Source organism: Streptomyces sp. NPDC025793 (assembly GCF_055558375.1).
On the sequence record NZ_JBVHMR010000001.1, the window covers coordinates 167,520 to 222,488 of the forward strand.

The window sequence follows — 54,969 nt, forward strand, 5'->3', positions numbered from 1 at the left end:
ACCGGCAGCCCGTAGGTGCCGCCCTCCGCGGTGAGCAGCCCGTACGTCCCCGCGCACACGCCGAGCAGGCCGCCGAGGGTGAGCGCGGCCGTCGTACGGCGGACCCGCGCGGGAACCTCGGCGCTGCGGCCGTACCCCCGGGCCTCCATCGCGGCGGCGAGCGCGACCGAGCGTTCCAACGCGCCCTCCAGGACCGGCAGTCCGACCTGGAGCAGGCCGCGCAGGCCGCGGTCCGGGCGGCCGCGCAGCCGGCGGGCGGCGCGCAGCCGCTGGACGTCGGCGACGAGGTGCGGCGCGAAGGTGAGCGCGACGACGACGGCCACGCCGGTCTCGTACAGCGCGCCGGGCAGGGACTTGAGGAGGCGGCCCGGACCGGCGAGGGCGTTCGCCGCGCCGACGCAGATCAGGAGCGTCGCCAGTTTCAGGCCGTCGTACGCCGCGAAGACCAGCGCCTCGGCGGTCACCTTCCCGCCCAGCCGGATGCCCTGCGCCCAGTGGGGGAGCGGGACTTCGGGGAGCGTGAACAGGGTGTGGGTGCCAGGGACGGGGGAGCCCAGCACCACCGCGAACAGGACGCGGACGAGCAGGACGGCGAGGGCGAGCCTGGCGAAGGCGGCGTAGGAGCGGGCGAGGGGGGTGGGGGTGCGGTGCGTCGCGACGACGTACGCCGACGCGGATATGAGGAGGGCGAGCAGGAGAGGGTTGGTGGTGCGGGTGGCCGCGGTGCCGAGGCTCAGGGCCCACAGCCACCAGGCACCGGGGTGAACGGCACCCCCGGCCTGCTCAGTCATTCCGTTCGTTCCGTCGCCGCCGCGTCCGCCACACCGCCGCGCCCGCCAGCAGGACGACCGCTCCCACGCCGATCGGCAGCCCCAGCGCGGGCCCGTCCGAGGGGCTCTTCTCGGCGCCGTGCCCCGTGATGCGGCGTGCCTTCTGCGTGTCCGACACCTGCTCGCCGCACCCCCGGTGCGGATACCCGGCGATCGCGCACAGCAGGGCGTTGGTGTCGTAGCGCAGCGGCGGCGCGACGGCGGCCAGGGCGTCGGCGGTCGTCGCGTCGTCCGGCACCCGGGCACAGGCCGTACGGCCGGCCGGCGGGCTCTCGCCGGACGGCGCGTCCGCCGGGGTGCCGAAGTCGAGAACCAGCGCCACCCGCTTCATGCCGGACCTGGCCGGCGTGGCCGCGCAGATCTTCCGGAAGTCCGCCGTGCCGCGCGGCCGGCTCGCGTCGGCCGAGTCCGCGCTGACCGCGAAGCGGAAACCCGCCACCGCGCCGTCGTCGGGACGGGCGCTCGCCGGGCCCTGCGTGGCGTACGTCCACCGGCCGTCGGTGCGCTCCCAGAAGGACCAGTAGCGGTAACCGGCGGCATGCGCCTGGGTCACCGCGGCCGCGAGCAGGACGAACGCGGCCAGCGCCAGGCTCACCGCACGGCGGACCCCGGTCACGGCTGCTGCTTCTTCCGGCCGCTGAGCAGGAAGCCGATGCCGATGCCCGCGACGAGGCAGACACCGACGAACCACCAGAGGCCGAACGGCGAGCCGCCGTCGGACTTCTCGGGGCTCGGGGACGCGTGCCCGGCGGATTCCATGCTCGGCGCCGGGCCCTGCGCGTTGAGCGAGCGGACCAGGCTGGTGCCGCCGAAGTCGCCCGGCTGCGCGCCCACCGCGTGCGCGGCGAGGATCAGCTGCGCGTACGCCGCCGGGCCGCTCTGCCCGGCCCAGCGCGTGGCGTTGTGCTCCAGCCACGTGTAGGACCGCGACGCCTGCTCGACGCGCCCGTCGGCGGCGAGCGCGACGACCGCGTCCGCCGTGTTGCCGTAGTCCGGCTGGTCCGCGGCGCCGGGCAGCGCGGACGTCAGATGGCCGGTCTTGGCGACGGCCGACGCGAGGTTCGCACCCGCGTTGTCCGCGATCTGCGCCGGGGTGAGGTGCTCGCCGGCGGTGCACGCGCCACTGCCGGGCGCCTTGCCGGCCGTCGCGACGAACCCCTTGCCGAGCGCGCCGAGTACGCCCGCCGCCGTCGCGTCCGCGTTGGCCGCCAGGGCGCCCTTCTTGTCCGGCTGGAAGGCGAGGGCGCCGCCGCCGGGCTGCTCGCAGGGCACGGACAGGGCGGCGAGGAGGTCGTAGGGGGACTTGCCCGCCCTGGTGGTCCGCGCCGGGTCCGCGCCGGTCGCGGCGAGGGCGCCGATGACGACGGAGGTGGAGTTGGTGTCGCTGGCGCCGCCCGGGTTGTAGCCCCAGCCGCCGTCCGTGTTCTGCACGGACTTCAGCCAGGCGACCGCCCTGCCGACCGCGTCGTCGTGCCCGCCGGTCGCCCGCAGGGCCTGGACGGCGGCGGCCGTGCTGTTGGTGTCCACGATGACCTTGCTGTCGCAGGCCTTGTCCGGGGCGGCTCGGAACGCGGCGAACGCGCCGTTCGCGCACTGCTGGCCGGCGAGCCAGCCGACGGCCTGTGCGGCGGGCCGGTAGCCGAGCGTGCGCTGCGCGACCAGCGTCAGCGACTGGCGCCACACACCGTCGTAGGTCGGGTCGCCCGTGCCGTACAGCCCGGCCGGGATCGTGACCTTCGGAGACGGCGACGGAGCCGGGGACGCTCCGGCGGCCGTGGCGGGCGCGGCGGCGGCCAGCACGCCTACGGCGGCGAGAGCCGCTGCGCTGCGGCGGACGTTCATGGTCGGCGACTGCCTCTCCTGCGGGGAGCCGGGCAGCGCGCGGGGACCCCCCGGGCGGCTCGACTCCGTAGACCTCGACGGTGCCGTGCGCGGCGGGTCGCCGACGCACGTGAGCCGGTCAACGTCCCGTCCCGGGCGGTCCGGCTCACCGTCCGGCGACGGACGGTTCACGGTTGCGGGCTCAGCGCCGGAATTGCACCGGCTTCCCCCTGTACGGGTGTGATGACGACCCCGCCACTTTACCGGCAGGCGTGCGCGAGCGGGGGGGTGGCCGTGGGCACAGGGCGGCGGTGACCGGGGTCACGGCGATCCGGGTGCGACGTCGGCGGGGGTGGGCCCCTGAACCGGTGATGCCGTCAGGCGGCACCGAGCGCCCGGTCGCACTCCGCCGCGTCCTCCCCCTCCGCCACCCAGTACACCCGGGTCGGCAGACACGCGCCGTCCGCCGACTCCGCGAAGCGGATCGCGGCGGCCCGCTGCCGGCTCGGCGTGGCGTCCACCCGTGTCCCGCACGCCATCGCCAGCGCCACCCCGGCCAGATCCACCCCGGTGGCCCGCTCCACCAGCCAGGGAATGAGGTCGCCCGGAAGGAACGGCGCGACCCCGGTCACCCGGGGGCCCCGGCCGGTCAGCCGCAGCCGCACGTGCGCCACGGTGTGCGTGAGGCCCAGCGCCCGCACCGCCCGCTCGACCGTCTGCCGCAGGAAGCGGTTGTGCAGCAGGCCGTCGTGGGCGTGGACCGAGTGCCGCAGCGGCAGGTCCCCCGGCGCCCCCGGGGTGGTGCGGGTGAGCGCGGCGATGCGGACCTCGTCGTCCAGGACCACCGTTTCCGCGGACACCAGCGGGCCGTCGAGGTCACCGGGCCCGTCCGGGGCCAGGCGGTGCCGGGCGAGCAGTGCCGTGGACGTCACGGGGTCGGTGCAGGCCCCGGCCGTCTCGTACGACAGGCCGGGCAGCCCCAGATGCCCGGTGATCCGCGCGGCGGTGCGCAGATGCTCCCTGGTCCAGGTCAGCACGCCCGCGACCGGATGCCGGTCCGCGTACCGGGCGAGCGCACCGGCCGTCTCCGCCTCGTGCGTGGGGTCGGCCGGGAGATGGCCGGACAGGAAGGGCCGCGCCCAGCCGGGTACGGCGGTGTCGACCAGGATCACGGGGCGGGCCTCGGCGATCCGCTCCAGCGGGACCCCGTACGCGGCGGGGCCGGCCCCGAGCAGAAGGACGGGCTGCGGCATCGGCGCATCACCTTTGCGGGAGAGGCAGGGCGGACGGCGAGGCGGGACGGTCGAACGGGCAGCGGAACACCCCGGGTGCCGCTCCCCCCGTGTGCGGCACCCGGGGCGGGTCGAAATCTTGCTCTCTGTGTCGTGATCCTCACCCACCGCACGCTCAACTGTCAACTATTCCTGCCTCGTTGGGCAGGGAGCCTTGTCAGATCTGGTCGGCGAACGGACGACCGGGTACCCTCGCCTCTCGTCCCGTCGCCCGGTCGAGGGACGGACGCCACATGCTCAGGGGGGCCTCGGTGAGTGACGCCTACACCTCGCTGGCCGAAGTTCTGGCCAGACTCGGGGAGTTGACCGGCCGGCCCGGCCGGCTTCCGGAGACCCTCGACGTGGCCGGCCTCTCCCATCGCACCGGCATCCCCGTCGGCACCGTCGTGGAGCTGCTCGCCGGCGGCCGGGCGCCCGAGGCCGGGCTGGCCCAACGCGTGCGCCAGCGGCTGGACTTCATCCGCGAGACCCGGCGCCGACCCGACGGCAAACGGTACTCGCTGGACGAGCTGGCCAGGATCGCCGGCACCAGCCGGCAGTGGCTGAGCGAGTGGCGCAAGAGCGGGCTGCCGAGCCTGGAGCACACCGACCGGCTGCGCAGGTTCTTCGGGCTGCCGGCCGGCTTCTTCACGGCCGACGAACCGGAGGCGCTGCACGAGGCGTTACAGCCGGTGCTCCAGGGCCTGGAGGCCGAGGCGGACCCGCTGTTGCGGCTGCGCGAGAGCGGCCTGGTCCGGCTCGCCGCGCGGGCCCCGCAGATGAACGCCCGCCAGCTCGCCACGCTCGCCGACCTCGCCGAGATGATCGTCCTCTCGGAACGGGTCTCCTCGGACCGGGCTTCCTCGGACCGGGCTTCCTCGGACCGGGCGGGGAACGCAAGCCGGTGAAGCCTTCCAGGTCACCGAAGCGCTTCCTCGACCGGCTGGTGCGCGACACGGCCCGTACCCTCACCGCGCCGACCGGTGCCGAGGCCTTCCTGCACGCGCTGTGCGACACGCTCAGCCCGCAGGTGGACCGCCCGGTCCGGCTGAAGTTCGTCACCTTCCCGCCCGGGCTGGACGTCTCCGGGATCACGCTCGCGATGGACGAGCGGTACATCGTCGTCGTCGAGAGCCGCGCCCCCGACCCGCACAAGTTCGTCATCGCCGGGCACGAGATCGGCCACATCCACTACGGCACCCTCGACGTGCACCACCCGGCCGGACCGCCCGCCGCCGCCCGCCGCCTGCTGTCCCGGTACGCCGGTGACACCGGGGACGCCGGGCGCACCGCAGACGACGACATCCCCTGGGGGCAGGTCGTCGCCATGGCCACCCGGTGCCCGGCCGCCGCTGCCGCCGCCGCGGCCGAGTGGGAGGCCGAGGAGTGCGGGCTGCGCCTCGCCGCGAAGTTCCCCAGGGTCGTCGGGCCCGGCGCGGCCGCCGGCCGCAGCACCCAGGACACCCTCACCGGCCGCCTGTCGTCCTCCCTGGGCAACATCGGCGGACCCTGATGCGCTGGGACGTCTCCGGCACCGTCGCCGCCTACGCGGTCCCCGGTGCCCTGCTCGCCGTGGCGTTCGTCATCAAACTCCCGCTGCTGCGCCGCGCCTGGCAGGAGGACCCCATCCTGCGGGCCACCGCGCTGCTGCTCGGCATCGGCGCGGTCGTCTTCGCCTCGCTGCCGCCGGCCAACCTGCACCGCCTCAACGCGTTCACCGGCATCCCCAACTTCGCGGGCGTGTGGGTGTATTCACTCCTCACCGCCTACTGCGGCGCCTGCCTGTGGCTCATCATCACCTGGCGCGAACCCCCCTCCGCCGCGCGCCGCCGGCGCACCCGGCTGGTGTGGATCGCGTACACGGCCATCATCGCGGGACTGTGGACGACGTTCTCGCTCGGCGACCACCACGTGGAGCGGCTGCGCGACCTCGACACCTACTACGCCGACACGCCCTGGATGCGCGAGTTCGGGATGCTGTACCTGGCCGCGCACCTCGTCTCCGCCCTGGTCGCGGCCCGCATGCTGTGGGCCTGGTACAAGGAGGTCGAGGACACCTGGCTGCGCCGGGCCGTCATCTTCCTCCAGGTCGCCTACGCCCTCGGGCTCGTCTTCGACGTCGCCAAGCTCGCCGCCGTCAGCGCCCGTTGGAGCGGCCGTGACTGGGACTGGCTGTCGACGTACGCCGCCCCGCCGTTCGCCATGGCCGAGGCGCTGCTGGTCGCCACCGGATTCATCGCCGGGCAGGCCGGACCGGCGGTCGAGGAGCGCCGCCGGCTGGTGCGCACCCACCGGCTGCTGCGGCCGCTGTGGCAGACCATGCTGACGGTCGCCGCGCCGGCGGCCCCCGCGACCGGCCGGGTCAGCGGCGCCGCCCTGCGCCTCGAACTGCGCCGGGCCGCCATCAACGACGGCCTGCTCAAACTGGCCCCGCACCTCAGCCGCGCCCGCCGCGAACGGATCCGTACGACGGCCCGGTCCGCCGGCCACCCGGACGACGAGGCGCGGGGCATCGCCGGCGCGGTGGACATCCTGATCGCGGCCGACGTGCTGCACGCCCCGGCCGGCGGGGGTGAACCGCCCGCCGCCGCCCACGAGGAACACGTGGACCACGCGGGCCGGCCCGGCGCCGCGGCGGGCCTGTCCGACAGCGAGCTGGAGTCCATCGCGCACGCGCTGCGACTCCACACGCCGGTCGTCGAAAGCTTCCGCCGGCAGACGGCCGCCACGGAGGGTCTCACGCACGGCGGCAGGCCTCAACCAGCCGTGCCGGCCTGGGGAGTCGGCCCCGCGAAGGGCAGCCGCAGCACCCGGCGGACCAGCAGCCACCGGCCGTCGACCCGGCGGAACGAGTCCTCGTAGGTCCCGACCTGGACGGGCGGACCGGCGGGCACCATGCCTCCGCCGTACCCGTCGACGCGGTAGGTCGCGAAGTACGAGACGGCGGTGGCGGTGTCCGGCCCGGTCACGGTGACGAGGACGTTGGACATGAACCGGCGCGAGAGCCGGTCGGCGGGCCGGGAGCCGAAGTACTCCCGCAGCGCCTCCCGCCCCGCCACCCGCCGTCCGTCCCCCGGCGGGGGCCACTCCCAGACGCCGTCCTCGGTGAACAGCCCGGCCACGCCGGCCGGTTCGCCGAGGTCGAGGCGGTGGACGAAGTCGGTGATCAGGCGCTCGCAGGCGCGCTCGGCGAGCAGAAGCTCCAAAGGTTCCATGAGGCTGTCTACAGGAAAGCCGCGCCCGAGGTGAGCCGACCGCCGGTCACACCGCCGTGTACGCCACCGGCTCGCTCCCCGTCACCGCCTCCGCCCGGCCCTGTTTCACGAGCCGGCGCAGATGGGCCTCGGCCTCCGAGACGGCGATGTTCCTGGAGCCGTACGGGATCTGCTCCCACGGGCGGTTCCACTCCATCCGCGTGGCGAGCTGCCAGGCGGTGAGCGGCTCGGCGAGCAGGGCGAGCAGGCCGGCCAGCCGTTCCTCGTGGTGATCGAGCAACTTGCGTACCCGGCCCGGCGCGTCGGTGAAGGTGTGCTCGTGTGCGGGGAGGACCTCGGCGGGGGCGAGCCGGCCGATCCGCTCCAGGGAGTCGAGGTAGTCGCCGAGGGGGTCGGTGACGGTCGTGTCGTCGGGGTCCTCGTACAGGCCGATGTGCGGGGTGATCCCCGGGAGCAGGTGATCTCCGCTGAACAGCCGCCCGTGACCGGCGAGTCGGGCCGGATGCTCCTCTTCCAGATGCAGGCACACATGCCCCGGCGTGTGCCCCGGCGTCCAGATCGCGCGCAGCCGGCGGCCGGGCAGGTCGAGGAGTTCGCCCGGGACGATCTCCCGGTCCGGGAGGGCGGGGGAGAGGCCGGGCAGGGTCCGCGGGCGCGGGGTGCGCAGGGGAGCCACGTGCGCTTCGGGCGCCCCGGCCGCCGTCAGCTTGGCCGCCATGTACGTGTACCACCGCTCGGGCGGCGTCTCCCGCGTCCTGCGCACGATCGCCGCGTCGGCCGGATGCAGCGCCACCCAGGCACCGGAGGCCTCACGCACCCGCGCGGACAGCCCGTGGTGGTCCGGGTGATGGTGGGTGACGACGACGCCGTACACCTCGCCCACCGCCGTGCCGCACGCCGCGAGCCCCGCCACGAGGGTGTCCCAGGAACCGGGATCGTCCCACCCGGTGTCCACCAGCACCGGCCCCCGGTCGCTCTCCACGACGTACACCAGCGTGTGTCCGAGGGGGTTGTCCGGGATCGGCACCGCAACGGACCGTACGCCCCCGCCGTGATCGAACGTCGTCGCCATCTGTCCTCCGCCCCACCGCCATTGCTCACTATAACTAGAACTGATATCAGTTCTGAAACAGCGTCAGAAAGGTGGCGGCGGCCATGACCGAGCTCATGGAACACGGACAGCTGTTCATCGGCGGGGAGTTGACCGACCCCGCGGGCAAGGACGTCATCGAGGTGATCTCGCCGCACACCGAGGAGGTCATCGGCCGGGTGCCGCACGCCTCGCGGGCGGACGTCGACCATGCGGTGGCCGTGGCGCGCCGCGCCTTCGACGAGGGGCCCTGGCCGCGGGCGACACAGGAGGAGCGGATCGAGGTCGTCACCCGCATCAAGGACGGCATCGCCGCCCGGCACGAGGAGATCGCCCGGGTGATCTCCTCGGAGAACGGCTCGCCGTACTCCTGGAGCGTCCTCGCCCAGGCGCTCGGCGCGATGATGGTGTGGGACGCGGCGATCAGGGTCGCGCAGGGATATGTGTACGAGGAGCGGCGCGACGGCGTCCTCGGGCCGATCCTCGTCCGGCGGGAGCCGGTCGGGGTGGTCGCGGCCGTGGTCCCGTGGAACGTCCCCCAGTTCGTCGCCGCCGCCAAGCTCGCGCCCGCGCTGCTGGCCGGGTGCACGGTCGTGCTGAAGCCGTCCCCGGAGTCCCCGCTGGACGCCTACCTGCTGGCCGGGATCGCCCGCGACGCCGGTCTTCCCGAGGGGGTGCTCTCGGTCCTCCCCGCAGACCGGGAGGTCAGCGAGTACCTGGTCGGGCACCCCGGCATCGACAAGGTCTCCTTCACCGGCTCGGTCGCGGCCGGCAAGCGCGTGATGGAGGTCGCCGCCCGCCATCTGGCCCGGGTCACACTGGAGTTGGGCGGCAAGTCGGCGGCGGTCGTGCTGCCCGACGCGGACGTGGCGACGGCGGTCGCCGGCATCGTCCCGGCCGCCTGGATGAACAACGGGCAGGCGTGCGTCGCCCAGACCCGCATCCTCGTCCCGCGCACCCGCTACGACGAGTACGCCGACGCCTTCGCGGCCGCGGCGAGCGCGCTCAGGGTCGGCGACCCGCTGGACCCGGCGACCCAGGTCGGCCCGCTGGTCGCCCGCCGCCAGCAGCAGCGCAACCTCGACTACATCCGGATCGGCCAGGAAGAAGGCGCCAAGATCCTCACCGGCGGCGGCCGCCCGGCGGGCCTGGAGCGCGGCTGGTACGTCGAACCGACCCTCTTCGGCGACGTCCACAACGGCATGCGGATCGCCCGCGAGGAGATCTTCGGCCCGGTGATCTGCCTGCTCCCGTACGGCGACGAGGACGAGGCCGTGAAGATCGCCAACGACTCGGACTACGGTCTGTCGGGCAGTGTGTGGACGGCCGACGTCGAGCACGGCATCGAGGTCGCCCGCCGGGTCCGCACCGGCACCTACTCGGTCAACACCTTCAGCCTGGACATGCTCGGCCCGTTCGGCGGCTACAAGAACTCCGGTTTGGGGCGGGAGTTCGGCCCGGAGGGGTACGGCGAGTACCTCGAACACAAGATGATCCACCTTCCGGCAGGGGCGTGAGCATGGGCGACCGCTGGCACGTCGAGGTCGACCGTTCGGTGTGCATCGGCTCGGCCCAGTGCCTCCACCACGCCCCCGACGCCTTCCGCCTCGACTCCGCCCGTCAGTCCCACCCGATCGCCCCGGACACGGACGCGACGGAGTCCGTCCTGGAGGCGGCCGAGAGCTGTCCGGTGGAGGCGATTGCGATCACGCTGGCGGGAAGTGGGGAGGGGATTTTTCCGGCGGAGGAGTGAGGGCGCGTCCTGGCGTGTCTTGCCCGGTATCGGCCGGGAGTTCTGCCTCCTTGTCAGGAACGAGAGTTCCCACATCGAATGCGTGACCTCTTGGGGCGATGCTCGTTGACTACGGCGAGGGGATCTGCGAACGGGGGGAGGTTGCCGAGTGGGCGGGAAGTTCCGGCCGCGGCCCGGCTGCGTGGTGCAGGCGTACCGGTTCGCACTTGACCCGAACTCCGGGCAGGAGCGGGCGCTCAGGTCGCACTGCGGTGCGGCACGTGCCGTCTACAACTGGGCGGTGTCGTGGGTGACCGCCTCGTGGTGGCAGCGCAGGGCCGAGGCTTCCTACGGCATCGGCGAGGAAGAGCTGACGCCGTGGCGGGCGTGGTCGCTGCCCGCGCTGCGCAAGGAGTTCAACCGGGTCAAGATCACTGACCCGCGCTTCGCCGGATGGTGGGAGGAGAACTCCAAGGAGGCCTACAGCACCGGTCTGGCCAATGCCGCCGCCGCGTTCGACAACTACGCCGAGTCCAGGAACGGCAAGCGCAAGGGCCGCAAGATGAGTGCGCCCCGGCACAAGCCGAAGCGGAAGGCGCGCCTGTCCTGCCGGTTCACCACCGGCACCCTCCGCGTCGAGGCCGACGGCCGTCACGTTACGCTGCCCCGGCTGGGCACGATCCGCGTGCACGAACGCGCCGATAACCTGCGTGACCGCCTCGCGGCAGGGACCGCGCGTATCCTGTCGGCGACTGTGCGGCATGAGCGCGGGCGCTGGTTCGTGTCCTTTCAGGTTGAGGTGACACGGGATCTGGTCCGCGTCGCCCGCCCTGATGTGGCGGTCGGCATCGACCTTGGTGTGAAGCACCTGGCGGTGATGGCCGACAGCACGGGGGAGATCCGCTACGAGCCCAACCCGAAGTGCCTGGATGGTTCCCTGAAGCTGCTGCGTCGGCACTCGCGCCGCGTCTCCCGAAGGCAGGGGCCCGACCGGCGTACGGGGCGGAAGCCCTCGAAGCGGTGGGAGAAGGCCAATGCTGAGCGCAACAGGGTGTACCACCGGGCGGCGAACCAGCGAAGTGACGTCCTGCACAAGCTCACGACCCGCATCCGGGCCGAGTACGGCACCGTCGTGGTGGAAGACCTCAACGTCGCCGGGATGCTCAAGAACCGGCGTCTCGCGCGAAAGATTGCCGACGCCGGGTTCGGCGAGATCCGCCGCCAGCTCACCTACAAGGGTCAGCGCAACGCCACCCGCACCGTCGTGGCCGGCCGCTGGTATCCCTCCTCCAAGACCTGCTCGAACTGCGGTGCGGTGAAAGCCAAGCTGCCGCTGCATGTCCGAGTCTTCGACTGCGACGAGTGCCGACTCGTGATGGACCGGGACGAGAACGCAGCTCACAACCTTGTCGCCCTCGTGGCGGCTGCGACAACAGGTACCGGAGTGGCCGGAGACCTGGACACCCGATCGGTGTCGAAGCCTCGTGGAGCCGACCGTAAGACCCGCGCCACCCGACCCAGTCGCAAGGCGGGGCCGGGGCGGGCAGGTGGCGCGACCCTGCCGCTCCAGCGGCGGGAGGAAGCGAGAGACCGTACTCAAACCGAAGCCCTCACGCTTTGGTGATGTGACGGACCATCCGGGCCGTAATGTCCGGATTACTGAGGGCCGTTGAGGCTCTTGGTAGCGGAACGCCATGAACGTCCAGCCGCCCGTGCTCCTCGCCGCCCTCGTCTTCCTCGCCCTCTACGGCGGAGTCGTCCTGCCCGCCGTGTGGTCGCGCAAGCCCGCCCGCCGTGCCGCGGCGCTCACGGTGCTCGGCCGGCTCCTGGACGCGCTGCGGCACTGGACGCGGCGGTGATCAGGAATGCCCGCCCGGCTCCGTCAGGTCGATCAGGCGGCACACCGTCTCGATGTCGATCTTCACCTGGGCGATGGAGGCACGGCCCGACAGCCAGGTGATGAGGGCCGAGTGCCAGGTGTGTTCGATGACGCGCACCGCCGAGAGCTGCTCGGGGGTGGGGTGCTCCAGGCCCATCGCGTCCAGGATGATCACCGTCGTCTGGCGGGAGACCTGGTCGACCTCGGGGGAGACGCTGCGGTCGGCGAAGGTGAGGGCCCGGACCATCGCGTCGGCGAGGTGCGGCTCGCGCTGCAGGGCGCGGAAGGCGCGCATCAGGGTCTCCGCGACGCGCTCGGCGGCCGTGTCGCCCGCCGGGGGCTTCTTGCGCAGCGTGCCGTGCATGTGCTCCAGCTGGTCCTGCATGGTGGCGACCAGCAGGTGCACCTTGGAGGGGAAGTAGCGGTACAGGGTGCCGAGGGCGACCTGGGAGGACTCGGCGACCTCGCGCATCTGGACGGCGTCGAAACCGCCCCGGCTGGCCAGCTGGGCGCTGGCGTGCAGGATCCTGCGACGGCGGGCCTCCTGCCGCTCGGTGAGCGGCGACGAGGCCGACGACGAGGGCCGGACCGTACTCGCTTCCAGCTTGGATTCCGCAGGCATGGGTCCCGCTCCGTGACAGTCGGTGAGGGCGTCTGTAGGGCACGTGATCAAACAGCATGACAGAGCGGTCCGCCGTGGCGTGAATCACCTGATCCACCGCTCACAGCTCCCTTACCTGCCGGTAGATTCAGAGCTTCTTGAACGATCAAGTCTGAAACTTGTTCTAGATTAGCGTCCCGGCGTAGTCTCGCGGGACAGCGCAGGCAGAAGGGGGCACGGAGTGACCGCTGAGGCCCGTGCCGCGGGTGTCCAGGAGGATCCTGCGGCCGACGGCGGGCGACCGCTCGACATCGCGCTCCTCACCTATAAAGGGAACCCGTTCTGCGGCGGCCAGGGTGTCTACGTACGGCATCTCTCGCGCGAACTGGCCCGCCTGGGACACCGGGTCGAGGTGATCGGCTCGCAGCCGTACCCGGTCCTCGACGAGGGGTGTCCGGGGCTCACGCTCACGGAGCTGCCGAGCCTCGACCTGTACCGCCAGCCCGACCCCTTCCGCACCCCCGGGCGGGGCGAGTACCGGGACTGGATCGACGGACTCGAAGTCGCGACCATGTGGACCGGCGGGTTTCCCGAGCCGCTGACGTTCTCCCTGCGCGCCCGGCGCCATCTGCTGGCCCGGCGCGGTGAGTTCGACGTCGTCCACGACAACCAGACCCTGGGATACGGCCTGTTGGGCGACATCGGCGCGCCCCTCGTCACCACCATCCACCATCCCATCACCGTCGACCGGCGGCTGGAGCTGGACGCGGCCGAGGGCTGGCAGCGCCGCTACTCGGTCCGGCGCTGGTACGCCTTCACCCGGATGCAGAAGCGCGTCGCCCGCCGGCTGCCCTCCGTCCTCACCGTCTCCGGCACCTCCCGCCAGGAGATCGTGGACCACCTCGGCGTGCGCGACGACCGTATCCACGTGGTCCACATCGGCGCCGACACCGACCTGTTCTCGCCGAATCCGGCCGTGCCCGAGGTACCGGGCCGGATCGTCACCACCTCCAGCGCCGACGTGCCGCTGAAGGGCCTGGTCTTCCTCGTGGAGGCGCTCGCCAAGGTGCGCACCGAGCACCCGGCCGCCCACCTCGTCGTCGTCGGCAAGCGCCCCGAGGAGGGGCCGGTGGCGGCGGCCGTCGAGCGGTACGGCCTCGCCGGCGCCGTCGAGTTCGTCAAGGGCATCTCCGACGCCGAACTCGTCGACCTGATCCGCTCCGCCGAGGTCGCCTGCGTGCCCTCGCTCTACGAGGGCTTCTCGCTGCCCGCCGCCGAGGCCATGGCCACCGGCACCCCGCTGCTCGCCACGACCGGCGGCGCGATCCCCGAGGTCGCCGGCCGCGACGGCGATACCTGTCTGGCCGTACCGACCGGCGACGCGGGCGCGCTCGCCGCCGGGCTCGTACGGCTGCTCGGCGACCCGGAGCTGCGCGCCCGGCTCGGCCGGGCCGGCCGGCAGCGAGTGCTCGCGCGCTTCACCTGGGCCCGGGCCGCCGAGGGGACCGTCACCCGCTACCGCGAGGCCATCGCACGCACCGGCGGCCTGCGCCGCAAGCCCCCCATCGAGAGCCGCCCCGCGGCCGCAGCAACAGGCGTCTACACCGAAAGCAGGGCCACGTGCTGACCGTCGACTTCTCCCGGTTCCCGCTCGCCCCGGGCGACCGTGTCCTGGACCTCGGCTGCGGTGCCGGCCGGCACGCCTTCGAGTGCTACCGGCGCGGCGCCCAGGTCGTGGCCCTGGACCAGAACGGCGAGGAGATCCGCGAGGTCGCCAAGTGGTTCGCGGCGATGAAGGAGGCCGGCGAGGCGCCCGAGGGGGCCACCGCCACCGCGATGGAGGGCGACGCCCTCTCACTCCCCTTCCCCGACGAGTCCTTCGACGTCGTCATCATCTCCGAGGTGATGGAGCACATCCCCGACGACAAGGGCGTGCTCGCCGAGATGGTCCGCGTCCTCAGGCCGGGCGGCCGCATCGCCATCACCGTCCCCCGCTACGGACCCGAGAAGGTCTGCTGGGCGCTGTCCGACGCCTACCACGAGGTCGAGGGCGGCCACATCCGCATCTACAAGGCCGACGAACTGACGGCGAAGGTCCGCGAGGCCGGCCTCAGGCCGTACGGCAGCCACCACGCGCACGCGCTGCACTCGCCGTACTGGTGGCTGAAGTGCGCGTTCGGCGTCGACAACGACAAGGCGCTGCCGGTGCGGGCGTACCACAAGCTGCTGGTCTGGGACATCATGAAGAAGCCGCTGGCCACCCGGGTCGCCGAGCAGGCGCTCAACCCGGTCATCGGCAAGAGCTTCGTGGTCTACGCCACCAAGCCGCACCTGCCGCGCGTCGCGGAGGGTGCGCACGAGGCGGCCGCCAAGTGACCACCCCCCGGACAGAACACCTCGTCCTGCCCGGGGTCCTCACCGCCGGGCAGGCCGCCGCGACCGTCCGCGGCATCCTCGCCGTACAGCGGGAGGACGGCGCGATCCCGTGGTTCCGCGGGCATCACCTGGACCCCTGGGACCACACCGAGGCCGCGATGGCCCTGGACGCGGCCGGCGAGCACACGGCCGCCGAGCGGGCGTACACCTGGCTGGCCCGGCACCAGAACGAGGACGGCTCCTGGTACGCCGCCTACGCCGACGGCGCCCACGACGACGTCACCGACCGCGGCCGCGAGTCGAACTTCGTCGCCTACATAGCCGTCGGCGTCTGGCACCACTACCTCTCCACCGGCGACGACACCTTCCTGGACCGCATGTGGCCCAGCGTCTACGCGGCCGTGGAATGGGTCCTGCGGCTCCAGCGGCCCGGCGGCCAGATCGGCTGGCGGCAGGACGACGACGGCACGCCCGCCACGGACGCCCTGCTCACCGGCAGCTCCTCCGTCCACCACGCGCTGCGCTGCGCCCTCGCGATCGCCGAGCAGCGCGAAGAGCCGCAGCCGGACTGGGAGTTGGCGGCCGGCGCGCTGCGCCACGCGATCCGCCGCCACCCGGAGCGCTTCCTCGACAAGGACCGCTACTCGATGGACTGGTACTACCCGGTCCTCGGCGGCGCCCTCACCGGCGAGGAGGCCAGGGCCCGCATCGCCGAGTCCTGGGACCGCTTCGTCGTCCCCGGCCTGGGCGTGCGCTGCGTGGTCCCCAACCCGTGGGTGACCGGCGGCGAGTCCAGCGAGCTCGCCCTCGCCCTGTGGGCCGTGGGGGAGTCGGACCGCGCCCTGACCGTCCTGCAGTCCATCCAGCACCTGCGCGACCCCGACAGCGGCCTGTACTGGACCGGCTACGTCTTCGACGACGACACGATCTGGCCGCGCGAGCTGACCGCCTGGACGGCGGGCTCCCTGCTGCTCGCGGTGGCGGCCCTGGGCGGCCACGAGGCGACGTGCGCGGTGTTCGGGGGCGAGCAGCTGCCGGCGGGACTGGACCCGGACTGCTGTAACTGAGCCCCGCGCCCGCGGACGAGATCGCAACCGGAAGTCCCCCAAGTGGCGCACCCCGGCCAACCGCGCCACCCTGCCAAGGGAACGGAAAACTCGGGGAAAACGTCCGGAGGACCCCGTGCGCGTACCGAACCGACGCCACGTCGTGGCGCTCACGCTCTCCACCGCCCTGCTGGCCGGTTCCGCGGCCTGCGGAACCGGCGAGATGACCAGTACGAAGGACACGAAGGACACGAAGGACACCGTGGCGGTCCGGGCGGTCCCCGCCGCCGCCAAGCCCAGCCCGACCACCTCGGCGGAACGCCAGAAGTTCGCCAAGACCCGGTTCGTGGCGAACGCGGGCCTCGCGGCCGGCGCGACCTACCAGTGGATCGTGAAGCCCTGGAAGGCGGGCAAGTTCAAGAAGGGCGCCGACGGCCGCAAGTCGGCCCTGGTGAAGGCCGCGCTGGCCGGTGCCTTCACCTACAACCGCCTCAAGGCCGCCGAGCGCAACGCCCAGGGCGACCCGGCGCTCGCCAAGGCGCTCGCGCCGCTCTCCTCGGGCATCGACGCGCTGAAGAACCTGCCGGCCAAGCTCAAGAACGGCGACGCCGGCGCGGTCGGCTCCTTCAACGACACGATCAACAAGGTCAAGGGCGCGGGCGCGAGCGCGGGCGCCCCGGTCCAGAACAAGGTGCCCTCGGCCGCGCAGCTCACCAAGGGTTAGGCGATGTCTAGGAGTTCAGTTCCGCCAGCACCTTGAGCGTGTGCGGGTCCGGTGACACGGCCAGCAGGTCCGTCACCGGGCCCGCCCGCCACGCGTCCAGCCGCTCGGCGATCCGCGCACGCGGGCCGACCAGCGAGATCTCGTCGGCGAAGGCGTCCGGCACGGCGCGTACGGCCTCCTCGCGCCGCCCGGCCAGGAACAGCTCCTGGATCCGCCGGGCCTGCTCCGCGTACCCCATGCGGGCCATCAGGTCGGCGTGGAAGTTGCGGGCCGCGTGTCCCATCCCGCCGATGTAGAAGCCGAGCATGGCCTTGACGGGCAGCAGCCCCTCGGCCACGTCGTCGCAGACCCGCACCTGGGCCAGCGGCGCCACCATGAACCCCTCGGGCAGCTTCCGCACCGCCTCCCCGTACGCCTCGGGCCTGCTCGGCGCCCAGTACAGCGGCAGCCACCCGTCGGCGATCCGGATCGTCTGGGCGACGTTCCTCGGCCCCTCGGCACCGAGCAGGACGGGCAGGCCGGGCCGGAGCGGATGCGTGATCGACTTCAGCGGCCGGCCGAGCCCGGTGCCGTCCGGGCCCCGGTACGGCAGCGGATGGAACCGCCCGTCCATCGCCACGGGCCCCTCCCTGCGCAGGACTTGCCGTACGACGTCCACGTACTCCCGGGTCGCGGTCAGCGGCGAGGCCGGGAACGGACGGCCGTACCACCCCTCCACCACCTGCGGCCCCGACAGCCCGAGCCCGAGCATCATCCGTCCGCCGGAGAGATGGTCCAGGGTGAGGGCGTGCATGGCGGTGGCGGTCGGTGTGCGGGCGGCCATCTGGGCAACTCCCGTACCCAGCCTGATCGTCGAGGTCCGCGCCGCGATCCAGGTGAGCGGTGTGAAGGCATCGGATCCCCACGACTCCGCGGTCCACACCGAGTCGTACCCGAGCCGCTCCGCCTCGACGGCCAGCGGCACGTGCCCGGCGTCCGGACCGCGTCCCCAGTACCCGAGTGCGAGGCCGAGCCGCATACGCCACCTGCTTCCCGAGGTTTCTGACATAGTGTCAGATCACTGACCGGGAGCCGAGGTTACGACAACGGCCCCCCGCCCGGAAGGGCGAGGGGCCGTACGTCCCGGCGTGCGGGGCTCAGCCGCGCTGGATGCCGGAGGTGTCCTGGAGGACGCCGCGACGGCCGTCCTGGGTCTGCGCGACGAGCGTGGCACCGCGCTGCTCGACGGCCAGGTACCAGGTGCCCGGCGCCAGTTCGGCGATCGGGGCCGGCGCGCCGTCCTCACCGAACAGCGGCCGGGTCACCGGCACGGCGAACCAGAACGGCGAGAAGTCCGCCGGGGCCGGCTGCGCGCCGGCCGGAGCGGCCGCCTGCGGCTGCGCGGCGGCGGGCGGCTGCTGCTGCCCGAAGGGCTGACCGGGCTGCGGCTGCGCACCGTACGGCTGCTGCGGGGCCGGGGCACCCGGGTAGCCGTAACCGCTCGGCGGCTGGGCGCCGTAGGGCTGCGGGGCGGCCGGCTTGGCCGCCGGGACCAGGGCGCCTGGAGGGCGGGGACGAGGGGGGTGGCGATGGCGGCGCCCGCCATGACCAGCGTGGCGATGAGGGCGATGATCAGGCCGGTGCCGGCGCTGAAGCCGTTGCTCGTACCGCTGCCGATGTTGTCGATGCCGCCGGCCGGGTCGAAGATGTTGCCGAGCGCGCTCCAGGCGGCGAACACCGTGAACGCGACGCCGAACTGACGGAGGTCGAGACCGGCGACCTTGGGCGCCTGCGGCAGCCCGCGAGCGACGACGATCAGGGCGGCCCCGATGACGCCCGCCAGGATGACGCCCAGCAGGACCGGGCCGCTGCTCCAGGCGTTGGGGATCTCCGAGCTGTTGACTCCGTCGATCGAGTAGAGGCTGAGGAACGACGCGATCAACAGCACCACCGCTGCTCCGATCACCACGCCGTCGCCTCTAGTGAGGGAGCGGATATTCACTTCAGGTCCTTCGTAGGTCGTCTCTCGTCGTCGGTAGACACTACCGTCCGCAAGATCCGGCCGTCCGGCCGTATCCGCCCGCCGGTCACGACTCGCGCAGGAAACTCACGATTCCGTCAGACATCCCTTGCGCCGCCTTCTGCCGCCAGGCCCCGCTGGTCAGCAGTGCCGAGTCCTTGCTATCGCGCATGTTGCCGCACTCGATGAACACCTTCGGAACTGTTGACAGATTGAGACCCCCCAGGTCCGTACGCGTGACGAGACCGGTGCCCTTGCCGACGTAGTTGGACGGCGGCTCCGCGGTGTCGCGCAGGAAGTTGCCCGCGATGCGGGTGCCCAGGTCGCGGGAGGGGCCGACGATCTTCCGGGTGTCGGCGGCGCCGGCGTGCACGGATCCCGGCAGGATCACATGGAAGCCGCGGTCGCCCTCGGCGGCGCCGTCGGCGTGGATGGAGATCGCGGCGTCGGCATGGGCGTCGTTCCCGAACCGGGCTCGCTCGTCCACGCACGGCCCCCAGGCCGGGCTGTCCCCGTCACGGGTCAGCTTCACCGTGGCGCCCTGCTTCTCCAGCAGCGTGCGCAGCCGGTGGGCGACGTCGAGGGTGAACCGGGCCTCGGTGTAACCGTCGTTGGTGGACGTACCGGTGGTGTCGCACTCCTTCTTGTTCGTCCCGATGTCGACCTGGCGGTTGATCTCGCCGGCGTGCTGGAAGTTGCCCTGGTTGTGCCCGGGGTCGATGACGACGACCTTCCCCGCGAGCGAACCGGACCCGCCGGCCGCGTCCTTGCCGTCGCCGGCGGGCGAGGCGGAGTCGGTCGAGGGGGACGAGTGGGACGGGTGGGACGAGGACGCGGTGGAGGTGCCGGAGGCCGACGCGGCGGAAGCGGCGTGGTCCGAGCCGCCGCCTCCCACGGCCTCGTACACCACCCAGCCGAGCAGCGCACCGGGCACCAGAGCGGCGAGCGCCACGGTCAGGGGGCCGCGCCGGGGCCGGCGCGGCTGCGGGGTTTCGAATTCCGGGCCTGTGTACGACACGTCTGCGACTCTAACCGGGGCCTCAGATCCCCGCGCGCGTTCGCCGCAGGACACGGAGCGAACCGGTGACGGAGATCTCCTCGAACGCCCCGGACGCGAGAGCCCGCAGGTACACGCGGTACGGCGCCTGCCCGGTGAACTCGTCCTCGGGCTCCGGGAAGACGTCGTGGATGACGAGGAGGCCCCCCTCGGCGACGTGCGGCGCCCAGCCCTCGTAGTCGGCGCTCGCGTGTTCGTCCGTATGGCCCCCGTCGATGAAGACGAGGCCGAGCGGGGAGTTCCAGACCGCCGCGATCTGCGGGGAACGGCCGACCAGGGCGACCACGTGCTCCTCCAGCCCGGCCCGGAACAGCGTGCGGCGGAAGGCGGGCAGCGTGTCCATCAGCCCGATCTCGGGGTCGACGGTCTCCGGGTCGTGGTAGTCCCAGCCCGGCTGCTGCTCCTCGCTGCCCCGGTGATGGTCGACGGTCAGCGCACTGACCCCGGCCGCGCGGGCCGCGTCGGCGAGCAGCACGGTGGACCGCCCGCAGTACGTCCCGACCTCCAGCAACGGCAACCCCGCCCGCCCGGCCGCCACGGCCGCGGCATACAGCGCCAGCCCCTCGTCCACGGGCATGAACCCCTTGGCCGCCTCGAACGCGGCGAGGATCTCGGGTGCGGGGGCGGACACAGGGGCGGAGGCGGGGGACATGGGGGGCCTTCCGGTTCGTACGGCGTTTCCGACCGCCCATGCTGCCGCACCCCCGGTCACTGCGTGACAGGGGGTGCGGCAGCATGGGCGCGGGGAACTGCGCGACCAACCACGATGATGCCGCAGCCGCGAACCGGCAGCCCCCCCGAGCTCCTAGGCGTTCACAACCTCCCCCGGCAACGAGAGATCCAGATCGACAGCCAACTCCTCACCGGAGTGCGTGGCCGAAGAAGCCCGCGGCCCATGGCCGGAGGCCTTCGCCGCCAGCACATACGCCCCCCGCTCCGGCACGGCCAGTGCATACGTGCCGTCGGAGCCGGACACCGTCGTCCCCGCCTGCCGCCCGCGCCGGTCGATCAGCGTGACCTTGGCCCGGGCGACCGGAACACCGGTGGCGTCGAGAACGCGCCCGCGGAAGCCGCGCAGCACCTCCTCGGCCCGCTCCAGCACCTCGTCCTCCTCACTGCTGGCCCGCAGCTGCGTGTGCTGCTGCGGGGCCGGCCGGTTGGCCTTCGGCAGGAACAGGGCGAGCAGCAGGCCCACGGCGACGGCGGCCGTGGCGATGAGGAAGGAGACCCGGAAGCCGTGCATGGTGGGGATCGCGAGTCCGCCGACGTTCTTCGCCGTGTTGGCCAGCACCATGCCGACGACGGCGCTCGACACCGACGTGCCGATGGAACGCATCAGCGTGTTCAGGCCGTTGGCCGCGCCGGTCTCCGAGGCGGGCACGGCGCCCACGATCAGTGCCGGCAGGGACGAGTACGCGAGACCGATGCCCGCGCCGAGGACGACGGACGTGACGATCGTCTGCCAGGCCGCGTCCATCAGGCCGAGGCCGCCGCCGTAGCCGATCGCGATGATCAGCAGGCCGAGGATGAGGGTGGTCTTCGGGCCGTAGCGCGCGGACAGGCGGGCGTACACCGGCGCGGTGAACATCATCGTCAGGCCCAGCGGGGCCACGCACAGGCCCGCGACGACCATGGACTGGCCGAGGCCGTAGCCGGTGGCCTTCGGCAGCTGGAGCAGCTGGGGCAGGACGAGCGAGACGACGTAGAACGCGACGCCGACCATGATCGACGCGAGGTTCGTGAAGAGCACGGCGGGGCGTGCGGTGGTGCGCAGGTCGACCAGCGGCGCCGTGCTGCGCAGTTCGAACAGGCCCCACAGGACGAGGACGACGACGGATGCGCCGAACAGGCCGAGCGTGGTGCCGGAGGACCAGCCCCAGTCGCTGCCCTTGGTGATGGGCAGCAGGAGCAGCACCAGACCGGCGGACAGGCCGAGCGCGCCGACCAGGTCGAAGGAGCCCTCGGCGCGCATCGGGGACTCGGGCACGGTGAGGAGGGTGAGGAGGATGGCGAGCACGCCGAGGCCGGCGGCGCCGTAGAAGAGGGCGTGCCAGTTCGTGTGCTGCGCGACCAGGGCGGCGGCGGGCAGTGCGAGGCCGCCGCCCACGCCTATGGAGGAGCTCATCAGGGCCATGGCCGAGCCGAGCTTCTCGCGCGGCAGCATGTCGCGCATCAGGCCGATGCCGAGGGGGATCGCGCCCATCGCGAAGCCCTGGAGCGTACGGCCGACGATCATGAGGAGCAGCTGGCTGGTGAACGCGCTGATCAGCGCACCGACCACCATGATGGCGAGACTGAGGACCAGCATCCGCCGCTTGCCGTACAGGTCGCCGAGGCGGCCCATGATCGGGGTGGCGACGGCACCGGAGAGCAGGGTCGAGGTCAGGACCCAGGTGGCGTTGCTGGGCGCGGTGCTCAGCAGCTGCGGCAGGTCCTTGATGACCGGCACGAGCAGCGTCTGCATCACCGCGACGACGATGCCCGCGAAGGCGAGCACCGGGACCACGGCCCCGCTCGCCTGCTTCGGCGGCGGCTGGTCGGTCGTCGTGTGGGTCATTGGGTGAGGCCTCCCGTGAACATAAGTACCGGGTAAACCTCGTATGCACAGGCAACTATTCCGTTGCTTCGAGTCCCTAACGAATCCTTGACCCGTCCATGGGTTTCTGACGTTGCGTCAGGTCTGGTGGGTTGATGGAACGCGTTCTAGTCTTGCGTGCCATGAAGGCCTATGTCGCCGGGGTCGGGATGACCAGGTTCGAGAAGCCCGAGACTCGTTCATGGCAGTACTGGGACATGGTGCGGGAGGCGGGCGAGGCGGCTCTCGCCGACGCCGGGATCGCCTATGCGGATGTGGAACAGGTTCCCGTCGGCTACTGCTTCCAGCCCTCCACCGCCGGCCAGCGCGCCGTGTACGAGCTGGGTCTCACCGGCGTCCCCGTCTACAACGTCAACAACAACTGCGCCACCGGCGCGACCGCCCTGATGCTCGCCCGGCAGCTCGTCGAGGGCGGTGCCTGCGACTGCGTCCTGGCCCTGGGCTTCGAGAAGATGAAGAAGGGCGCGCTGGGCGGCGGGGCGGACGGCGGCGACTTCGAGACGTCTCCGGTCGCCCGGCACTACGGCGTCATGGCCGCCCGGCACGGCTTCGAACCGGCCCCGCCGACCGCGCAGATCTTCGGCGACGCGGCCCGCGAGCACATGGAGCGGTACGGCACGACGCAGGCGCAGCTCGCCGCCGTCGCCGCCAAGAACCACCGGCACTCCGCGCACAACCCGTACGCGCAGTTCCGGGACGTGTACGAGGTGGCCGACATCCTGTCCGCCCGGACGGTGCACCGGCCGCTGACCAAGCTCCAGTGCTCGCCGACCTCGGACGGCGCGGCGGCCGCGGTGGTGGTGTCGCGGCGGTTCGCCGGCGCGCGCGGGCTCACCGGGCTCGTGGAGATCGCCGGACAGGCCATGGCCACGGACACCGAGGAGTCCTTCGCCTCCGGTTCCTGCATCGACGTCGTCGGACAGCCGATGTCGCGCGAGGCGGCGCGGCGGGCGTACGCGTTGTCCGGGCTCGGCATCGAGGACGTCGACGTGATCGAGCTGCACGACTGCTTCTCCGTCAACGAGCTGCTGACGTACGAGGCGCTCGGCATGTGCGAGGCGGGGGAGTCCGGGAAGCTGGTCGAGTCGGGCGCGACGACGTACGGCGGCCGCTGGGTGGTGAACCCCTCCGGCGGGCTGATCTCCAAGGGCCACCCGCTGGGCGCGACCGGCCTCGCCCAAACCGCCGAACTGGTCTGGCAGTTGCGCGGCCGGGCGGAGGAGCGGCAGGTGCCCGGTGCGCGGGTCGGACTCGCGCACAACATCGGCCTGGGCGGCGCCGCGGTGGTGACGCTGCTGCGGGGGGTGTGAGGGACACACCGAAGAAACGGTCCGGCGGGGGCGCCCTGGCGGGGCCGCCCGACGGGGCCGCTCGGCGGAGGCCGTCGTGGAGGCAGTCCGATGGGGCTGTCCGGTGGAGGCCGCCTGGTGGGGGCCGTCCGCTGAGGGGCGCCCGGTGGGGGCCGCCCGGTGGGGCAGTCTGGCGGAGGCCGTTCGGTGGGGCTGTCCGGGGGCTGACCATGGGGGCTGTCCGGTGGGGCCGTCCAGTGGAGGCCGTCGTGGAGGCAGTCCGATGGGGCTGTCCGGCGGAGGCCGCCTGGTGGGGGCCGTCCGCTGAGGGGCGCCCGGTGGGGGGCGCCCGGTGGGGCAGTCTGGCGGAGGCCGTTCGGTGGGGGCAGTCTGGTGGAGGCCGTTCAGTGGGGCCGTTCGGTGGGGCTGTCCGGGGGCTGACCATGGGGGCTGTCCGGTGGAGGCCGTCCGGCGGAGGCTGTCCGGTGTAGGGCGTCCGCTGGAGGCAGTCCGATGGGGCTGTCCGGCGGAGGCCGCCTGGTGGGGGCCGTCCGCTGGGGGCCGTCCGGTGGAGGCCGTCCGGTGGGGTCGCCCCCGGAGGCCGTCCGGTGGGCCGCGCGGCTCAGAGCCACCCCTGTTGTCGGGCCTCCCGTACCGCCTCCGCTCGGTTCCGGGTGGAGGTCTTGCCGATCGCCGAGGACAGGTAGTTGCGGACGGTGGACTCGGACAGATGCAGCCGGCCGGCGATGTCGGCGACCGTCGCCCCGTCCACCGATGCCCTCAGCACGTCGCGCTCCCGGGCCGTCAGCGGGCTCGGCCCGGCGCTGAGCGCGGCGGCGGCCAGCGCGGGATCGACCACGGTCTCGCCGGTGAGCACCCGCCGGATCGCCGCGGCCAGGTCCTCCACGGGCCCGTCCTTGACGAGGAACCCGGCCGCCCCGGCCTCCATGGCCCGGCGCAGATAGCCGGGCCGGCCGAAGGTGGTGAGGATCAGCACCCGGCAGTCGGGCGCCTGCTCGCGCAGCTCCGCCGCCGCGTCCAGCCCGCTCGCGCCCGGGAGTTCGATGTCCAGCAGGGCCACGTCCGGCCGGTGCAGCAGCGCCTCCTCGACGATCGCGTCACCCCGGGCGACCTGGGCGACGACCTCGATGTCGTCCTCCATGCCGAGTAGCAGCGCGAGGGCCCCGCGCATCATCCCCTGGTCCTCGGCCAGCAGAACCCGGATGCACGTGGCGGGTCTGCCGTCCCGGGGCATCTCGTTCATGGGCTCAGCCTACGGCCACGGGGCGCACGGGCCGTCGGCAAAGAATCCGGTTGATTCGATGCGGCGGGGGTTGACGGCCACCAGTGGTGTGAAAACAATCGCCTCTGCATTTCTGAAATCGCCCCCGAAATTCGGCAGTTGAATAGGTTCGGTATTTCGGTCGAACGTTGTCCGATATTCCGAACGAGTCGCTGCCCCACACGAACTGAGGTGCACCTTGCTCCCCGGAACCCCCCGCCCAGGGCGCCTGAGAAGCGCCGTCCTCTCCCTGCTCGCCGTCTGCGCCACCGTCGCCGCGCTGCTCCTCGGCACCGGCGCGCCCCAGGCGGCCGCCGCGAGTTCGCTGCCCTGTGACGTCTACGCCGCCGCGGGCACCCCCTGTGTCGCCGCGCACAGCATGGTCCGGGCGCTGTACTCCTCGTACAACGGCCCGCTGTACCAGGTGCAGCGGGCCTCGGACGGCGCCACGGAGAACATCGGGCCGCTCTCCGCGGGCGGCTACGCCGACGCCGCCGCCCAGGACTCCTTCTGCTCCGGCACGACCTGCATCGTCACCCGGATCTACGACCAGTCCGCCCGCCACAACGACCTCACGGTCGAGGGCGCGGGCGGGGCCGGCAGGGCCGACGTCGGGGCGCCCGCGGACGCGCTCCCGGTGACCGTCGGCGGCCACCAGGTCTACGGCCTGGAGATCTCCGCCGGCATGGGCTACCGCAACGACGCCACCTCGGGCGTCGCCACCAACGGCGCCGCCGAGGGGATGTACATGGTGACCTCCGGCACCCACGTCAACGGCTCCTGCTGCTTCGACTACGGCAACGCCGAGACGAACAACAAGGACACCGGCAACGGGCACATGGACGCCATCAACTTCGGCACCGAGTGCTGGTTCTCGCCGTGCCACGGCTCCGGCCCCTGGGTGCAGGCCGACCTGGAGAACGGGCTGTTCCAGTCCGACGCCGGATACAGCAAGAACTCCTCCGACACCGGCACGGGCGCGCTGCCGTTCGTGACCGCGCTGCTCAAGAACAACGGGCAGAACCATTTCGCGCTTAAATGGGGGAATGCGCAATCAGGTGGACTCACGACCACCTATTCCGGCGGTGAGCCGACCACGAGCGGATACGCGCCGATGCACCAGGAGGGCGCGATCGTCCTCGGCACCGGCGGCGACAACAGCAACGGCTCCATCGGGTCCTTCTTCGAGGGCGTGATGACCTCCGGCATCCCGACCGACGCCGCCGACGACTCCGTGCAGTCGAACATCGTCTCCGTCGGCTACGGCGCCGCGACCGGCAGCGCCGGCACGCTGAACGCCGGCTCGGAGATCTCCCTGCGCGCGACCACGTCCTGCTGCACCAGCGACTACGTCCGCCACCAGAACGACGCGGGCGTGCTGTCGTCCATCACCTCGTCCAGCTCCGCCCTCGACAAGAACGACGCCACCTGGATCGTCCGCAAGGGCCTCGCCGACAGTTCCTGCGTGTCCTTCGAGTCGCGCAACTACCCCGGCGACTTCCTGCGCCACTTCGACTTCAGGCTCTACCGGCAACCGATGGACGGCACCGCCCAGTTCCGGCAGGACGCCACCTTCTGCCCGCAGGCCGGCAAGAGCGGCACCGGCACCTCGTTCGCCTCGTACGACTACCCCACGAGATACCTGCGCCACTACGACTACAGCCTCTACATAGCGAGTGACGGCGGGTCCAACGCCTTCGACAGCAGCACCTCCTGGACCGACGACGTGAGCTGGGCCGTCAGTACGCCCTGGGCGCCGTAACCACGAAGTCCGACGACTCGGCCGACTCCGCTGATTCTACCGGGAGTTCGGCGGTGACCGTGAAGCCGCCGCGCGGCGACGGGCCGGCCGTGAGGGAGCCGCCCGCCGCCGCGAGGCGCTCGGTCAGTCCCTTCAGGCCGGTGCCGTCGATGCCCTGCTGGGGCCTGCTGACCGGCTTGCCGGTGCCGTTGTCGGTGACGGCGAGCCGGGCCTGTTCGGCGCCGCTCTCCACGGTGATCTCGCAGCGGCTCGCGTCGCTGTGCCGGACCACGTTGGTCACCGCCTCGCGCACCACCCAGCCGAGCAGCGCCTCGGTCTGCGGGGCGAGCGGCACCCCGGACTGGCGGACCTGCGGCTCGATGCTCGCCGCCGAGAGCGCCGAGCGGGCCCGGGTCAGCTCGGTGGCGAGGCTTCCCTCCCGGTAGCCGGTCACCGCCTCGCGGATCTCGGTGAGCGCCTGCCGGCCCACCGACTCGATGTCCGCGATCTGGCCCAGCGCCGCGTCCATGTCGCGCGGGGCCAGCCGCCGGGCCGCCTCCGACTTCACCACGATCACCGACAGCGTGTGCCCGAGCAGATCGTGCAGATCCCGCGAGAACCGCATCCGCTCCTTCTCCACCGCCCGCCGCGCCAGCTCCTCGCGCGCGGCCCGCAGTTCCCGCACCGCCTCGGACAGGCCGAGGATCGCGGCGGTCACCATGCTGGAGAGGAACGTGCCGTAGGCGATGTCCGCCGCGTTGGAGCCGTCCCGGACGCCGGCGATCGCGCCCGCGTACGAGGCCAGCAGGATGCCTGTGCGGCCCAGCCACGGGCCGCGCATCGCCGCGCCCGTCGCGAGGCCCAACAGGGGGAAGAACAGCAGCCAGTTGCCGCCGTAGCCGAGGGCCAGTCCCGTGGTGACCAGGCCCATGATGACCAGCGCCACCCGGGTGGAGACCGCCTCGCGCTTCTTGCGGTCGAAGGAGCGGAAGGTGACGTAGACGTACAGCGAGTTGAAGAGGGCCAGGCCCAGACCACCGATCAGCGGGTTCGGGGTCTTGCCCTGGAGGAGGTTGGAGAAGGACCCCATCCCCATCAGCAGCCAGGGCAGCAGCGCGAAGCCGGTGGGCGGCGGGCCCGGGTGGTCGACGGCCGGGGCCCTGCCCGCCTTCTTGGCGGCTCGCGCCGCGGCGACGAAGCGCTCGTGCTCGGCCTTCCAGCTGTCGTGCTCCGCCTTCCACTCGCGCCGCGCCGCCTGCCAGGACCGTGCCCGGCACTGGATTCCCCGCATCCATGATATTTGCGACATCTCCGACATATTGCCCCCCGTCAGACCGTGCCCGCCCCGCGGCGGTACGACAGCACAGCGTACGAACCGAAAAGTCCCAGCCATGCCGTCAGCACGATGATGGCACCGGTTCCCGGGGTGCGCCCCTCCGCGACGGCGGTGCCCAGCTGGGCGAACCGGTGGGTGGGGGTGTACGCCGACACGGCGCGCAGCCAGCTGGGGAAGAGGCTGACCGGGAACCACAGCCCGCCGAGCACCGAGAGCCCCAGACCGCACAGCATGTTCGTCACACCCGTGGCGGGCCCGGTCAGCCGGTAGCCGTTGCCGAGGCCGAGCAGGGTGAACGGCAGCGAGCCGAACCACAGCAGCAGCACGATCGCCGCCCACTGCCACACGGCCAGCCGCACCCCGTTGACCAGCCCGCCCGCCGCCAGCACGGCGACGATCGCGGGCAGCACGGTCACCGCGCCGGTCAGGGTCCGCCCGGTCACCACCTCGCGCGGGGTCATCGGGGTCACGCGCAGCTGCCGCAGCCAGCCGACGGCGCGGTCCTCGGCCACCGCGCTTCCGGTGTTGAGGGCCGAGCCGACGGCGCCGTAGGCGGCCATGCCGACCATCGACGCCGCCTTCCAACTCCCGTCGTTCTGACCGATGTTCGTGAACAGCAGGTACATCAGCACGGGCATGGCGATGCCGCCGATGACGAAGCCGGGGTCGCGGAGGGTGCGGCGGGTTTCCAGACGTACGTAGGCGAGCATCAGCGGGGCTCCAGGTCGTGGGAGTCGGGTACCGTCCGGGGGCCGGTCAGCGTCAGGAACGCGTCGTCCAGGGACGCCGGCGCCACCTCCAGCCCCCGTATCGCCCCCAGTTCCGCCAGCGCGATCACCGTGGCGTCCGAGTCGTCCGTGCGCAGCCGCGCCCGCTCGCCCCGCACCTCCACCGAGCGGACCCCGGGCAGCAGGGCCAGTCCCTCCGGGTCGCGGCCCGCCAGGTCGAGCGAGACCAGGTTGCCGCCCGCCGCGCGGCGCAGTTCCTCGCCGGTGCCGTCGGCGACGATCCGGCCCCGGTCGATGATCAGGATCCGGTCGGCGTGGGCGTCGGCCTCCTCCAGGTAGTGCGTGGAGAACAGCACGGTGTGGCCGTGCCGGGCGTAGTCGCGCATGGAGTCCCAGAAGGCGTGCCGGGCCTCCACGTCGAGCGCCGCCGTCGGCTCGTCCAGCACCAGCAGCGCCGGGTCCCCGGCCAGCGCGACCGCGAACCGCACCCGCTGCACCTGCCCGCCGGACAGCCGGTCCACGCGCCGCCCGGCCAGGTCGGCGATGCCGGCCAGCTCCAGCGCCCGGGCCGCCGGCATCGGCGCCGGATAGCGGGAGGCGACGAACGCGACCAGCTCGCCGACCGTGACCCGGGGTACCGGGCGCGCCTCCTGGAGCATCGCGCCCACCCGTCCCGCGCGCACCGACCGCTCGGGCGGCGCGCCGAACAGCTCCACGGCGCCCGCGTCGGGCTCGTACAGCCCGAGCAGCAGCCCGATCGTGGTCGATTTGCCGGCGCCGTTGCGGCCCAGCAGGGCCACGGTCTCGCCGGGCGCGATGTCCAGGTCGACGCCGTCCACGGCGCGGACCTCGCCGTACGCCTTGACCGCCCCCGTGAAGGAGACGGCCCCTCCTCGTTGCCCCCGTGGTGTCATGGGTACGACGGTACGAGGCCGGACCCGGCCTCCGGCAGATGCGCATGTACGGACTCGGGCAGTACAAATGTCACTGCCGACGAGACCTGACACGGCGTCAGGAGCCTTCACAAGTGCGGAGTGCTCGGCTATACAAGGGGCGCCGGACTGGAACGCGTTCTAGATCGGCCCGTAGCGACCTCGGTGCGGCCGACGGTGCGGACGGCCGTGCCGGGGTCTTTCACCGCGCAGCCCATGTCAGGAGCCGTATGCCCATCGACGCAGCGTTGGCCCTCACCGCCGAACCCCGGACCGGCGAGATCGCCTGGGACCACAAGGACGTCCAGCTCTACCACCTCGGCATCGGCGCCGGCGTCCCCGCCACCGATCCCGACGAGCTGCGCTACACCCTGGAGTCCCGGCTGCACGTCCTGCCCAGCTTCGCCACCGTCGCGGGCGCCGGCTCGCCCGGCGTGATCGGCGGTCTGTCCATGCCGGGCGTGGAGGTCGATCTCGCCAAGGTGCTGCACGGCGGGCAGCACCTGGAGATCCACCGCCCGATCCCCGCCCGGGGCGCCGCCACCGCCACCTCCCGCATCGCCGCCGTGTACGACAAGGGCAAGGCGGCCGTCCTCGTCATGCGCACCGAGGTCGCCGACGCCGACGGCCCGCTGTGGACCAACGACGCCCAGATCTTCGTACGGGGAGAAGGCGGGTGGGGCGGCGACCGCGGCCCGAGCACACGCCTCGACCCACCCGCCAAAGAGCCCGACCGGACCGTCGAACGGGCCGTCCGCGAGGACCAGGCGCTGCTCTACCGCCTGAGCGGCGACCGGAACCCGCTGCACGCCGACCCCGACTTCGCCAAGCGCGCCGGATTCGACCGGCCCATCCTGCACGGGCTGTGCACCTACGGCATCACGCTCAAGGCGGTCGTCGACACGCTGCTCGGCGGGGACGTGAGCCGGGTGCGGTCCTACACCACCCGGTTCGCCGGAGTCGTCTTCCCGGGCGAGACCCTGCGCATCCGCATGTGGCAGGAGGGGGGGAACGCCGTCCGGGTGGCCGTGAGCGCGATCGAGCGCGACGACGCGCCCGTCCTCGCCGACACCATCGTCCAACACTCCTGATCCAGGCTGTAGTCGAGGGGAGAGCCGCACCATGCGCGCAGCCGTACTGCACGAGATCGGCCAGGAAAAGCTCGACGTCGTCGATGACGTCGAGGCCGTGGGCTTCGGGCCCGGCAAGGTCAGGGTCCGGGTGCGCGCCACCGGACTGTGCCACTCGGACCTGTCCGCGATGAGCGGGGTGCTGCCGCAGCCCGCGCCGTTCGTACCCGGCCACGAGGGCGCGGGCGAGATCCTCGAAGTCGGCGAGAACGTAAGGAACATGAAACCCGGTGACCGGGTCGTGCTCTGCTGGCTGCCCGCCTGCGGCGCCTGCGCCGCCTGCAAGCGCGGCCAGACCCAGCTGTGCCTGGCCGGGTTCATGAACGCCGGCACCCCCAACTTCAGGCGCATCAGCGGCAGTTCCTCCGACGTATTCGGCTTCGCGGGCACCGGCACCTTCGCCGAGGAGGTCGTTGTCGACGCGGGCTGCGCCGTGCCCATCCCCGAGGACGTGCCCTTCGACATCGCCGCCCTGATCGGTTGCGGGGTCACCACCGGACTCGGCGCCGCCCTCAACACCGCCGACGTGCAGGCCGGTTCGTCGGTCGCCGTGATCGGCTGCGGAGGCGTCGGCATCTCGGCGGTGCAGGGCGCGCGGCTGAAGGGCGCGGCGGAGATCGTCGCCGTGGACCCGGTCGCCTCCCGCCGCGAGGCCGCCCTCCGGTTCGGCGCCACGAAGGCCGTCCCGCCCGACGGACTGGCCGACGCCAAGCAGCAGATCACCGGCGGCGAGGGCTTCGACTACGTCTTCGAGGTCGTCGGCCGCTCCGCCACCGCCCGCACCGCCTACGAGAACACCCGGCGCGGCGGCACCCTCGTCGTGGTCGGGGCGGGCGCCATGGACGACTTCCTCCAGCTCAACATGTTCGAGCTGTTCTTCGACGAGAAGCGCATCCTGCCGTCCATGTACGGCGGCGGGGACGTGCTGCGCTCCTACGAGCGCGCGATCGCCCTGTGGCGGGCCGGCCGGATCGACCTGGCGGGCCTGATCACCCACCGGGTGCCGCTGGCCGAGATCAACGAGGCCCTGGACCAGATGCGTACCGGGACCGCCCTGCGTACGTGCATCGAGATCTGAGGGCGCCGACCATGACACTGCCACTGGAGGGGATGTCCGCGATCGTCACCGGCGCCGGGCGCGGCCTCGGCCGGGCCGAGGCCCTCGAACTCGCCCGGCTCGGCGCGGCCGTCGTGGTCAACGACTACGGGCAGCCCGGCCGGGACGGCTCGGGGCAGGCATCGGCAGGGCCCGCCGAGGAGGTGGCGCGGGAGATCCGCGCGGCCGGCGGCACGGCGCTCGCCCACACCGGGGACGTCGCCGACTTCCGGCAGGCCGCGGAACTGGTCGAGTCGGCGATCGGCGCGTACGGCAAGCTCGACATCCTCGTCAACAACGCGGGCATCCTGCGCGACCGCATGGTCTTCTCCATGACCGAGGACGAGTGGGACCCGGTGATCCGGGTCCACCTCAAGGGCCACTTCAACACGACGCACTTCGCCGCCGCGCACTGGCGGGAGCGGTCCAAGGCGGCCGGCGGCGGGAAGGTCTACGGCCGGATCGTGAACACCTCCTCGGAGGCGTTCCTCGCCGGCTCCGCGGGCCAGCCCAACTACGCGGCCGCGAAGGGCGGAATCGTCGGCCTGACCACCTCGACCGCCCTGGCCCTCGCCAAGTACGGCGTCACGGCCAACGCGATCTGCCCGCGCGCCCGGACCCGGATGACCGAGGACGTCTTCGCGGGCTTCCAGCAGCCGGAGGAGGGCCTGGACCCGCTGGCTCCCGAGCACGTCGCCCCGCTCGTCGGCTATCTGGCGGCACCGGCCGCCGCCAGGATCAACGGCCAGTTGCTCGTCGTCCACGGCGGCATGGTCGCGATCGTCGAACGGCCGCGGGTGCAGGCCAAGTTCGACAGCAAGCAGGAGACGTTCACGTACGACGAACTCGACGCGCTGCTCACCCCGCACTACGCGCAGCGGCCGCCGGGGGAGACGTTCGCGGCGGCGGAGGTGCTGGGGCTGAAACGGGGGTAGGGACGGCGGAAATGGAAAGGGGCGCCCGCCGGGCGGGCGCCCCTTGTGCCACGTACCGTCAGGCAGCTGCCTCGGCGGTCTCCACGGTCGGCTTGCGGTGCTTGCCGTGCGGAGCCGCCTCATTGTCCTGGGCCGCTACCGGGCCCCGGTGCCGACCATGACCGTCTGTTTCCAGAGAGTCGGCAGACAGCTGCTCGGTGGTGCTGGTGTCGCTCATCGGAAGAATTCACCCCGTCAACATGATCTTTCGTACAGCCCGGCGAGTGTAACCGGCACACCACAGGCCGAATCCAGGCGCACACGCCAACCGGCACTAGTTCGTTACAAGACGTCCGAGCGGCGCCTGCTGCAACGGCACCGGACGCGCCACCACCGGCTGCGGAACCACCGGGGCCGCAGGCTCCACGGGATCCGGAGGATCCGGTTCCGCCGGCCGCCGTGGCGCCTCGGGCGCCCCGTCGGCCGTGCCGTCCCGGCCCGGACCCTCCGGACCCGCCTCCCCCGAGCCCCCCGTCTCCCCCGCGGCCACGGTGGTACCGCCGCCCGCGGCCGCCTCCCCCCAGGGCACCGTCGGCTCCGCCACGCCGCAGGGAGTCTCCCGCGTGGCGTACGGCAGCCGCAGCACCCCGTCCGGCGTCCACAGCCCGGTGCCGGTCAGCCACCCCTCGGGCGCCGGGAGGTGGTTCACCCGCCGCCCGGCCGGCCGCCAGGCGCCCACCCAGCTGCCGAGCGGGCCGTCGATCCGCAGCGCCACCGCGCAGTTCTCCGGTGTCAGCACCTGCCCCGGCTGGATCGCGAACGGCGTCACCACGCAGTCGGGCATCCGCAAGGACTCCGGGAAGCGCACCGGCAGCGTGCTGCCGAGCACGCCCCAGCCCAGCCGTTCCCGCCCGGGCGAGGGCGCGTCGGAGGAGAGGAGCAGCAGTCCGCTGTCGGGGTCGGCGAGCAGCAGCCGGTCGTCGCTGTCGGCCGCGATCTGGAGCAGGGGCGAGACCTCGGCGCGCGCCAGGTCCACCACGACCGTCTTCACCGGGCCGCCGGCCGGCCGCCGGTCGAGGGCCAGCATCCGCCCGGCACGGTCCAGCCACACCCCGCCCGAACAACGCCCCGGCACCTCGGCCAGCCGCTCCGGACCGAAGGCCCCGCCCGCCACCAGCCAGACCGTGCTGGAGTGCGGACCGGCGGCGAGGGCGTACGCCCGCGTGCCCCCCGGTGCGGGCGGCAGCAGCGTGAGCCGGGTGCCGGGCTCGGCACACTCCACCGCGCCCAGCGGCAGCTCACCGGTGCCGGGGCCGGTCGGATAGAGCAGCGAGAAGGCGTGCCGCCGCTCGATCAGCCGGTGGATCAGCACCCGGCCGTCGGCGAGCGGCTGCACCTCGGTGCCGGGCTCCTCCGGCTGGTCGCCGGGCAGCGGCACCGCGTACGGCTCCGGGCCGTCCAGCGTCCAGCGCTCCGGGAACCAGCAGTCCCCGGCCGACGCGAGCCGGGCGGCGTACGTCCCGTCCGCCGTGAGAACGCAGCCGCTCCTCCCGGCGTCCGCGCCGGGACCGCCGGTATGGGGTGGTTCGATCGCACAGGCCGTCATCGTTCGGTCACCTCCGGCGACGAAGCTAGTTTTGTGCGCACACGCGGGGGACGGGCCGCTGGCCACTTCACACATACGGGTGGCGCAGAAGCGATTCAGCTGAGGAAGCCGGGGCGTTTGTGCTGACCGGGACAAGACCGTGCGCATGCGGTACGGCCGGGCCGAACGGCCAGGTAGCCTTTTCCCGTGCCCCGTCTGTCTGAAGTCATCGCCGCGCTGGACGACCTGTGGCCCGCCGAGCGGGCCGAGTCCTGGGACGCGGTCGGCACGGTCGTGGGCGACCCCGGCCAGGAGGTCACCCGCGTCCTGTTCGCCGTCGACCCCGTGCAGGACATCGTCGACGAGGCGGTGAAACTCGGCGCCGACCTGCTGGTCACCCACCACCCGCTCTACCTGCGCGGTACGACGACGGTGGCGGCGACCCACTTCAAGGGCCGCGTCGTGCACACGCTGATCAAGAACGACATCGCCCTGCACGTCGCCCACACCAACGCCGACACGGCGGACCCGGGCGTCTCCGACGCCCTCGCAGGCGCGCTGGACCTGCGGGTCGTACGCCCCCTCGTCCCGGACCCGGCCGACCCGGCGGGCCGCCGGGGCCTCGGCCGGATCTGCGAACTCGACCACCCCCTCACGGTCCGCGAGCTGGCCGCCCGCGCCGCCGAGCGGCTGCCCGCCACCGCGCAGGGCATCCGGGTGGCCGGCGACCCCGAGGCCGTCGTCCGCACGGTCGCCGTCAGCGGCGGCTCCGGCGACAGCCTCTTCGACCAGGTCCGCGCGGCCAGCGTCGACGCCTTCCTCACCGCCGACCTGCGCCACCACCCCGCCTCGGAGGCGGTGGCCACGAGCCCTGTCGCGCTGCTCGACGCGGCGCACTGGGCCACCGAGTGGCCCTGGTGCGAGCTGGCCGCGAGCCAGCTCGACGAGATCTCCGACCGCCACGGCTGGGACCTGCGCGTCCACGTCTCCACGACGGTCACCGACCCCTGGACCGCCCACGCGGCGTCCACCACCCCGAACAGCTAACAGGAGCCCCCAACTGAACGCCGCGCCCGCCGACCAGATCCGTCTCCTCGACGTCCAGGCCCTCGACGTCCGCCTCCAGCAGCTCGCGCACAAGCGGAAGTCGCTGCCCGAGCACGCCGAGATCGACTCGCTGAACAAGGACCTCACGCAGCTGCGCGACCTGCTGGTCGCCGCGCAGACCGAGGAGAGCGACACCGCCCGCGAGCAGATCAAGGCCGAGCAGGACGTGGACCAGGTGCGCCAGCGCGCCACCCGCGACCAGCAGCGCCTGGACTCCGGCGCGGTCACCTCGCCGAAGGACCTGGAGAACCTGCAGAAGGAGATCGTCTCCCTCGCCAAGCGCCAGGGCGACCTGGAGGACGTGGTCCTGGAGGTCATGGAGCGCCGCGAGTCCGCGCAGGAGCGGGTGGCCGAACTGACCGAGCGGGTCGGGTCGGTCCAGTCGAAGATCGACGACGCGACCGGGCGCCGGGGCGCGGCCTTCGAGGAGATCGACGGCGAGGTCGCGACGGTGACGAAGGAGCGCGAGGTCGTGGCCGCGTCCGTCCCGGCGGACCTCCTCAAGCTCTACGACAAGCTGCGCGAGCAGCAGGGCGGCATCGGCGCGGCCAAGCTGTACGCGCGCACCTGCCAGGGCTGCCGCCAGGAGCTGGCGATCACCGAACTGAACGAGGTCCGCGCGGCCGCGCCGGACACCGTGGTGCGCTGCGAGAACTGCCGCCGCATCCTGGTGCGCACGGCCGAGTCGGGTCTGTAGACCTCTGTAGACCTTCGCGGACAAGGGGCTTGTCGGGTGCGGAAGTTCATCGTCGAGGCCGACGGCGGGTCACGGGGCAACCCGGGGCCGGCCGGCTACGGCGCCGTGGTCAGTGACGCGGCGACGGGGGAGACGCTGGCGGAGGAGGCCGAGTTCCTCGGCGTCGTCACCAACAACGTGGCCGAGTACCGGGGTCTGCTGGCCGGCCTGCGCGCCGCCCACGCCCTCGACCCGACGGCCACGGTCCACGTCCGCATGGACTCCAAGCTCGTCGTCGAGCAGATGTCGGGCCGCTGGAAGATCAAGCACCCCGACATGAAGCCCCTGGCGACCCAGGCCCGCTCCGTCTTCCCACCCGACCAGGTCACCTACGAGTGGATCCCCCGGGAGCGGAACAAACACGCGGACCGACTGGCGAACGAGGCGATGGACGCGGGGACGAAGGGAGAAACCTGGTCACCGGCCTCGTCCCGGGCGGCGCTGGACACCCCGTCGGCCGTCCCGGAGCCGTCGGGTCCGCCCGGGGACGCGACCGCGGGCGCGGCGAAGGCACGGGCGGCCCTGGCGGAGGTCCGCGCGGTGGGCGGCGGCGAGTCCGCCGCAGCTGCGGGCAGCCGTGCCGCCGGGGCGGCTCCCGTCCCGAAGAAAGGCGCACCTCCGAGCGAGCGGCGCCCCCAAGCTCCCGACGAGCAGCGCCTGTCCGGAGCCGGCGGGGTGAGTACCCCCGACCGGCAGCGCACCTCCGCCCCCGGCTGGAGCTCCGCCCCCGACCTCGGCGCCCCCGCCACCTTCGTGCTGCTCCGGCACGGTGAAACCCCGCTGACCCCCCAGAAGCGCTTCTCGGGCAGCGGCGGCACCGACCCCTCGCTCTCCGAGGCCGGCCGCGAACAGGCCCGCCGCGCCGCCGAGGCCCTCGCCCGGCGCGGCACCATCCAGGCCGTCGTCGCCTCCCCCCTCGCCCGCACCCGCGAGACCGCCGGCATCGTCGCCGAGCGCCTCGGCCTGGACGTGACGATCGAGGACGGCCTGCGCGAGACGGACTTCGGCGCCTGGGAGGGCCTCACCTTCGGCGAGGTCCGCGAGCGTCACCCGGACGACCTGACCGCCTGGCTCGCCGACCCCGAGGCCCACCCCACCGGCGGCGGCGAGAGCTTCGCCGAGACGGCCACCCGGATCGCCGCCGCCCAGGAGAAGCTGGTCGCGGCCTACGCGGGCCGCACGGTCCTGCTGGTCAGCCATGTGACCCCGATCAAGACGCTCATCCGGCTCGCCCTCGGCGCCCCGCCCGAGTCCCTGTTCCGCATGGAGCTGTCGGCGGCCGCCCTGTCGGCGGTGGCGTACTACGCCGACGGCAACGCCAGCGTCCGGCTCTTCAACGACACGTCCCACCTGCGTCCCTGAGCCCGCCGAGCCCGGCCGCCGCCCGCGCCAGCCGCTCGATCCGCGCCCAGTCCCCGGCGGCCACCGCGTCCGCCGGGACCATCCAACTCCCGCCCACACAGCCGACGTTGGGCAGAGCGAGGTACTCCGGCGCGTTCGCCGGACCGATCCCGCCGGTCGGGCAGAACCGGGCCTGCGGCAACGGCCCGGCCAGCGACCGCAGATACGCCGTGCCGCCCGCCGCCTGTGCCGGGAAGAACTTCATGTCCCGCACCCCGCGCTCCAGCAGCGCGACGACCTCCGAGGTGGTCGAGACCCCGGGCAGGAACGGCAGCCCCGATCCGCGCATCGCCGCCAGCAGTACGTCCGTCCACCCGGGGCTGACCAGGAACCGCGCCCCCGCCGCCGTACTCGCGCTCACCTGCTCCGGCGTGATCACCGTGCCCGCGCCGACCACCGCCGCGGGCACCTCGGCGGCGATCGCGCGGATCGCGGCCCGCGCCGCCGGCGTCCGCAGGGTCACCTCGATCGCGGGCAGCCCGCCCGCCACCAGCGCCCGCGCCAGCGGCACGGCGTCGGTGACATCGGAGACGACCACCACGGGTACCACGGGCGCCGGTGCGACGAGGTCGTGTACGGAGGCAGGCGAGGGCGAGGGCAGCGGTGAGGTCATGCCCTCATCGTGCCCAGCCGCTGCATTGCGCGCAATGAGCGTTGCGCATGCTGCAATATGAAGCCCAGTGGACGGTGAACCCAGTGAACCCAGGGGATCAGTGGATCTCCTCCACCAGCACATCCAGCGCCCACGCCCGGCCCGCCTTCTCCGGCGCCTGCGCCTCCACCTCGTACCCGAGGTCCCGCAACGCCTCCACCAGCTCGGCCGGGTTCTTCGGCGTGGCGCCCTCCGACAGCAGGCTGCGCACGATCCGGCCCTTGGTCGCCTTGTTGAAGTGGCTGACCACCTTCCGGGTCGGCGCGTGCAGCACCCGTACCGTCGCCGTCCGCCCGGCGACCTCGCCCTTCGGCTTCCAGGCCGCCGCGTACGCCGCCGAGCGCAGGTCCAGCACCAGGCCGCTCCCGGCCGCCTCCGGCAGCACGTCCGCCATCGGCGCCCGCCAGTGCGCGCCCAGCGCGCCGAGCCCGGGCAGCTTCACGCCCATCGAGCAGCGGTAGGAGGGGATCCGGTCGGTCACGCGCACGGCGCCCCACAGCCCGGAGAACACCAGCAGCGAGCGCGCCGCGCGCTGCTTCGCCGCCGTGTCCAGCGTGGCCAGGCCGAGGGCGTCGTAGAGGACACCGGTGTAGATCTCCCCGGCCGGGCGGGCGCCCGCCGTCGGCAGGCCGGCGTTCTTCGCGACCTCGCCGCGCAGCCCCTCGCTCAGGCCCAGCACCTCGCGCGCCTTCTCGTTCTGATCGGGGTCCCCGGCGCACAGCTCGACCAGTTCGCCGAGCACCGCCTCCCGCGCGGCGGTCAGCCCAGGCAGGGACAGCGACTCAAGCTTCAGCGGGGCACCCGCGCCCGAGTTCGCCTTGCCCTCGGACGGCGGCAGCAGGACCAGCACCACGTACTCCTCACCTAGACCTCCGCGACAGCGTACGGCGTGCCCCCGGTGCGCCCGCGACCTACGCTCGCTGTATGCCCCGCCGCAAGATCCGCGTGACCGGTGCCCCCGAGGCCCCGCTCCGGGCCGCGCTCGCCGTGCTGCGCACCGAACTCGGCATCCCGCAGGACTTCCCGCCCCCGGTCCGGGAGGAGGCCGAGCGCGCGGCGAAGGCGCCCGCCGTACCGTCGTACGACGCCACCGACATCCCCTTCTTCACCCTCGACCCGCCCGCCTCCCTGGACCTCGACCAGGCCACCCACCTGTCCCGGCGGGCCGCCGGCTACCGGGTCCGCTACGCCATCGCCGACGTCCCCGCCTTCGTCGCACCCGGCGGCGCTCTGGACGCGGAGGCGCACCGGCGCGTCAACACCCTGTACTTCCCCGACGAGAAGGTGCCGCTGCACCCCGTCGTGCTGAGCGAGGGCGCCGCCAGCCTGCTGCCGGACCGGGTCCGCCCGGCCGTGCTGTGGACGATCGACCTGGACGCGGACGGGCGGACCACCGCCGTCGACGTGCGCCGCGCCCTGGTCCGCAGCCGCGCCAAGCTCGACTACGCGGGTGTGCAGCGGCAGATCGACGCCGGGACCGCCGAGGAACCCGTCGCACTGCTCAGGGAGATCGGCGAGGCGCGGGAACGGCTGGAGGTGGAGCGCGGCGGCATCTCCCTCAACGTGCCCGAGCAGGAGATCACCGCGCAGGACCACACCTACGTCCTCGGCTACCGCGCCCCGCTGCCCGCCGACGGCTGGAACGCCCAGCTCTCCCTGCTCACCGGCATGGCCGCCGCCGAGCTGATGCTCGCCCACGGCACCGGCGTACTGCGCACCCTCCCGGCCGCGCCGGACGGTGCCGTCGCCCGGCTGCGCCGTACCGCGACCGCGCTGCACATCGACTGGCCGCACCATGTGTCGTACGCGGCCCTGATCCGCTCCCTCGACCCGAGCGACCCGCGTGACGCTGCCTTCCTCCAGGAGTGCACGACCCTGCTGCGCGGCGCCGGGTACACCGTCTTCACCGGCGGCGACCTGCCCGCGATCACCACACACGCCGCCGTCGCCGCCCCGTACACCCACTGCACGGCCCCGCTGCGCCGCCTCGCCGACCGGTACGCCGCCGAGATCTGCCTCGCCGCCGTCGCGGACCAGGCCCCGCCCGACTGGGTGCTCGCCGCGCTCGACACGCTGCCCCGGCGGATGGCCGACGGCGCCCGGATCGCCGGGACGGTCGAGCGGGAGTGCATCGACCTGGTGGAGGCGGCCCTGCTCAAGGACCGGATCGGGGACGTCTTCGAGGCCTGTGTGGTGGACGTCGAGGAGCGCCGACCGACCGCCGGCACCGTGCAGTTGATCTCCCCGGCCGTCATCGGCCGCATCGAGGGCGACCACCTCCCGCTCGGCGAACGCCTGCGGGTACGCCTCGCTCAGGCCGGACCGGGCACCTCGAAGATCCTCTTCACGGCCGTGTGAGCGCCCGGACCGATCCCGCCGGGATCGTCCGCGCGCAGCCGTACGACGGTGACGTCCCTGCGCCGGCCGAGCAGCGTCGTGTGGGGCACGGGCTCGGTGAGTTCGAGCGTGACGGAGGTCTGGGAGCCGGCGGCGAGGTCGGGCGCGCCCTCGGCCGGGGTGTGCGTCAACCGTGTCTCCCGGCGTACGGCGCCGATCGCGGGCAGCGGGATCCGCAGGTCCACGTGCGCCCCGTACCGCACCCGGACCGCGTCCGGCGTCAGCACGTGCGGGCGGACCACGCAGGCCGCGTACATGCCGACGAAGAACAGCACGGTGTAGACGTCCACCGCACACACGAAGGCCGGCCCCGGCATCGTCGCGCCCCGGCCGCGCGCATACCCGAAGCCGCACCTCGTACCGGACCAGTCGTCCCACCGCCCCCACCATCCGCTCCCGCTCCTCGGGCACCGCCCCGGTGTCGAGGAGCATCCGCTGCCGTCGCTGCCGCCTGTGCTTCGTCGCGGACCGAGGCCGGTGGCGGGTGGGAGACGGCGGTCCGGGGGCGGAGCCCCCCAGTGGCTCGGCCCTGCTGCGCAGCGCACGTGCGGGGTCGATACGACAAGGTCAAGCGGCGTCGGTCCGGGGGCCCAGCCAGTGCTCCAGGGCCTTCGGCAGGTCCTTCGTCTCCACGTCCTGCAGTTCCGTGTCGGCGGCCCAGGCCACGAACCCGTCCGGCCGGACGAACAGCGCCCGGAGGTCGGGCCGGGCCGGGCAGGCCAGCGTGCGGACCTCAAGCCGGTCGCCGTAGCCCTCGGCGTGTGCGCGCACCCCGGGGTCGTCGGCGAGGTCGAGCAGCAGGGCGCGGCCGGTGTGCAGATGGTCGCCGAGCCGGCTGCCGTCGGACAGCTCCAGGTCGGGCGCGCTCGCGCCGGTCAGCGGGTGGTCGCCGGGCAGGTCGTAGCGCTGCCAGACGCCGGAGATCTTCGTGACGAGGTACGTCGTGCCCGTCGTGGTCAGCGCCAGGTCGCTCACCACCCGCCGCAGCGCGCGGGCGTGCCGGTCGGGGCGCATCACCGCGATCTGGGCCCGGGTCCAGTCGAGCACCCAGGCGCCGAGCGGATGCCGTTCGGCGGTGTAGGTGTCCAGCAGGGACTCGGGCGCCTGCCCGCGTACGACGGCGGCCAGCTTCCAGCCCAGGTTCATCGCGTCCCCGAGGCCGAGGTTCAGGCCCTGTCCGCCGAACGGCGAGTGCACGTGCGCCGCGTCCCCCGCGAGCAGCACCCGGCCCTTGCGGTAGTCGGCGGCCTGGCGGGCGTTGTCCGTGAACCGGGTGGCGCTGAGCACCTTGGTGACGGTCACCTCCGGCACCTCTGCCACCCGGCGCAGACTGGCCTGGAGTTCCCCGGCGGTGACGGGGGCCGTGCGGTCGGCCGGGGGGCCGTCGAACTCCACGGTGAGGATCCGCCCGGGGAACGGCCCGTGGACGTACGTCCCGGTGTCGGTCGTGTTCCAGCCCTCGCGCAGCCGCTCGCCGCCGGTCAGCTCCACGATCGCCTGATAGCCGGTGATCTCCGGGTCCGTGCCCGGGAAGTCGAAGCCGGCGGTCTTGCGGACCGTGCTGCGCCCGCCGTCACAGCCGACCAGCCAGCCCGCGCGGATCGTCCCCCGATCGGTGTGTACGACGACCCCGTCCGCGCCCGCGTCGAAGCCGGTCAGCTCCGCGCCCCGGCGCACCTCGACCCCGAGCCGCTCGGCCCGCCGGGCCAGGATCCGCTCCAGCTCGGCCTGCGGCACGCCGAGCCCGGAGTCGCCGGCCGGGCCGACCTCGGCCCAGGCGGGGTCGGAGCCGTCGAACAGGGCCTGGTCCATCGGGATCCCGGCGAAGTGCCCGGCGAACTTGGGCGGCATCCTCGACTCGGCGTCCTCGCCCCTGAAGGCGCGTATCCGCCGGAGCGCCGCCTCCCACACCGCCGCCAGCTCGGGCAGCAGCCCGCGCCGGTAGAGGGCGACCGCGCTCGGGATGTTGATCGCGCCCGCCTTGATCGTCTCGTCCACCTCGGTCAGCCGCTCCAGGACCAGCACCCGCGCCCCGCCGAGGCGCAACTCGCACGCGAGGAAGAGCCCCACGGGCCCGGCGCCCGCCACCACCACGTCGTACATGCCGTACACGTCGTCGTCCGTCGTCGTCATCGTCATGGCTTTCACTGTAGTCACTAAAAGTTTTGAGCGGGTATAGTTTTCTTATGAACGACGAACGCGCGAGCGATGACGAACTGTCCCTGCGGGAGCGCAAGAAGCGCGAGACACGGCAGCGCATCTCGGACATCGCCACGGGTCTGTTCGCCGAGCGCGGCTTCGACGCGGTGACGGTCGCCGAGGTGGCGCGGGCGGCGGGCGTGTCCGCGATGACGGTCTTCAACTACTTCCCGCGCAAGGAGGACCTGTTCCTCGACCGCATCCCGCAGGCCGCCGAACTCTTCGCCGGAGCCGTCCGCGACCGCGCCCCGGGCGAGTCGCCGCTCGCCGCCCTGCGCCGCCTCGCCCTCCGCCTTCTCGACGAGCGGCACCCGCTGAGCGGGGTGGGGGAGCGCTACCCGCGCTTCTTCCGCATCGTCATCGCCTCCCCGGCCCTGCGCTCCCGCGCCCGCGAGGGCGTCGAGGAGGTGGAGCGCGGCCTCGCCGCCGCCCTCACGGAAGCGGGTGCGACGGACCCCCACCTGCTCGCCGCCCTGACCGTCGCCGCCTACCGCACGGTCTTCCTCGCCTCCGTGGGCAGTCTGCTGGCCGGCGACCCGGTGGCCGAGACGGCCCGGAGCCACCGGGCGCGCCTCGCGGCCGCGTTCACGGCCCTGGAGCGGACGGGTCTTGACGGCTAATGGTGTTAGCCGTACGGTCGCAGATGTGGCTAACGACGTTAGCCGCGCCACTCGGCCCCTCACCGAGAGCACCGAGAGAGCCGTACGACACCGGAGGCAGCCATGGCCGCACTGGCCGGTACCACCCGCACGTCCCGCTCCCCGCTCACCGTCCTGCGCCGCACCGCCTGGCTGGCGCTCGCCCTGTTCTGGTCGGCCTTCGCGGTGCTGGAGGGCATGAACCACGGCCGGCTCGCCGGCACCCTGGCCCTCGTCTTCTTCGTCCTGCCGGACCTGGCCTTCCTGGTTGCCCTCGGCGACGCGCCCCGCATGGCCAAGGGGCAACTGCCGCCGCGCGCGGTGCCGTACTACAACGCACTGCACCGTGCCCTCGTCCCGCTCGCGCTGCTCGTCGCCTACACGCTCCTGCCGGTCTCCTGGCCGCCCGCCTTCGCGGCCCTGTGCGGCTGGCTCGCCCACATCGCGTACGACCGCGCCTTCGGTTATGGCCTGCGCGCCAAGGAGGGCTTCCAGCGTGGCTGACCGACCGGGGACCGCACTCACCCCGAGGGCGCGCGAGATCGTGGCCGCCGCCCGGGAGCTGCTGGAGGAGTCCGGACTCGACCGGCTCACCATGCGCACCCTCGCCGACCGCCTCGGCATCAAGGCCCCGTCCCTCTACAAGCACTTCGCCGACAAGCACGCCGTCGAGGTCGAGCTGACCGCGCAGATGCTCGCGGAGTCGGCCGAGGCCCTTGAGGCGGCCGAGGCCCGCGCACCCGGCTCCCTGGAAGCCCTCGCCGGGGCCTACCGCTCCTACGCCCTCGCCCACCCGCACCTGTACCGCCTCGCCACCGAACGCCCCCTGCCCCGCGCCGAACTCCCCGAGGGACTGGAGGACCGCGCGGCGCTGCCGCTCATGCGGGTGTGCGGCGGGGACATCGACCGGGCCCGCGCGCTGTGGGCCTTCGCGCACGGCATGGTCATCCTGGAGATCCACGGCCGCTTTCCCGGCGACGCCGACCTGGAGGCGGCATGGAAACGTGGCCTGAAGGCGTTGCACCCCTGACGGGTTCAGCACGACGTTCCGTACGGCGTTCCGTACGACAAGGGGGTGTTCCATGGCGGAACAGGCGCTGTGGACACGCGCCCGACTGGGCCGCTGCGGGCCCCCGCTCGACCTGCTGACCGCGAACTTCCGCCGCCACACCTACGCCCCGCACGCCCACGAGGAGTACACGATCGGCGTCTGCGTCGGCGGCAACGAGGTCATCGACTACCGGGGCGGCCGCATCCGCACCGGGCCCGGCACGATCGTCGTCCTCGACCCCGGCGAGACGCACACCGGCGGCCCCGCCAACGCCACCGACGGCTACGCCTACCGCGCCCTGTACGCCGAGCCGTCCCTGCTGGCCGACGGCGTCCTCGGCGGCCTGCCGTACTTCCGCGAGCCGCTCCTCCAGGACCCCGAACTCGCCGCCGCGCTCCGCCTCGCCCACACCGAGCTGAGCCGCTGCCCCGACCCGCTGGAGGCCGAGTCCCGCATGCCGTGGCTGCTGACGGCCCTGGCCCGCCGCCATTCCACGGCCCGGCCCTGCCCCGACCTGGTGCCGGGCGCGGCCGCGATCGCCCTGACGGTCCGCGACCGCCTGGCCGACGAGCTGACGGCCCCGCCGACGCTCGCCTCCCTCGCCGCCGACCTGGACCTGTCCCGCTACCAGCTCCTGCGCGCCTTCCGTACGACGATGGGCCTGCCGCCGTACGCCTGGCTCGCCCAGTACCGGGTGAGCAGGGCGCGGGTGCTGCTGGAGAGCGGGCTGCGCCCGGCCGAGGTGGCGGGCCTGGTGGGCTTCGCCGACCAGGCGCACCTGACCCGCTGGTTCCGCCGGGTGCTCGGGGTGACCCCGGCGGCCTACCGCAACAGCGTTCAAGACACGCACTGACCGCGCGGCCGAAACTCACCGCATGACTGCACGCGGCTGGTTCCTCTTCTCCCTCATGGGAGTGATCTGGGGCATCCCCTATCTGCTGATCAAGGTGGCGGTGGCCGAGGTGTCCCCGCCGACGCTGGTCTTCACGCGCTGCGCCCTCGGCGCACTCCTGCTGCTCCCCTTCGCCCTGCGCCAGGGCGGCCTGCCCGCGACGCTCCGGGCCCACTGGCGCCCCATGCTGGCCTTCGCGGTCCTGGAGATCGTCGTCCCCTGGTTCACCCTCACCGACGCGGAACGGCACCTGTCCAGCTCCACGTCCGGCCTGCTGATCGCGGGCGTGCCGATCGTCGGGGTCGTGGTGGCCCGTCTGTTCGGCGACACGGAACGGCTGGGCGCCCGGCGCATCACCGGCCTCGCCCTCGGCCTGGCGGGCGTGACGGTCCTGGTGCTGCCCCACCTGACCGGCGGCGACACGCGTTCCCTGGCCGAGGTGCTGGTGACGGTCATCGGCTACGCGACCGCCCCGGCGATAGCGGCCCGCCGTCTGAAGGACGTGCCCTCCCTGCACCTCACCGCGGCCTGCCTGACCCTGGCGGCCGTGATCTACGCCCCGGTGGCCGCCGCGAACCTCCCCTCCTCCGTCCCCTCCGCCTCCGTCCTGGCCGCGCTGGCCGGCCTCGGCGTGATCTGCACGGCGGTGGCCTTCGTCGCCTTCCTGGAGCTGATCAAGGAGGCGGGCCCGGCCCGGGCGACGGTCATCACGTACGTCAACCCGGCGGTCGCGGTCGCCGCCGGCGCCGTCTTCCTGAGCGAGCCCCTGACCTCGACGGTCCTGGTGGCCTTCGCCCTGATCCTCGCGGGCTCGGTCCTGGCGACGGCAGCCACCGGTCCTCGCCGCCCCCGGCTCCCGGTACCATGGTCGACACGGCAGACGAGCCGGGCGGGCGGCCGCGTGGAGTCCCCCTAGGGGGCTTCCCGAGGAACGTCCGGGCTCCACAGGGCAGGGTGATGGCTAACGGCCACCCGGGGTGACCCGCGGGACAGTGCCACAGAAAGCAGACCGCCGGGGATCTCGGTCCTCGGTAAGGGTGAAACGGTGGTGTAAGAGACCACCAGTGCCCAGGGTGACCTGGGCAGCTAGGTAAACCCCACCCGGAGCAAGGTCAAAAGGAGCGCCGTGAAACGCGCTCTGCGCGGACGTTCGAGGGCTGCCCGCCCGAGTCCGCGGGTAGACCGCACGAGGCCGGCGGCAACGCCGGCCCTAGATGGATGGCCGTCGCCCCGGCACCCGCGAGGGTCCCGGGGAACAGAACCCGGCGTACAGCCCGACTCGTCTGCCGCTTCCGCTCCCCGTACGGCCGGCCCGGTCGCGGCCTGTTACTCGCCTCGTCCCGGCTCACACCGGCGGCCTCGTCCCCCGCTCCCGCACCCTCTCCACATGCCGCTCGAACACCTCGCGTGCCTCCGGTGTCAGCGTGCGCAGGGCGACGAGGGCCGTGATGGCCACGTCGCACAGTTCCGCCTGGACGTCGTCCCAGTCGTGGGTGACGCCCTTGCGGGGGTTCTGGCCGGTCGCCCCGATCACCGCCTCCGCGACCTCGCCGACCTCCTCCGACAGCTTGAGGATGCGCAGCAGGAGGCCCTCCTGGCCGGTGTGGGTCCGGGTGGACTCCAGGCGGGACCAGAGGTCGTCGACGGCCGGCCAGAGAGGGGCGGCGGGGTCCTGATCGGTCATGCCGCCCAGCGTCCCACGCCGTACCGCCGGCCACGCCGGCAGTCGGGCTATTCCTCGAACAACGCCTCCTGCTCGCCCTCCTCCTTGAACCGCACCCGGCAGTTCCGGGCACCCACCACCACGGCCGTGGCCGCCGCCGTGGCGCCGAGGGCCACCGGGACCATCCAGCCGCGGTCGAAGACGTGGCCGAGGGCGTGGTCGAGGGAGAGCCGGCCGGGGCCGGCCACCGAGAGGCCGGCCGCCGCGAGACCCAGGGTCGCCGCGTACTCGTAGCCGCCCGCCTGGGCGAAGAAGCCGTTGGGCAGGTGGACCGCCGCCGCCCCCGCCATCGCGCCGGCCGCCGCCGCGCCCGCGGCCGGGGTCGCGAGGCCCAGGGCGAGGAGGGTGCCGCCGCCCGCCTCCGCGAGGCCCGCCGCCGTCGCGCTCGCCTTGCCCGGCCGGTAGCCGACGGACTCCATGAACTGGCCGGTGCCCTCCAGACCGTGCCCGCCGAACCAGCCGAACAGCTTCTGCGCGCCGTGCGCGGCCAGCACCCCGCCGGTGCCCAGCCGGAGCAGCAGCAGGCCCAGATCACGTCGGTCGAAACAGCTCACGGCGACTCCCAGCAGACGGGCGGACAGGAGAAGGACCCCGCCTCCCACCGTCGCAGGTCTCACCCTCACGGGCGCGTCGGGGAGGGCGTTCGGGTGGCGGGGCCGGGGGCGCGGTGTGAGCCTGGCGCCATGACGATCAAACCAGCCAATCTCAGCGACCCGGCCGTCCGGGCCTTCGTCACCGCCGTCAACTCCCATGACCGGGAGGGCCTGCTGCACCTCCTCGCGCCCGGCGCGACCATGGCCGACGACGGCCGCGACCGGGAACTCGACCAGTGGATCGAGGACGAGATCTTCTCCTCCAACGGCCACATGGAGGTCGAGAAGGAGTCCGACGGCGGCCGGGCGCTGCGTGCCCGCTACCGCAACGACACCTACGGCGAGATGAGCACCCAGTGGCGCTTCACCGTCGACGACGAGGGACAGATCTCCCGGTTCGAGACCGGGCAGGCATGACCGGGCAGGCATGACCGGGCGGGCATGACCGGGCAGGCGTGAAGGACGTCCCGGGAATCGTCGTTGCAGGGCTTGTCCTCGTGTGCGCTCCAACTCCTAGCGTCCACGGGCATGACACAAGAGACCAGGAGGACCCTGGGACGCAGCCGGATCGGCGTCAGCGCGCTCGGTTTCGGGTGCTGGGCCATCGGCGGTGAGTGGCAGGCCGTGGACGGGCAGCCGCTCGGCTGGGGCGCGGTGGACGACGAGGAGTCCGTACGGGCGGTCCACCGCGCCCTCGACCTCGGCGTCACCTTCTTCGACACCGCCGACTGCTACGGCAGCGGGCACAGCGAGCGCATCCTCGGCCGGGCGCTGGGCAGGCGGCGGGACGACGTGGTCGTCGCCACCAAGTGGGGCAACCTCTTCGACGAGCGCACGCGCACCGCCGACGGCCAGGACGACACCCCGGCCCACGCCCGCCGTGCCCTGACCGACTCGCTGCGCCGGCTCGGCACGGACCACATCGACCTCTACCAGCTCCATCTCTCCGACGCCGACCCGGAGCGGGCGGCCGAACTCCGGGAGAGCTGCGAGGAGTTCGTGCGGGAGGGAACCGTGCGCGCCTACGCGTGGAGCACCGACGACCCCGGCCGCGCCGCCGTCTTCGCCGAGGGGGAGCACTGCGCGGCCGTACAGCACGCGCTCAACGTGCTGCAGGACGCCCCCGACATGCTGGCGCGGTGCGAGCAGTGGGGGCTCGCGAGCATCAACAGGAGCCCGCTGGCCATGGGGTTGCTGGCCGGGAGGGGGCGGGGGCGGCCGGCGGCCGGGGACATCCGGAGCAGGCCGCCGGCGTGGCTGCCCGGTTACGACGCGGACGGGTCCGGCGCCGACGTGGAGTGGCTGGCCCGGATCGACGCCGTGCGGGACGTCCTCACGAGCGACGGCCGTACCCTCGCCCAGGGCGCCCTCGCCTGGCTGTGGGCGCGCAGCCCGCGCACCATCCCGATCCCCGGGTTCCGCACGGTCGCGCAGGCCGAGGAGAACGCCGGGGCCATGGCGAAGGGGCCCCTCACCGCAGGGCAGTTCGCCGAGATCGAGCGGCTGCTCGGGCGATGAGCGGATCCGCGGCCGTAAGAGCCGGGAAACGTGAGTAACTCATCGTATTTTCATGACGCGGCAAATTCCGCGCCGTCCTGCACCCCGGTTCAGGAAGTCGCCGCTGGTCGCGGTGTACGGTCCCGGAGTGCGTGAATGTTCCCGGATCAGCCGGCGTGCCGTCCTCGGTCTGACTGCCGCCGCCCTTCCCCTGTCCACGGCTGCAACCCTTCCCCTGGCCACGGCCGCCGCGGCCGCGCCCGCCGTCATCGGGGGCGAGCAACTGGCCCGCGGCGGCGTCCAGGTGCGCGGCGCCACCGGCCTTCCCGCGAAGATCACCGCCCGCTCCTGGCTGATCGCCGACTGCGACAGCGGCGAGGTGCTCGCCTCGTTCAACGCGCACCGGCGGCTCCCGCCCGCGTCCACGCTGAAGATGCTGTTCGCCGACACCGTGCTGAAGAAGTTCGACCGCACCCAGCGGTACACGGTCAAGGACTCCGACCTCGCCGACATCCCGGCCGGCTCCAGCCTGGTCGGCATCAAGGCCGGCATCACCTACACCGTCGAGCAGCTGTGGCAGGGCGTGTTCCTGCGCTCCGGCAACGACGCCGTGCACGTGCTGTCCCACATGAACGGCGGCATCGGCACGACGGTCGCCGAGATGCAGGCCAAGGCCACGGACCTGCAAGCCCTGGACACGCACGTGGTCAGTCCCGACGGCTTCGACCACCCGGGCCAGATCTCCTCGGCGTACGACCTCACGCTCTTCGCCCGCCACGGGCTGAAGAACACCGACTTCCGCGGCTACTGCGGTACCCGCGTCGCGAACTTCCCGGCGGGCGGCAAGAAGACCTTCCAGATCCAGAACACCGACCGCCTGCTGACCGGGGCGATGGGCCTGAGGACGTACGACGGCCTGATCGGTGTCAAGAACGGCTACACCAGCAACGCCGGCAACACCTTCACCGGCGCCGCCACCCGGGGCGGACGGACCCTGCTCGTGACGGTCATGCATCCCGCCGAGGGCAGCAACGCCGTCTACGAACAGACCGCCGCACTGCTCGACTGGGGCTTCGGGGGCGGGCGTTCGGCCCAGGCGGTGGGCACGCTGGTCGAGCCGCTCAGCGAGGGCGGCGCGAAGGCGAGCCCGGCGCCGGGGGCCAAGGGGACGCAGTTGGCGGGCGGCGCATCGGCGTCGTCCGGCGGTCCGTCCGCCGGCCGCCTGGTGGAGGGTGCCGCGGGTACGGCACTGCTGCTGGCGGCGGCGGGCGCCTGGGTGGTGAAGCGGCGGCGCAGGGCGGTCGCGGCGGCCGAGGCGGTCGCGCCGGCGGAACCCCAGCCGGCGGATCCGGGCGGCGGCCGCCACCGGCGCTGAACCGGCTGCCCCCGAACCACTGAACAGCGCGGCGGCCGTTCCACCGACCGGTGCGCACCCCGCGTCCCCGCGAGGTCCACCCCCAACTCCGGTCCGGTGGAACGGCCGCCGCCTTCCCCTCTCGGTATGGCTTGCGGAATCCACGCGCTCCAACTGTGAAGCTCTCGTGGAGGAAAGTTGAGCATATGCGCTCGACCGGCCGCAATACCGCGGATGTTCGAACTCCATTTGTGGTAAAGGGGTCCGGTGCGGTCTCAGCCCCGTCCGACGTACGGCATCGCCGTCGCCAGCACCGTCGCGAACTGCACGTTCGCCTCCAGCGGCAGCTCGGCCATGTGCCGCACCGTGCGCGCCACGTCGGCCACGTCCATCACCGGCTCCGGCACCGTCTCGCCGTTCGCCTGCAGTGCGCCGACCTGCATCCGGGCCGTCATGTCGGTCGCCGCGTTGCCGATGTCGATCTGCCCCACCGCGATCCGGTACGGCCGCCCGTCCAGCGACAGTGACTTGGTCAGCCCGGTCAGCGCGTGCTTGGTCGCCGTGTAGGCCACCGAGTGCGGGCGGGGCGTGTGCGCGGAGATCGAGCCGTTGTTGATGATCCGGCCGCCCTGCGGGTCCTGCTCCTTCATCCGCCGGTACGCCGCCTGCGCGCACAGGAACGCCCCGGTGAGGTTGGTGTCCACGACGTGTCGCCAGGCGTCGTAGGGGAGTTCCTCGACCGGGACCCCGCCGGGCCCGAAGGTCCCCGCGTTGTTGAACAGCAGGTCCACCCGCCCGAACCGCGCCACGGTCGCCGCGAACAGCGCGTCCACGTCCTCGGGCCGGGAGACGTCGGTGCGCACGGCGAGCGCGCCGCCCTGCGGGACCAGCGCCGCCGTCTCCTCCAGCGTCCCGGTGCGCCGGCCGGCCAGCGCCACCGACCAGCCGGCCCGCAGCAGCTCCACCGCGACGGCCCGCCCGATGCCGGAACCGGCGCCGGTCACCACCGCGATCTTCGATTGCCTGTCAGTCATGGCTCCGCAGCGTAGGCGGGAAGTCCGCCATACGGAACGCCGTGTCCGCCATGCGGCTATCCGGCGACGGCGCGGTGTCCGTATCGCCAGGATCCCCCGGCGCACCCTCCGTTCCGCCGGTCCGGCCGCTCCGCCCTCGCTCACGTGTGCCCCGGCAGTGTGTACGAGCTGAGAGCATGGGTGCCGGTTGTCTCGCAGAGGGAGGGAAACATGCGCGAGCGCACGGCACCGGCCGCACCGCGGACCGGACACCCGGCACCGCTTCCGGCCGCCGCCCGCCGCACCGGCCTGCTCGTCACCTTCGTCCTCGGCGGCCTCACCGCGACACCCCCGCTGGCGATGGACATGTACCTGCCCTCGCTGCCCGGGGTCACCACGTCCCTGCACGCCCCCGCCGCCACCGTCCAGCTCACGCTCACCGCGTGCCTGGCCGGCATGGCGCTCGGGCAGCTGGTCGTCGGCCCGATGAGCGACCGCTGGGGACGCCGCCGGCCGCTGCTCACCGGCCTCGCCGTCTACGTCCTCGCGACCGCCCTGTGCGCGTTCGCGCCGAACGTCGAGGCGCTGGTCGCCCTCCGCCTCGCCCAGGGCCTCGCGGGCGCCGCCGGGATCGTCATCGCCCGGGCCGTCGTACGCGACCTGTACGACGGCGTCGCCATGGCCCGCTTCTTCTCCACCCTGATGCTGATCTCCGGGGTCGCCCCGATCGTGGCCCCGCTGATCGGCGGGCAGATCCTCCGGGTGACCGACTGGCGGGGCGTGTTCGTCCTGCTCACCGTCGTCGGCGCACTGCTCGCCGCGCTCGTCTGGCTGCGGCTGCCCGAGACGCTCCCGCCCGAGGAGAGGCACGGCGGGGGAGCGGCGGAAGCCCTGCGCGCCATGCGGGCCCTCCTCACCGACCTGCCCTTCACCGGCTACATGCTGGCCGGCGGCTTCGCCTTCGCCGCGCTGTTCGCCTACATCTCCGCGTCCCCCTACGTCGTCCAGGAGATCTACGGCGCCTCCCCGCAGACCTTCAGCCTGCTGTTCGGCCTCAACTCGGTGGGCCTGGTGGCCGCCGGACAGCTCAACGGCAAGGTGCTGGTCGGCCGGGTCGCCCTGGAGAAGGTGCTGGGCGCGGGCCTCGCGGTGATCGTCCTCGCCGCGACGGCGCTGCTGCTGATGGCGACGGGCGCCTTCGGCGACGTCGGCCTCGCCCCGATCGCCACGGCCCTCTTCGTCCTGATGTCGGCGATGGGCGTCACGCTCCCCAACGCCCAGTCCCTCGCCCTGCTGCGCACCCGGCACGCCGCCGGTTCCGCCTCCGCGCTGCTCGGCACCACCTCCTTCCTCGTCGGCGCGGTCGCCTCCCCCCTCGTCGGCGTCGCCGGAGAACGCACCGCCGTACCCATGGCGCTCGTCCAACTGGCGGGAGCACTGGTCGCGGCGGCCTGCTTCGTGGGAATGTGCCGTCCCTGGGACACACGGGGGAACACCCGTACGGGGTCGGAGGGAGACGAGCACTGAGCGCACCGAGACTGCGCGTCGACACGCCGGAACGGGCCGGGCTCGACCCGGCCGCCGTCGAGCACCTGATCGGCGAGCTGCACGCCCTCACCCACGGGGACCGCCCCTGGGCGCCCGGCGCCGTCGCCCTCGCCGGCCGCGGACCCGTGATCGCCGTCGCCGCGGCCGCGGGCTGGGCGGTGCGGTACGCCGGCCACGACGCCGAGACCGACACCGGCATCGAGCTGCCGCCCGAGGCCCGGGTCCCGGCGACCGTCGACACGCCCTTCGACCTGGCCTCCCTCACCAAGCTGTTCACCTCGGTGGCGGCCGTGCAGCAGATCGAGCGCGGCACCCTCGGCATGGACGCCCGCGTCGGCGACTACCTGCCCGACTTCCACGCCGCGGCCGCCCATGGCATCACCGTCCGCCAGCTCCTCACGCACACCTCGGGGCTGCGCCCCGAACTCCCGCTGTACGACTGCCCGGACGACACCGCCCGCCGCTCGCTGCTGCGGGCCGAGGCCCCGACGGGCGAGCCCGGCACCTACCTCTACTCGGACCTGAACATGCTCCTGCTCCAGTCCGTGCTGGAGCGCATCACCGGCCGCACCCTGAACGTCCTGATCGAGGACGGCATCACGCGCCCGCTCGGCATGACGGCGACCCGCTTCGGCCCCTGCCCCGGCGCGGCGGCCACCGAGGACCAGCGGCGGCCGTGGGCCAAGGCGGAGCGGGGGATGCTGCGGGGCGTGGTCCACGACGAGAACGCCTGGGCGCTCGGCGGCGTCGCCGGCCACGCGGGCCTCTTCTCGACCGCCCCCGACCTGGCGGTCTTCTGCCGCACGCTGCTCGCCGGCGGCTCCTACGGCCCCGCCCGCATCCTCGGCCCCGACTTCGTCGAACTGCTGCTGACCCCGCCCGGACTGGGTTTCGCCGTCGACCAGCCCTGGTTCATGGGCGAACTGGCGGGCGCCGGAGCGGCGGGCCACACGGGTTTCACCGGTACGTCGCTGGTCCTGGACCCGGCGACGGACACGTTCCTGGTGCTCCTGGCGAACACGGTCCACCCGAGGCGCCGGCCACCGGACAGCGGGCCCCGGGCAGCGCTGGCGACACGGCTGGCGAGCGCGGTGATCTGAGCGCCGCGGTAGGCCCCGAGGTCCGGCCGGCGCCGTAGAATCGCCGGGTGAACGCCCCCGTACCACCGGCCGAAGCCCTGCGCCGAAGCCTCGCCGAACTGCTCGACGGACTCCCGCCCCGGCAGGCCGCCGCGGCCGTCGACCGGCTCATCGCCAACTACCGGGGCGACACCCCCACCTCCGCCCCGATCCTGCGCGACCGCGCCGACGTCGCCGCCTACGCCGCCTACCGGATGCCCGCCACCTTCGAGGCCGTCCGCTCCGCGCTGGCGGCGTTCGCCGACGCCGCCCCCGACTGGACGCCCGGCAGCCATGTCGACGTCGGCGGTGGCACCGGCGCCGCGACCTGGGCCGTCACCGCGACCTGGCCCGGCGAGCGCGCCGTCACCGTGCTGGACTGGGCCGAGCCCGCCCTCGCCCTCGGCCGCGAGCTCGCCGCCGCCAACCCGGCCCTGCGGGGCGCCCGTTGGCGGCGCGCCCGGATCGGCGCGGACCTCGCCCTGGACGACACCGACCTCGTCACGGTGTCGTACGTCCTCAACGAACTCGCCGAGCCCGACCGCGCCGCCCTCGTCGACGCCGCTGCCGCCGCCGCGCAGGCCGTGGTGATCGTGGAGGCCGGCACCCCGGCCGGCTACGCCCGCGTCATCGAGGCCCGCGACCGCCTGATCCGGGCCGGGCTGAGCGTCGTCGCCCCCTGCCCGCACAGCGCCGCCTGCCCCATCGAGCCCGGCCGGGACTGGTGCCACTTCTCCGCCCGGGTGAGCCGCTCCTCCCTGCACCGCCAGGTCAAGGGCG

54 protein-coding genes, 1 other RNA gene and 2 pseudogenes (2 of these 57 running past the window's edge) are annotated in these 54,969 nt (G+C 73.2%); 32 read left to right on the forward strand and 25 right to left on the reverse strand.

All coding sequences use genetic code 11. The annotated features are described in order from the left end of the window. The 4 genes from ACZ4MF_RS00820 to ACZ4MF_RS00835 all read right to left on the reverse strand — a co-directional run. Positions 1-791 carry the 5' portion of a CbiQ family ECF transporter T component gene (locus tag ACZ4MF_RS00820; RefSeq protein WP_467488521.1) on the reverse strand. Its footprint begins 292 nt before the window's first position, so only the first 791 of its 1,083 coding nucleotides appear in the window; it begins with the start codon at positions 789-791; its stop codon lies off the left edge, out of view. After that, positions 784-1,446: an SCO2322 family protein gene (locus ACZ4MF_RS00825; protein ID WP_467488523.1), complete on the reverse strand. Its 663-nt coding sequence runs from the start codon at positions 1,444-1,446 to the stop codon at positions 784-786. Before ACZ4MF_RS00825 ends, ACZ4MF_RS00820 begins: the two co-directional genes overlap by 8 nt. Next, positions 1,443-2,672, reverse strand: a complete 1,230-nt coding sequence (locus ACZ4MF_RS00830) for a prenyltransferase/squalene oxidase repeat-containing protein (RefSeq protein ID WP_467488525.1) — start codon at positions 2,670-2,672, stop codon at positions 1,443-1,445. Before ACZ4MF_RS00830 ends, ACZ4MF_RS00825 begins: the two co-directional genes overlap by 4 nt. 356 nt (positions 2,673-3,028) lie before the next feature. Then, positions 3,029-3,904, reverse strand: a complete 876-nt coding sequence (locus tag ACZ4MF_RS00835) for an ATP-grasp domain-containing protein (RefSeq protein ID WP_467488527.1) — start codon at positions 3,902-3,904, stop codon at positions 3,029-3,031. Between the two features lie 290 nt (positions 3,905-4,194). Here ACZ4MF_RS00835 and ACZ4MF_RS00840 point away from each other — a divergent pair, with 290 nt between their 5' ends. From ACZ4MF_RS00840 to ACZ4MF_RS00850, 3 genes are read left to right on the forward strand one after another with little or no spacing between them, the layout of a single operon-like run. Then, on the forward strand, positions 4,195-4,830 hold the full coding sequence (locus ACZ4MF_RS00840; RefSeq protein WP_467488529.1) for an XRE family transcriptional regulator: 636 nt from the start codon (positions 4,195-4,197) through the stop codon (positions 4,828-4,830). Then, positions 4,827-5,435 carry a hypothetical protein gene (locus ACZ4MF_RS00845; RefSeq protein ID WP_467488531.1) on the forward strand — a complete coding sequence of 203 codons (609 nt, stop codon included), beginning with the start codon at positions 4,827-4,829 and terminating at the stop codon, positions 5,433-5,435. Before ACZ4MF_RS00840 ends, ACZ4MF_RS00845 begins: the two co-directional genes overlap by 4 nt. Then, positions 5,435-6,784: an MAB_1171c family putative transporter gene (locus ACZ4MF_RS00850; protein WP_467488533.1), complete on the forward strand. Its 1,350-nt coding sequence runs from the start codon at positions 5,435-5,437 to the stop codon at positions 6,782-6,784. The genes ACZ4MF_RS00845 and ACZ4MF_RS00850 overlap by 1 nt, the downstream gene beginning before the upstream one ends. Here the strand turns inward: ACZ4MF_RS00850 and ACZ4MF_RS00855 are convergent. After that, entirely contained in the window at positions 6,679-7,137 is a 459-nt protein-coding gene (locus ACZ4MF_RS00855) for a nuclear transport factor 2 family protein (protein WP_362822199.1), read from the reverse strand. The two genes, ACZ4MF_RS00850 and ACZ4MF_RS00855, sit on opposite strands and share 106 nt — an antisense overlap. 46 nt (positions 7,138-7,183) lie before the next feature. Then, positions 7,184-8,209, reverse strand: coding sequence for an MBL fold metallo-hydrolase (locus tag ACZ4MF_RS00860; protein WP_467488535.1), 1,026 nt, complete (start codon positions 8,207-8,209; stop codon positions 7,184-7,186). Between the two features lie 83 nt (positions 8,210-8,292). On the opposite strand from ACZ4MF_RS00860, the gene ACZ4MF_RS00865 reads away from it, so the two are divergent. The 4 genes from ACZ4MF_RS00865 to ACZ4MF_RS00880 all read left to right on the forward strand — a co-directional run bounded on the left by ACZ4MF_RS00865 (position 8,293) and on the right by ACZ4MF_RS00880 (position 11,818). Then, positions 8,293-9,744 (forward strand): aldehyde dehydrogenase, encoded by a 1,452-nt coding sequence (locus tag ACZ4MF_RS00865; RefSeq protein ID WP_467488537.1) that lies wholly within the window; start codon positions 8,293-8,295, stop codon positions 9,742-9,744. Positions 9,745-9,746: 2 nt separating this feature from the next. Continuing rightward, a complete protein-coding gene (locus ACZ4MF_RS00870) occupies positions 9,747-9,980 on the forward strand; it encodes a ferredoxin (protein ID WP_467488539.1) in 234 nt (77 codons plus the stop codon). 148 nt (positions 9,981-10,128) lie between these two features. Beyond that, entirely contained in the window at positions 10,129-11,583 is a 1,455-nt protein-coding gene (tnpB, locus tag ACZ4MF_RS00875) for an IS607 family element RNA-guided endonuclease TnpB (protein ID WP_467488541.1), read from the forward strand. A gap of 70 nt (positions 11,584-11,653) precedes the next feature. Next, the gene (locus ACZ4MF_RS00880; RefSeq protein ID WP_467488543.1) at positions 11,654-11,818 is read left to right on the forward strand and encodes a hypothetical protein; all 165 of its coding nucleotides are present in this window, start codon (positions 11,654-11,656) and stop codon (positions 11,816-11,818) included. Here ACZ4MF_RS00880 and ACZ4MF_RS00885 read toward each other — a convergent pair whose 3' ends face one another. Continuing rightward, positions 11,819-12,460, reverse strand: coding sequence for a TetR family transcriptional regulator (locus ACZ4MF_RS00885; RefSeq protein WP_356030580.1), 642 nt, complete (start codon positions 12,458-12,460; stop codon positions 11,819-11,821). 220 nt (positions 12,461-12,680) lie between these two features. Here ACZ4MF_RS00885 and ACZ4MF_RS00890 point away from each other — a divergent pair, with 220 nt between their 5' ends. The 4 genes from ACZ4MF_RS00890 to ACZ4MF_RS00905 all read left to right on the forward strand — a co-directional run bounded on the left by ACZ4MF_RS00890 (position 12,681) and on the right by ACZ4MF_RS00905 (position 16,585). Then, the gene (locus ACZ4MF_RS00890; protein ID WP_467488545.1) at positions 12,681-14,066 is read left to right on the forward strand and encodes a glycosyltransferase family 4 protein; all 1,386 of its coding nucleotides are present in this window, start codon (positions 12,681-12,683) and stop codon (positions 14,064-14,066) included. After that, positions 14,060-14,815, forward strand: coding sequence for a class I SAM-dependent methyltransferase (locus ACZ4MF_RS00895; RefSeq protein ID WP_467488547.1), 756 nt, complete (start codon positions 14,060-14,062; stop codon positions 14,813-14,815). Before ACZ4MF_RS00890 ends, ACZ4MF_RS00895 begins: the two co-directional genes overlap by 7 nt. Then, positions 14,812-15,882, forward strand: coding sequence for a prenyltransferase/squalene oxidase repeat-containing protein (locus ACZ4MF_RS00900; RefSeq protein WP_467488549.1), 1,071 nt, complete (start codon positions 14,812-14,814; stop codon positions 15,880-15,882). Before ACZ4MF_RS00895 ends, ACZ4MF_RS00900 begins: the two co-directional genes overlap by 4 nt. 115 nt (positions 15,883-15,997) lie before the next feature. Further along, entirely contained in the window at positions 15,998-16,585 is a 588-nt protein-coding gene (locus tag ACZ4MF_RS00905; RefSeq protein ID WP_467488551.1) for a hypothetical protein, read from the forward strand. 7 nt (positions 16,586-16,592) lie between these two features. Here the strand turns inward: ACZ4MF_RS00905 and ACZ4MF_RS00910 are convergent, their stop codons facing one another. The 5 genes and pseudogenes from ACZ4MF_RS00910 to ACZ4MF_RS00930 all read right to left on the reverse strand — a co-directional run bounded on the left by ACZ4MF_RS00910 (position 16,593) and on the right by ACZ4MF_RS00930 (position 22,198). Next, a complete protein-coding gene (locus tag ACZ4MF_RS00910; protein ID WP_467488553.1) occupies positions 16,593-17,603 on the reverse strand; it encodes an LLM class F420-dependent oxidoreductase in 1,011 nt (336 codons plus the stop codon). 118 nt (positions 17,604-17,721) lie between these two features. After that, positions 17,722-18,566, reverse strand: a pseudogene (locus tag ACZ4MF_RS00915) (hypothetical protein). A gap of 85 nt (positions 18,567-18,651) precedes the next feature. Then, the gene (locus ACZ4MF_RS00920) at positions 18,652-19,602 is read right to left on the reverse strand and encodes an N-acetylmuramoyl-L-alanine amidase (RefSeq protein ID WP_467488555.1); all 951 of its coding nucleotides are present in this window, start codon (positions 19,600-19,602) and stop codon (positions 18,652-18,654) included. A gap of 22 nt (positions 19,603-19,624) precedes the next feature. Then, positions 19,625-20,293 (reverse strand): class I SAM-dependent methyltransferase, encoded by a 669-nt coding sequence (locus ACZ4MF_RS00925; RefSeq protein WP_356030593.1) that lies wholly within the window; start codon positions 20,291-20,293, stop codon positions 19,625-19,627. 153 nt (positions 20,294-20,446) lie between these two features. Next, positions 20,447-22,198: an MFS transporter gene (locus ACZ4MF_RS00930; protein WP_467488557.1), complete on the reverse strand. Its 1,752-nt coding sequence runs from the start codon at positions 22,196-22,198 to the stop codon at positions 20,447-20,449. 161 nt (positions 22,199-22,359) lie between these two features. Here ACZ4MF_RS00930 and ACZ4MF_RS00935 point away from each other — a divergent pair, with 161 nt between their 5' ends. Next, the gene (locus ACZ4MF_RS00935) at positions 22,360-23,547 is read left to right on the forward strand and encodes a lipid-transfer protein (protein WP_467488559.1); all 1,188 of its coding nucleotides are present in this window, start codon (positions 22,360-22,362) and stop codon (positions 23,545-23,547) included. Between the two features lie 601 nt (positions 23,548-24,148). Here ACZ4MF_RS00935 and ACZ4MF_RS00940 read toward each other — a convergent pair. Continuing rightward, the gene (locus ACZ4MF_RS00940) at positions 24,149-24,790 is read right to left on the reverse strand and encodes a response regulator (RefSeq protein WP_467488561.1); all 642 of its coding nucleotides are present in this window, start codon (positions 24,788-24,790) and stop codon (positions 24,149-24,151) included. A 217-nt stretch (positions 24,791-25,007) separates the two neighbouring features. Between ACZ4MF_RS00940 and ACZ4MF_RS00945 the strand changes: the two genes are divergently transcribed. After that, complete coding sequence (locus ACZ4MF_RS00945; protein ID WP_467488563.1) at positions 25,008-26,570, forward strand: alpha-L-arabinofuranosidase B; 1,563 nt, start codon at positions 25,008-25,010, stop codon at positions 26,568-26,570. Here ACZ4MF_RS00945 and ACZ4MF_RS00950 read toward each other — a convergent pair. From ACZ4MF_RS00950 to ACZ4MF_RS00960, 3 genes are read right to left on the reverse strand one after another with little or no spacing between them, the layout of a single operon-like run. After that, complete coding sequence (locus tag ACZ4MF_RS00950; protein WP_467488565.1) at positions 26,548-27,858, reverse strand: sensor histidine kinase; 1,311 nt, start codon at positions 27,856-27,858, stop codon at positions 26,548-26,550. The two genes, ACZ4MF_RS00945 and ACZ4MF_RS00950, sit on opposite strands and share 23 nt — an antisense overlap. Positions 27,859-27,878: 20 nt before the next feature. Continuing rightward, a complete protein-coding gene (locus ACZ4MF_RS00955; protein WP_467488567.1) occupies positions 27,879-28,595 on the reverse strand; it encodes an ABC transporter permease in 717 nt (238 codons plus the stop codon). Beyond that, a complete protein-coding gene (locus tag ACZ4MF_RS00960) occupies positions 28,595-29,527 on the reverse strand; it encodes an ABC transporter ATP-binding protein (protein WP_467488569.1) in 933 nt (310 codons plus the stop codon). The genes ACZ4MF_RS00955 and ACZ4MF_RS00960 overlap by 1 nt, the downstream gene beginning before the upstream one ends. 248 nt (positions 29,528-29,775) lie before the next feature. Between ACZ4MF_RS00960 and ACZ4MF_RS00965 the strand changes: the two genes are divergently transcribed. Genes ACZ4MF_RS00965 through ACZ4MF_RS00975 form a run of 3 tightly spaced genes read left to right on the forward strand, consistent with a single transcriptional unit; the run spans position 29,776 to position 32,706 of the window. After that, positions 29,776-30,636 carry a MaoC/PaaZ C-terminal domain-containing protein gene (locus ACZ4MF_RS00965; protein ID WP_467488571.1) on the forward strand — a complete coding sequence of 287 codons (861 nt, stop codon included), beginning with the start codon at positions 29,776-29,778 and terminating at the stop codon, positions 30,634-30,636. 31 nt (positions 30,637-30,667) lie between these two features. After that, positions 30,668-31,753: a Zn-dependent alcohol dehydrogenase gene (locus tag ACZ4MF_RS00970; protein WP_467488573.1), complete on the forward strand. Its 1,086-nt coding sequence runs from the start codon at positions 30,668-30,670 to the stop codon at positions 31,751-31,753. Between the two features lie 11 nt (positions 31,754-31,764). After that, a complete protein-coding gene (locus ACZ4MF_RS00975; protein ID WP_467488575.1) occupies positions 31,765-32,706 on the forward strand; it encodes a 3-oxoacyl-ACP reductase in 942 nt (313 codons plus the stop codon). A 58-nt stretch (positions 32,707-32,764) separates the two neighbouring features. Here ACZ4MF_RS00975 and ACZ4MF_RS00980 read toward each other — a convergent pair whose 3' ends face one another. Both ACZ4MF_RS00980 and ACZ4MF_RS00985 read right to left on the reverse strand, forming a co-directional pair. Further along, entirely contained in the window at positions 32,765-32,923 is a 159-nt protein-coding gene (locus ACZ4MF_RS00980; protein ID WP_467488577.1) for a hypothetical protein, read from the reverse strand. Between the two features lie 96 nt (positions 32,924-33,019). Then, a complete protein-coding gene (locus ACZ4MF_RS00985) occupies positions 33,020-34,291 on the reverse strand; it encodes a hypothetical protein (RefSeq protein WP_467488579.1) in 1,272 nt (423 codons plus the stop codon). A 186-nt stretch (positions 34,292-34,477) separates the two neighbouring features. Between ACZ4MF_RS00985 and ACZ4MF_RS00990 the strand changes: the two genes are divergently transcribed. The 3 genes from ACZ4MF_RS00990 to ACZ4MF_RS01000 are packed head-to-tail and all read left to right on the forward strand — an operon-like array spanning position 34,478 to position 37,475. Further along, a complete protein-coding gene (locus ACZ4MF_RS00990) occupies positions 34,478-35,317 on the forward strand; it encodes a Nif3-like dinuclear metal center hexameric protein (protein ID WP_467488581.1) in 840 nt (279 codons plus the stop codon). Between the two features lie 13 nt (positions 35,318-35,330). Then, positions 35,331-36,074, forward strand: coding sequence for a zinc ribbon domain-containing protein (locus ACZ4MF_RS00995; protein ID WP_467489456.1), 744 nt, complete (start codon positions 35,331-35,333; stop codon positions 36,072-36,074). Between the two features lie 36 nt (positions 36,075-36,110). Then, complete coding sequence (locus ACZ4MF_RS01000) at positions 36,111-37,475, forward strand: bifunctional RNase H/acid phosphatase (protein ID WP_467488583.1); 1,365 nt, start codon at positions 36,111-36,113, stop codon at positions 37,473-37,475. On the opposite strand, the gene eda is transcribed toward ACZ4MF_RS01000, so the two are convergent. Continuing rightward, complete coding sequence (gene eda, locus ACZ4MF_RS01005) at positions 37,447-38,127, reverse strand: bifunctional 4-hydroxy-2-oxoglutarate aldolase/2-dehydro-3-deoxy-phosphogluconate aldolase (RefSeq protein WP_467488585.1); 681 nt, start codon at positions 38,125-38,127, stop codon at positions 37,447-37,449. The genes ACZ4MF_RS01000 and eda overlap by 29 nt on opposite strands. 97 nt (positions 38,128-38,224) lie before the next feature. Continuing rightward, positions 38,225-39,016: a peroxide stress protein YaaA gene (yaaA, locus tag ACZ4MF_RS01010; protein ID WP_467489458.1), complete on the reverse strand. Its 792-nt coding sequence runs from the start codon at positions 39,014-39,016 to the stop codon at positions 38,225-38,227. A 74-nt stretch (positions 39,017-39,090) separates the two neighbouring features. Here yaaA and ACZ4MF_RS01015 point away from each other — a divergent pair, with 74 nt between their 5' ends. Next, positions 39,091-40,524: an RNB domain-containing ribonuclease gene (locus tag ACZ4MF_RS01015; RefSeq protein WP_467488587.1), complete on the forward strand. Its 1,434-nt coding sequence runs from the start codon at positions 39,091-39,093 to the stop codon at positions 40,522-40,524. Here the strand turns inward: ACZ4MF_RS01015 and ACZ4MF_RS01020 are convergent. Both ACZ4MF_RS01020 and ACZ4MF_RS01025 read right to left on the reverse strand, forming a co-directional pair. Beyond that, positions 40,479-40,853, reverse strand: coding sequence for a hypothetical protein (locus tag ACZ4MF_RS01020; protein WP_467488589.1), 375 nt, complete (start codon positions 40,851-40,853; stop codon positions 40,479-40,481). The genes ACZ4MF_RS01015 and ACZ4MF_RS01020 overlap by 46 nt on opposite strands. 277 nt (positions 40,854-41,130) lie before the next feature. Continuing rightward, positions 41,131-42,702 carry an FAD-dependent monooxygenase gene (locus tag ACZ4MF_RS01025; RefSeq protein ID WP_467488591.1) on the reverse strand — a complete coding sequence of 524 codons (1,572 nt, stop codon included), beginning with the start codon at positions 42,700-42,702 and terminating at the stop codon, positions 41,131-41,133. Positions 42,703-42,749: 47 nt separating this feature from the next. Here ACZ4MF_RS01025 and ACZ4MF_RS01030 point away from each other — a divergent pair, with 47 nt between their 5' ends. From ACZ4MF_RS01030 to rnpB, 6 genes and pseudogenes are all read left to right on the forward strand, one after another. Beyond that, complete coding sequence (locus tag ACZ4MF_RS01030) at positions 42,750-43,382, forward strand: TetR/AcrR family transcriptional regulator (RefSeq protein ID WP_467488592.1); 633 nt, start codon at positions 42,750-42,752, stop codon at positions 43,380-43,382. A 102-nt stretch (positions 43,383-43,484) separates the two neighbouring features. Beyond that, a complete protein-coding gene (locus tag ACZ4MF_RS01035) occupies positions 43,485-43,904 on the forward strand; it encodes a DUF4260 family protein (protein WP_467488594.1) in 420 nt (139 codons plus the stop codon). Beyond that, positions 43,897-44,430, forward strand: coding sequence for a TetR/AcrR family transcriptional regulator (locus ACZ4MF_RS01040; RefSeq protein WP_467488596.1), 534 nt, complete (start codon positions 43,897-43,899; stop codon positions 44,428-44,430). The genes ACZ4MF_RS01035 and ACZ4MF_RS01040 overlap by 8 nt, the downstream gene beginning before the upstream one ends. 52 nt (positions 44,431-44,482) lie before the next feature. After that, entirely contained in the window at positions 44,483-45,304 is an 822-nt protein-coding gene (locus tag ACZ4MF_RS01045; RefSeq protein WP_356030629.1) for an AraC family transcriptional regulator, read from the forward strand. Positions 45,305-45,359: 55 nt separating this feature from the next. Beyond that, a pseudogene (locus ACZ4MF_RS01050) lies at positions 45,360-46,106 on the forward strand (DMT family transporter); the annotation flags it as partial. Between the two features lie 118 nt (positions 46,107-46,224). Further along, an RNA gene (rnpB, locus tag ACZ4MF_RS01055) (RNase P RNA component class A) lies at positions 46,225-46,629 on the forward strand. Positions 46,630-46,688: 59 nt separating this feature from the next. On the opposite strand, the gene ACZ4MF_RS01060 is transcribed toward rnpB, so the two are convergent. Further along, entirely contained in the window at positions 46,689-47,027 is a 339-nt protein-coding gene (locus tag ACZ4MF_RS01060; protein ID WP_356030631.1) for a MazG-like family protein, read from the reverse strand. A 47-nt stretch (positions 47,028-47,074) separates the two neighbouring features. Next, positions 47,075-47,620 carry a DoxX family membrane protein gene (locus tag ACZ4MF_RS01065; protein ID WP_467488598.1) on the reverse strand — a complete coding sequence of 182 codons (546 nt, stop codon included), beginning with the start codon at positions 47,618-47,620 and terminating at the stop codon, positions 47,075-47,077. 129 nt (positions 47,621-47,749) lie between these two features. Here ACZ4MF_RS01065 and ACZ4MF_RS01070 point away from each other — a divergent pair, with 129 nt between their 5' ends. The 3 genes from ACZ4MF_RS01070 (at position 47,750) to ACZ4MF_RS01080 (ending at position 50,531) form a co-directional block, all read left to right on the forward strand. Beyond that, the gene (locus ACZ4MF_RS01070) at positions 47,750-48,076 is read left to right on the forward strand and encodes a nuclear transport factor 2 family protein (protein WP_356030634.1); all 327 of its coding nucleotides are present in this window, start codon (positions 47,750-47,752) and stop codon (positions 48,074-48,076) included. A gap of 111 nt (positions 48,077-48,187) precedes the next feature. Then, on the forward strand, positions 48,188-49,177 hold the full coding sequence (locus ACZ4MF_RS01075) for an aldo/keto reductase (protein ID WP_467488600.1): 990 nt from the start codon (positions 48,188-48,190) through the stop codon (positions 49,175-49,177). A 127-nt stretch (positions 49,178-49,304) separates the two neighbouring features. Then, positions 49,305-50,531: a D-alanyl-D-alanine carboxypeptidase family protein gene (locus ACZ4MF_RS01080; protein ID WP_467488602.1), complete on the forward strand. Its 1,227-nt coding sequence runs from the start codon at positions 49,305-49,307 to the stop codon at positions 50,529-50,531. A gap of 254 nt (positions 50,532-50,785) precedes the next feature. Here ACZ4MF_RS01080 and ACZ4MF_RS01085 read toward each other — a convergent pair whose 3' ends face one another. Next, a complete protein-coding gene (locus tag ACZ4MF_RS01085) occupies positions 50,786-51,544 on the reverse strand; it encodes an SDR family oxidoreductase (protein WP_467488604.1) in 759 nt (252 codons plus the stop codon). Positions 51,545-51,754: 210 nt separating this feature from the next. Here ACZ4MF_RS01085 and ACZ4MF_RS01090 point away from each other — a divergent pair, with 210 nt between their 5' ends. The 3 genes in view from ACZ4MF_RS01090 to ACZ4MF_RS01100 are tightly spaced (at most 47 nt apart) and all read left to right on the forward strand, a layout consistent with a single transcriptional unit that may run on beyond the window. After that, entirely contained in the window at positions 51,755-53,050 is a 1,296-nt protein-coding gene (locus ACZ4MF_RS01090; protein ID WP_467488606.1) for a multidrug effflux MFS transporter, read from the forward strand. Beyond that, positions 52,990-54,171, forward strand: coding sequence for a serine hydrolase domain-containing protein (locus tag ACZ4MF_RS01095; RefSeq protein WP_467488608.1), 1,182 nt, complete (start codon positions 52,990-52,992; stop codon positions 54,169-54,171). The genes ACZ4MF_RS01090 and ACZ4MF_RS01095 overlap by 61 nt, the downstream gene beginning before the upstream one ends. 47 nt (positions 54,172-54,218) lie before the next feature. After that, positions 54,219-54,969, forward strand: the 5' portion of a protein-coding gene (locus ACZ4MF_RS01100) for a small ribosomal subunit Rsm22 family protein (protein ID WP_467488610.1). The gene runs 245 nt beyond the window's last position; 751 of the gene's 996 nt are visible here — the first part of the coding sequence; it begins with the start codon at positions 54,219-54,221; the stop codon falls past the right edge of the window.

Excerpts from the sequence above, each read along its gene's own strand:
- ACZ4MF_RS00925 (WP_356030593.1), bottom strand. The coding sequence starts at position 20,293 with ATGTCCCCCGCCTCCGCCCCTGTGTCCGCCCCCGCACCCGAGATCCTC.
- ACZ4MF_RS01015 (WP_467488587.1), top strand. The coding sequence starts at position 39,091 with ATGCCCCGCCGCAAGATCCGCGTGACCGGTGCCCCCGAGGCCCCGCTC.
- ACZ4MF_RS00855 (WP_362822199.1), bottom strand. The coding sequence starts at position 7,137 with ATGGAACCTTTGGAGCTTCTGCTCGCCGAGCGCGCCTGCGAGCGCCTG.
- ACZ4MF_RS00935 (WP_467488559.1), top strand. The coding sequence starts at position 22,360 with ATGAAGGCCTATGTCGCCGGGGTCGGGATGACCAGGTTCGAGAAGCCC.
- ACZ4MF_RS00940 (WP_467488561.1), bottom strand. The coding sequence starts at position 24,790 with ATGAACGAGATGCCCCGGGACGGCAGACCCGCCACGTGCATCCGGGTT.
- ACZ4MF_RS00885 (WP_356030580.1), bottom strand. The coding sequence starts at position 12,460 with ATGCCTGCGGAATCCAAGCTGGAAGCGAGTACGGTCCGGCCCTCGTCG.
- ACZ4MF_RS01090 (WP_467488606.1), top strand. The coding sequence starts at position 51,755 with ATGCGCGAGCGCACGGCACCGGCCGCACCGCGGACCGGACACCCGGCA.
- ACZ4MF_RS00865 (WP_467488537.1), top strand. The coding sequence starts at position 8,293 with ATGACCGAGCTCATGGAACACGGACAGCTGTTCATCGGCGGGGAGTTG.
- ACZ4MF_RS00950 (WP_467488565.1), bottom strand. The coding sequence starts at position 27,858 with ATGTCGCAAATATCATGGATGCGGGGAATCCAGTGCCGGGCACGGTCC.
- ACZ4MF_RS00960 (WP_467488569.1), bottom strand. The coding sequence starts at position 29,527 with ATGACACCACGGGGGCAACGAGGAGGGGCCGTCTCCTTCACGGGGGCG.
- ACZ4MF_RS00830 (WP_467488525.1), bottom strand. The coding sequence starts at position 2,672 with ATGAACGTCCGCCGCAGCGCAGCGGCTCTCGCCGCCGTAGGCGTGCTG.
- ACZ4MF_RS00980 (WP_467488577.1), bottom strand. The coding sequence starts at position 32,923 with ATGAGCGACACCAGCACCACCGAGCAGCTGTCTGCCGACTCTCTGGAA.
- ACZ4MF_RS00835 (WP_467488527.1), bottom strand. The coding sequence starts at position 3,904 with ATGCCGCAGCCCGTCCTTCTGCTCGGGGCCGGCCCCGCCGCGTACGGG.
- eda (WP_467488585.1), bottom strand. The coding sequence starts at position 38,127 with ATGACCTCACCGCTGCCCTCGCCCTCGCCTGCCTCCGTACACGACCTC.
- ACZ4MF_RS00970 (WP_467488573.1), top strand. The coding sequence starts at position 30,668 with ATGCGCGCAGCCGTACTGCACGAGATCGGCCAGGAAAAGCTCGACGTC.
- ACZ4MF_RS01085 (WP_467488604.1), bottom strand. The coding sequence starts at position 51,544 with ATGACTGACAGGCAATCGAAGATCGCGGTGGTGACCGGCGCCGGTTCC.
- ACZ4MF_RS01070 (WP_356030634.1), top strand. The coding sequence starts at position 47,750 with ATGACGATCAAACCAGCCAATCTCAGCGACCCGGCCGTCCGGGCCTTC.
- ACZ4MF_RS00975 (WP_467488575.1), top strand. The coding sequence starts at position 31,765 with ATGACACTGCCACTGGAGGGGATGTCCGCGATCGTCACCGGCGCCGGG.
- ACZ4MF_RS00850 (WP_467488533.1), top strand. The coding sequence starts at position 5,435 with ATGCGCTGGGACGTCTCCGGCACCGTCGCCGCCTACGCGGTCCCCGGT.
- ACZ4MF_RS01045 (WP_356030629.1), top strand. The coding sequence starts at position 44,483 with ATGGCGGAACAGGCGCTGTGGACACGCGCCCGACTGGGCCGCTGCGGG.
- ACZ4MF_RS00860 (WP_467488535.1), bottom strand. The coding sequence starts at position 8,209 with ATGGCGACGACGTTCGATCACGGCGGGGGCGTACGGTCCGTTGCGGTG.
- ACZ4MF_RS01035 (WP_467488594.1), top strand. The coding sequence starts at position 43,485 with ATGGCCGCACTGGCCGGTACCACCCGCACGTCCCGCTCCCCGCTCACC.
- ACZ4MF_RS01060 (WP_356030631.1), bottom strand. The coding sequence starts at position 47,027 with ATGACCGATCAGGACCCCGCCGCCCCTCTCTGGCCGGCCGTCGACGAC.
- ACZ4MF_RS00930 (WP_467488557.1), bottom strand. The coding sequence starts at position 22,198 with ATGACCCACACGACGACCGACCAGCCGCCGCCGAAGCAGGCGAGCGGG.
- ACZ4MF_RS00965 (WP_467488571.1), top strand. The coding sequence starts at position 29,776 with ATGCCCATCGACGCAGCGTTGGCCCTCACCGCCGAACCCCGGACCGGC.
- ACZ4MF_RS00955 (WP_467488567.1), bottom strand. The coding sequence starts at position 28,595 with ATGCTCGCCTACGTACGTCTGGAAACCCGCCGCACCCTCCGCGACCCC.
- ACZ4MF_RS01030 (WP_467488592.1), top strand. The coding sequence starts at position 42,750 with ATGAACGACGAACGCGCGAGCGATGACGAACTGTCCCTGCGGGAGCGC.
- ACZ4MF_RS00870 (WP_467488539.1), top strand. The coding sequence starts at position 9,747 with ATGGGCGACCGCTGGCACGTCGAGGTCGACCGTTCGGTGTGCATCGGC.
- ACZ4MF_RS01025 (WP_467488591.1), bottom strand. The coding sequence starts at position 42,702 with ATGACGATGACGACGACGGACGACGACGTGTACGGCATGTACGACGTG.
- ACZ4MF_RS00910 (WP_467488553.1), bottom strand. The coding sequence starts at position 17,603 with ATGCGGCTCGGCCTCGCACTCGGGTACTGGGGACGCGGTCCGGACGCC.
- ACZ4MF_RS00880 (WP_467488543.1), top strand. The coding sequence starts at position 11,654 with ATGAACGTCCAGCCGCCCGTGCTCCTCGCCGCCCTCGTCTTCCTCGCC.
- ACZ4MF_RS01075 (WP_467488600.1), top strand. The coding sequence starts at position 48,188 with ATGACACAAGAGACCAGGAGGACCCTGGGACGCAGCCGGATCGGCGTC.
- ACZ4MF_RS00985 (WP_467488579.1), bottom strand. The coding sequence starts at position 34,291 with ATGACGGCCTGTGCGATCGAACCACCCCATACCGGCGGTCCCGGCGCG.